41 protein-coding genes and 2 pseudogenes (2 of these 43 only partly in view) are annotated in these 57,671 nt (G+C 70.5%); 17 read left to right on the top strand and 26 right to left on the bottom strand.

Annotated features, from left to right (window positions below; genetic code table 11):
• From AB0435_RS10880 to AB0435_RS10860, 5 genes are all read right to left on the bottom strand, one after another.
• A protein-coding gene (locus tag AB0435_RS10880; protein ID WP_366426726.1) for a beta-ketoacyl synthase N-terminal-like domain-containing protein crosses the window boundary here: on the bottom strand, positions 1–4,585 show its 5' portion. It extends 644 nt beyond the left edge of the window; the window shows 4,585 of its 5,229 coding nt (coding positions 1–4,585); its start codon is at positions 4,583–4,585; its stop codon lies beyond the left edge, outside the window.
• Between the two features lie 67 nt (positions 4,586–4,652).
• Positions 4,653–4,847, bottom strand: coding sequence for a ferredoxin (locus AB0435_RS10875; RefSeq protein WP_366002881.1), 195 nt, complete (start codon positions 4,845–4,847; stop codon positions 4,653–4,655).
• A 67-nt stretch (positions 4,848–4,914) separates the two neighbouring features.
• A complete protein-coding gene (locus AB0435_RS10870) occupies positions 4,915–6,093 on the bottom strand; it encodes a cytochrome P450 (RefSeq protein ID WP_366002880.1) in 1,179 nt (392 codons plus the stop codon).
• A gap of 30 nt (positions 6,094–6,123) precedes the next feature.
• Entirely contained in the window at positions 6,124–7,179 is a 1,056-nt protein-coding gene (locus AB0435_RS10865) for a DegT/DnrJ/EryC1/StrS family aminotransferase (protein WP_366002879.1), read from the bottom strand.
• Between the two features lie 49 nt (positions 7,180–7,228).
• Positions 7,229–8,605, bottom strand: a complete 1,377-nt coding sequence (locus AB0435_RS10860; protein ID WP_366002878.1) for a glycosyltransferase — start codon at positions 8,603–8,605, stop codon at positions 7,229–7,231.
• A gap of 575 nt (positions 8,606–9,180) precedes the next feature.
• Here AB0435_RS10860 and AB0435_RS10855 point away from each other — a divergent pair.
• Entirely contained in the window at positions 9,181–9,816 is a 636-nt protein-coding gene (locus AB0435_RS10855; protein ID WP_366002912.1) for a LuxR C-terminal-related transcriptional regulator, read from the top strand.
• A gap of 110 nt (positions 9,817–9,926) precedes the next feature.
• Positions 9,927–10,835, top strand: a complete 909-nt coding sequence (locus tag AB0435_RS10850) for an amidohydrolase family protein (protein WP_366002877.1) — start codon at positions 9,927–9,929, stop codon at positions 10,833–10,835.
• Between the two features lie 61 nt (positions 10,836–10,896).
• Here the strand turns inward: AB0435_RS10850 and AB0435_RS10845 are convergent, their stop codons facing one another.
• From AB0435_RS10845 to AB0435_RS10815, 7 genes are all read right to left on the bottom strand, one after another.
• Positions 10,897–13,791, bottom strand: a complete 2,895-nt coding sequence (locus AB0435_RS10845) for a M91 family zinc metallopeptidase (protein WP_366426721.1) — start codon at positions 13,789–13,791, stop codon at positions 10,897–10,899.
• Positions 13,792–13,828: 37 nt separating this feature from the next.
• Positions 13,829–15,568 (bottom strand): hypothetical protein, encoded by a 1,740-nt coding sequence (locus AB0435_RS10840; protein ID WP_366426720.1) that lies wholly within the window; start codon positions 15,566–15,568, stop codon positions 13,829–13,831.
• A gap of 264 nt (positions 15,569–15,832) precedes the next feature.
• Complete coding sequence (locus AB0435_RS10835; protein ID WP_366426719.1) at positions 15,833–16,960, bottom strand: hypothetical protein; 1,128 nt, start codon at positions 16,958–16,960, stop codon at positions 15,833–15,835.
• Positions 16,957–17,925, bottom strand: a complete 969-nt coding sequence (locus AB0435_RS10830; RefSeq protein ID WP_366426718.1) for a hypothetical protein — start codon at positions 17,923–17,925, stop codon at positions 16,957–16,959. Before AB0435_RS10830 ends, AB0435_RS10835 begins: the two co-directional genes overlap by 4 nt.
• A gap of 29 nt (positions 17,926–17,954) precedes the next feature.
• Complete coding sequence (locus AB0435_RS10825; protein ID WP_366426717.1) at positions 17,955–21,398, bottom strand: hypothetical protein; 3,444 nt, start codon at positions 21,396–21,398, stop codon at positions 17,955–17,957.
• Positions 21,395–23,596, bottom strand: coding sequence for a hypothetical protein (locus AB0435_RS10820; protein ID WP_366426716.1), 2,202 nt, complete (start codon positions 23,594–23,596; stop codon positions 21,395–21,397). Before AB0435_RS10820 ends, AB0435_RS10825 begins: the two co-directional genes overlap by 4 nt.
• Positions 23,597–23,603: 7 nt before the next feature.
• Positions 23,604–26,192 (bottom strand): DUF6603 domain-containing protein, encoded by a 2,589-nt coding sequence (locus AB0435_RS10815; protein ID WP_366426715.1) that lies wholly within the window; start codon positions 26,190–26,192, stop codon positions 23,604–23,606.
• A gap of 688 nt (positions 26,193–26,880) precedes the next feature.
• Here AB0435_RS10815 and AB0435_RS10810 point away from each other — a divergent pair.
• Entirely contained in the window at positions 26,881–28,392 is a 1,512-nt protein-coding gene (locus tag AB0435_RS10810; RefSeq protein ID WP_366002868.1) for a M20/M25/M40 family metallo-hydrolase, read from the top strand.
• Positions 28,393–28,417: 25 nt separating this feature from the next.
• Here AB0435_RS10810 and AB0435_RS10805 read toward each other — a convergent pair whose 3' ends face one another.
• On the bottom strand, positions 28,418–29,032 hold the full coding sequence (locus AB0435_RS10805) for a TetR/AcrR family transcriptional regulator (protein WP_366426714.1): 615 nt from the start codon (positions 29,030–29,032) through the stop codon (positions 28,418–28,420).
• A gap of 380 nt (positions 29,033–29,412) precedes the next feature.
• Here AB0435_RS10805 and AB0435_RS10800 point away from each other — a divergent pair, with 380 nt between their 5' ends.
• Positions 29,413–29,787 carry a hypothetical protein gene (locus AB0435_RS10800; protein WP_366426713.1) on the top strand — a complete coding sequence of 125 codons (375 nt, stop codon included), beginning with the start codon at positions 29,413–29,415 and terminating at the stop codon, positions 29,785–29,787.
• A gap of 172 nt (positions 29,788–29,959) precedes the next feature.
• On the opposite strand, the gene AB0435_RS10795 is transcribed toward AB0435_RS10800, so the two are convergent.
• A complete protein-coding gene (locus AB0435_RS10795) occupies positions 29,960–30,802 on the bottom strand; it encodes a class I SAM-dependent methyltransferase (RefSeq protein ID WP_366426712.1) in 843 nt (280 codons plus the stop codon).
• 147 nt (positions 30,803–30,949) lie between these two features.
• On the opposite strand from AB0435_RS10795, the pseudogene AB0435_RS10790 reads away from it, so the two are divergent.
• Positions 30,950–31,744: pseudogene (locus AB0435_RS10790) on the top strand (helix-turn-helix transcriptional regulator); the annotation flags it as partial.
• Between the two features lie 72 nt (positions 31,745–31,816).
• Here the strand turns inward: AB0435_RS10790 and AB0435_RS10785 are convergent.
• Both AB0435_RS10785 and AB0435_RS10780 read right to left on the bottom strand, forming a co-directional pair.
• Positions 31,817–32,789 (bottom strand): annotated as a pseudogene (locus AB0435_RS10785) (IS256 family transposase); the annotation flags it as partial.
• A 243-nt stretch (positions 32,790–33,032) separates the two neighbouring features.
• Positions 33,033–34,328, bottom strand: coding sequence for a hypothetical protein (locus tag AB0435_RS10780; protein ID WP_366426711.1), 1,296 nt, complete (start codon positions 34,326–34,328; stop codon positions 33,033–33,035).
• Positions 34,329–34,663: 335 nt separating this feature from the next.
• Between AB0435_RS10780 and AB0435_RS10775 the strand changes: the two genes are divergently transcribed.
• Positions 34,664–35,878 carry a hypothetical protein gene (locus AB0435_RS10775; protein ID WP_366426710.1) on the top strand — a complete coding sequence of 405 codons (1,215 nt, stop codon included), beginning with the start codon at positions 34,664–34,666 and terminating at the stop codon, positions 35,876–35,878.
• 109 nt (positions 35,879–35,987) lie between these two features.
• On the opposite strand, the gene AB0435_RS10770 is transcribed toward AB0435_RS10775, so the two are convergent.
• Positions 35,988–36,341: a hypothetical protein gene (locus tag AB0435_RS10770; protein ID WP_366426709.1), complete on the bottom strand. Its 354-nt coding sequence runs from the start codon at positions 36,339–36,341 to the stop codon at positions 35,988–35,990.
• A 116-nt stretch (positions 36,342–36,457) separates the two neighbouring features.
• Between AB0435_RS10770 and AB0435_RS10765 the strand changes: the two genes are divergently transcribed.
• Positions 36,458–37,417 carry a hypothetical protein gene (locus tag AB0435_RS10765; protein ID WP_366426708.1) on the top strand — a complete coding sequence of 320 codons (960 nt, stop codon included), beginning with the start codon at positions 36,458–36,460 and terminating at the stop codon, positions 37,415–37,417.
• Positions 37,418–37,524: 107 nt separating this feature from the next.
• On the opposite strand, the gene AB0435_RS10760 is transcribed toward AB0435_RS10765, so the two are convergent.
• Complete coding sequence (locus tag AB0435_RS10760) at positions 37,525–38,331, bottom strand: nucleotidyltransferase (RefSeq protein WP_366426707.1); 807 nt, start codon at positions 38,329–38,331, stop codon at positions 37,525–37,527.
• A gap of 172 nt (positions 38,332–38,503) precedes the next feature.
• Here AB0435_RS10760 and AB0435_RS10755 point away from each other — a divergent pair, with 172 nt between their 5' ends.
• Entirely contained in the window at positions 38,504–38,935 is a 432-nt protein-coding gene (locus AB0435_RS10755) for a hypothetical protein (protein ID WP_366426706.1), read from the top strand.
• A 132-nt stretch (positions 38,936–39,067) separates the two neighbouring features.
• Here the strand turns inward: AB0435_RS10755 and dctA are convergent, their stop codons facing one another.
• The 3 genes from dctA to AB0435_RS10740 form a co-directional block, all read right to left on the bottom strand.
• Positions 39,068–40,411: a C4-dicarboxylate transporter DctA gene (gene dctA / locus AB0435_RS10750; RefSeq protein WP_366426705.1), complete on the bottom strand. Its 1,344-nt coding sequence runs from the start codon at positions 40,409–40,411 to the stop codon at positions 39,068–39,070.
• A 141-nt stretch (positions 40,412–40,552) separates the two neighbouring features.
• The gene (locus tag AB0435_RS10745; RefSeq protein WP_366426704.1) at positions 40,553–41,611 is read right to left on the bottom strand and encodes a tartrate dehydrogenase; all 1,059 of its coding nucleotides are present in this window, start codon (positions 41,609–41,611) and stop codon (positions 40,553–40,555) included.
• A gap of 72 nt (positions 41,612–41,683) precedes the next feature.
• Complete coding sequence (locus AB0435_RS10740; protein ID WP_366002861.1) at positions 41,684–42,568, bottom strand: LysR family transcriptional regulator; 885 nt, start codon at positions 42,566–42,568, stop codon at positions 41,684–41,686.
• A 405-nt stretch (positions 42,569–42,973) separates the two neighbouring features.
• Here AB0435_RS10740 and AB0435_RS10735 point away from each other — a divergent pair, with 405 nt between their 5' ends.
• The 3 genes from AB0435_RS10735 to AB0435_RS10725 all read left to right on the top strand — a co-directional run bounded on the left by AB0435_RS10735 (position 42,974) and on the right by AB0435_RS10725 (position 44,487).
• Positions 42,974–43,501 carry a cupin domain-containing protein gene (locus AB0435_RS10735; RefSeq protein WP_366002860.1) on the top strand — a complete coding sequence of 176 codons (528 nt, stop codon included), beginning with the start codon at positions 42,974–42,976 and terminating at the stop codon, positions 43,499–43,501.
• A 37-nt stretch (positions 43,502–43,538) separates the two neighbouring features.
• Positions 43,539–44,102, top strand: a complete 564-nt coding sequence (locus AB0435_RS10730; RefSeq protein WP_366002859.1) for a TetR/AcrR family transcriptional regulator — start codon at positions 43,539–43,541, stop codon at positions 44,100–44,102.
• Between the two features lie 70 nt (positions 44,103–44,172).
• The gene (locus tag AB0435_RS10725) at positions 44,173–44,487 is read left to right on the top strand and encodes a hypothetical protein (protein ID WP_366002858.1); all 315 of its coding nucleotides are present in this window, start codon (positions 44,173–44,175) and stop codon (positions 44,485–44,487) included.
• Between the two features lie 46 nt (positions 44,488–44,533).
• Here the strand turns inward: AB0435_RS10725 and AB0435_RS10720 are convergent, their stop codons facing one another.
• Positions 44,534–46,033, bottom strand: a complete 1,500-nt coding sequence (locus AB0435_RS10720; RefSeq protein WP_366002857.1) for an IucA/IucC family siderophore biosynthesis protein — start codon at positions 46,031–46,033, stop codon at positions 44,534–44,536.
• A gap of 41 nt (positions 46,034–46,074) precedes the next feature.
• Here AB0435_RS10720 and AB0435_RS10715 point away from each other — a divergent pair, with 41 nt between their 5' ends.
• Together AB0435_RS10715 and AB0435_RS10710 are read left to right on the top strand one after the other, a co-directional pair.
• Positions 46,075–47,604 (top strand): IucA/IucC family protein, encoded by a 1,530-nt coding sequence (locus tag AB0435_RS10715; protein ID WP_366426703.1) that lies wholly within the window; start codon positions 46,075–46,077, stop codon positions 47,602–47,604.
• 293 nt (positions 47,605–47,897) lie between these two features.
• On the top strand, positions 47,898–48,332 hold the full coding sequence (locus AB0435_RS10710; RefSeq protein WP_366002855.1) for a VOC family protein: 435 nt from the start codon (positions 47,898–47,900) through the stop codon (positions 48,330–48,332).
• A 209-nt stretch (positions 48,333–48,541) separates the two neighbouring features.
• Here the strand turns inward: AB0435_RS10710 and AB0435_RS10705 are convergent, their stop codons facing one another.
• Positions 48,542–49,189: a TetR/AcrR family transcriptional regulator gene (locus tag AB0435_RS10705; protein WP_366426702.1), complete on the bottom strand. Its 648-nt coding sequence runs from the start codon at positions 49,187–49,189 to the stop codon at positions 48,542–48,544.
• Positions 49,190–49,341: 152 nt separating this feature from the next.
• Between AB0435_RS10705 and AB0435_RS10700 the strand changes: the two genes are divergently transcribed.
• Positions 49,342–50,058 (top strand): SRPBCC family protein, encoded by a 717-nt coding sequence (locus AB0435_RS10700; RefSeq protein ID WP_366426701.1) that lies wholly within the window; start codon positions 49,342–49,344, stop codon positions 50,056–50,058.
• A gap of 298 nt (positions 50,059–50,356) precedes the next feature.
• Positions 50,357–51,613 (top strand): glycosyltransferase, encoded by a 1,257-nt coding sequence (locus AB0435_RS10695; RefSeq protein WP_366426700.1) that lies wholly within the window; start codon positions 50,357–50,359, stop codon positions 51,611–51,613.
• Between the two features lie 189 nt (positions 51,614–51,802).
• Here AB0435_RS10695 and AB0435_RS10690 read toward each other — a convergent pair whose 3' ends face one another.
• From AB0435_RS10690 to AB0435_RS10680, 3 genes are all read right to left on the bottom strand, one after another.
• Positions 51,803–52,801, bottom strand: a complete 999-nt coding sequence (locus tag AB0435_RS10690) for a phospholipase D-like domain-containing protein (protein ID WP_366426699.1) — start codon at positions 52,799–52,801, stop codon at positions 51,803–51,805.
• A 408-nt stretch (positions 52,802–53,209) separates the two neighbouring features.
• Positions 53,210–54,319: a methyltransferase domain-containing protein gene (locus tag AB0435_RS10685; RefSeq protein ID WP_366426698.1), complete on the bottom strand. Its 1,110-nt coding sequence runs from the start codon at positions 54,317–54,319 to the stop codon at positions 53,210–53,212.
• Positions 54,320–54,390: 71 nt separating this feature from the next.
• Positions 54,391–54,903, bottom strand: a complete 513-nt coding sequence (locus AB0435_RS10680) for a methyltransferase domain-containing protein (RefSeq protein ID WP_366426697.1) — start codon at positions 54,901–54,903, stop codon at positions 54,391–54,393.
• A gap of 769 nt (positions 54,904–55,672) precedes the next feature.
• On the opposite strand from AB0435_RS10680, the gene AB0435_RS10675 reads away from it, so the two are divergent.
• Entirely contained in the window at positions 55,673–56,842 is a 1,170-nt protein-coding gene (locus AB0435_RS10675; protein WP_366426696.1) for a DegT/DnrJ/EryC1/StrS family aminotransferase, read from the top strand.
• A 624-nt stretch (positions 56,843–57,466) separates the two neighbouring features.
• Positions 57,467–57,671, top strand: partial view of a phosphatase PAP2 family protein gene (locus tag AB0435_RS10670; protein WP_366002846.1) — the 5' portion only. The gene runs 1,076 nt beyond the window's last position; the window shows 205 of its 1,281 coding nt (coding positions 1–205); its start codon is at positions 57,467–57,469; its stop codon lies beyond the right edge, outside the window.

Genomic DNA, 57,671 nt, shown 5'->3' with positions numbered 1-57,671 from the left:
GCAGCACCGCCCGCCAGTCGACGGACGCGCCGTGGGCGTGCACGCGGGCGGCGGCGGTGAGCAAGGACTGACGCTCGCCCTGTCCGGTGCGCAGGGTCGGCACGACGGCGGCCTCGGTGTGCGGGGCCGCGGACGCCAGGCACTCGTCGATCATCGGAGTGAGTTGCGGGGTGGGGCCCAGCTCCAGGAATCCGGTGACGCGCTCGTCCCGGAGCCGGTCGATCACGCTCTTGAAGCGCACGGACTGCCGAACGTGCCGCACCCAGTGGTCGGGGTCGTGGGCGTCGTCACGGGTCATGGGCCGCCCGGTGACGGTCGAGACCAGCGGAACGGCCGGTGCGGCGTAGGACAGCGAGCGGGCGACCCGTCCGTACTCGTCGAGCATGGGCTCCATGAGGGGGGAGTGGGCGGCGATGCTCACCGCGATGTGCCGGCTCTTGTGGCCGGCGGCGTTGAGCCGGTCGATGAGCGCGGCCAGCGGTGTCCCGGCGCCCGAGAGCACAAGAGAGTGCGGCCCGTTCACCGAGGCGATCGACACGGTGTCCCGCAACCCGGCGAGCCACGGCGTCAGTTCGCCTTCGGTGATCCGGACCGCCGCCATCGCCCCGCCGGACGGCAGGGCACCCATCAGCCTGGCCCGGGTCGCCACCAGGGTGCACGCGCCCTCCAGGCCGAGCACGCCCGCCGCGTGGGCCGCGGAGATCTCGCCGAGCGAGTGCCCCACCAGACGGTCCGGAGTCACCCCCCAGGACTCGAAGAGGCGGTACAGGGCGACCTGGACCGCGAACAGCGCCGGCTGCGCCCAGGCGGTGTCCTCGAGGAGGGCCGCCTCCTCGGAATCGGGCGCCGCCCACATCACCGAGATGAGCGGCCGGCCCAGGAGCGGGTCCATGGCGGCGCACACCTCGCGCAGCGCGTCCCGGAAGACGGGGAACGCCTCGGCCGCCTCGCGCCCCATGCCGGGCCGCTGGCCGCCCTGCCCGGAGAAGACGAAAGCGAGCCCGCCCGGCGTGGAGTCCTCCAAGGCGACGCCCGCGGACCGCTCGCCGCGCCCGAACTCCTCGGCGGCGGAGAGCAGTTCCGCGCGGCCGGGTCCGCTCACCACGGCCCGGTGCCGGTGCAGGGCGCGGGTGGTGGCCAGGGAGTGGGCGACGTCCTGAGCGGACAGGCCCAGGTCGGCCGCCACCCGGTCGGCCAGCCGCTGTGCCTGGGCGCGCAGCGCCGTCCGGCTCCGGGCTGACAGCACCCAGGGCGCGGCCACGTCACCGGCCGCCGCCGGGGCCTCCACGGCCCGCGTGGGTTCCGTGATGTCCGTGGCGACCGTGGTGTCTTCGGCCGGGGCTTCCTCCAGGATCATGTGGGCGTTGGTGCCGGTGAGTCCGAACGAGGACACGCCGGCCCGGCGGGTGCGTCCGTTCTCCCGTGGCCAGGGCTGGGCCTCGGTCAGCAGTCGCACCGAGCCGGCGGACCAGTCCACCCGGGATGACGGCGCGTCCACGTGCAGGGTCCTGGGCAGCACGCCGTGGCGCATCGCGAGCACCATTTTGATGACCCCGGCGATCCCCGCCGCGGCTTGTGTGTGCCCGATGTTCGACTTCAGCGACCCGAGCCACAGCGGCCGTTCTTCGGGGCGCGCCCTGCCGTAGGTGGCCAGCAGGGCCTGGGCCTCGATCGGGTCGCCGAGCGGTGTGCCGGTGCCGTGGCCCTCCACCGCGTCGACGTCCTGCGGCGTCAGCCGGGCGTCGGCCAGGGCCTGGTGGATGACGCGCTGCTGCGCGGGCCCGTTCGGCGCGGTGAGCCCGTTGGAGGCGCCGTCCTGGTTCACGGCGGAGCCGCGTACGAGCGCGAGGACGCGGTGCCCGTTGCGCCGGGCGTCGCTCAGCCGCTCCAGCAGGAGCAGCCCGGCCCCTTCCGACCAGGCGGAGCCGTTCGCGGCGTCCGCGTAGGCCTTGGAACGGGAGTCGGGGGAGAGCGCGCGCAGCCGGGAGAAGTGGGTGAAGGGGGTGGGCGACGCCATGACGTTGACGCCGCCGGCCAGCGCGAGGGTGGACTCGCCGGACTGCAGGGACCGGCAGGCCAGGTGCAGGGCGACGAGGGAGGACGAGGAGGCGGTGTCCACCGTGAGGGCGGGGCCCTCCAGCCCGTAGGTGTAGGCGACGCGCCCGGAGATCGCGCTCGCGGCGGTCCCGGTGGTGAGCATGCTCTCCCACTCGCCCTGGGCGAGTGGCGCTCCGGAGGCGTAGTCGCGGTGCATGGCTCCGGTGAACACCCCCGTGCGGGAGCCCTTGAGGGTCGTCGGGTCGATGCCGGCCCGTTCGAAGGCTTCCCAGGACGCTTCGAGGAGCAGCCGCTGCTGCGGGTCGGTGGCCGCCGCCTCCCGGTCGGAGAAGCCGAAGAAGCCCGCGTCGAAGTGGCCCGCGTCGTGCAGGAAGCCGCCTTCCCGGGCGTAGGTGGTGCCGGGGCGGTCGGGGTCCTCGTCGAAGAGTCGGCCGAGGTCCCAGCCGCGGTCGTCGGGGAAGCCCGACATCGCGTCGGTCCCCTCGGCGAGCAGGTCCCACAGGGCCCGGGGGGCGTCGGCCCCGCCGGGCAGCCGGCAGGCCATGCCGATGATCGCCACGGGTTCGGCGGAGCCGGCTCCGCCTGCCGGGGGAGTGTCCCCGGCCGTCTCCTGCTGCTGTCCGGCGAGCATGTGTGCGGCGGCCCGGGGGGTGGGGAAGTCGAAGGCAAGAGTGGTCGGGAGCGGCATGCCGGTCTCCTCCCGCAGCAGATTGCGCAGCCGGATCGCGAGGACGGAGTCGATGCCGAGGCGGCGGAAGTCCGTGTCGGGGGAGTAGTCGGGAGAGAGGGGGCTCGCGTCGCCGCTGTGTCCCAGCACCCTGCCGACGCAGCCGCGTACGAGCTCCAGGGCCTCTTCGGCCGTCCGCGGCGGGGCCGCGCCGGGCCGTGCCGGTGCGGGCGCGGCCTCGTTCCCGGCCATGAGCCGCTCCAGCGCCCGGCGGTCGAGCTTTCCAGCGGGGGTGAGGGGGAGCGCGGGCACGGTGACCAGTTCCAGGGGAATCTTGTGGTCGGCGACCCCGAGCCGGCGCAGGAAGGCCGTCACCTCGGTCAGACCGACGGCGGGGTCCGCCCGGTCGGTCACGATCAGGCACGGGTACTCCCCGAGCCGCCGGTCCGGGGCGCCGACCACGGTCAGCGGGCCCAGCCCCGTGAGGCCCGCTAGCAGATCTTGGATCTCGGTGGCGCTGACCTTCCGGCCGCCCACGTTGATCAGCTCGGTCGCCCGGCCGTGCAGGACCACCCGGCCGTCCGCGGTGATCCCCGCGAGGTCGCCGGTGCGGAGCCAGCCGTCCTCGGTGACCGCGGAGCGCGTCAGCTCCGGTTCGCGGAAATAGCCGCGGAACAGGCCCGGGCCGCGGAACTGGAGCTCGCCGGTCTCGCCCGCGGGGCACACCGCGCCGTGCTCGTCGACGACGCGCACCCGGGAGTCGCCCACCGGCCGGCCCGCGCCGCCGGAGGGGTCGCCGGGCCGGGTGCAGGTGCCGGTGCCGATCTCGGACATCCCCCACACCACGGTGAGTCCGCAGCCGAGAGCGGCCTCGACACCCGCGGCGAGCGCGGGGGGAACGGGGGCTCCCGCCGTGCGTACCTCGTGCGGCCGGAAGCCCGTGGGCTCGCCCGTCCCGGCGAGCAGGGTGACGAGGTCGTGCAGTTGGGCGGGCACGGCGAAGACGACCCCCGGGTCGTGCCGTCGTGCCAGTTCCAGGAACCGGTCCGGGTCCCAGCAGGTGAGCAGGACCTGTCCGCAGGCGGCGAACAGGGCCGAGTGCAGGGACTGGAGGCCGAAGAGGTGGGTCAGCGGTGAGGCGGTGATGACCGGGCCGCGGAAGACGCCGGCGGCCTCGGCGGTGACGGTCGCGGTGTTCGACAGGAGACCGTCGTGACTGTGCACGCAGAGCCTCGGCCGGTCCGAGGTCGTCCCGGACGAGGCGATGAGTACGAGGGGCATCTCCGGGGTGATGTCCACCGGCCGGGGCTCGGTGCCCTCCCAGGCCGTCAGCAGGTCGTCCAGCGGGACGACCCCCGGCTCCTCGGGGCCTGCCCCACCCGTCCTGTCCGTCCCGGCCGTCAGCACGGCCCGCAGCGACGGCACGTCCCGCAGCAGCGAACGGGCCGTTGCCGCGACCTCGTCGTCGCGGGGGCCCGCGAGGACGAGGAGGACGGGTTCCGCGCGGGTCAGCAGCGCGTGGACGTCGGCGTCCGAGGTGCCCTGGTGGACGGGCAGCAGCACCGCTCCGACGGCCGCGGCGGCCAGGTGCAGGGTCTCGAACTCCCAGCAGTTCGGCAGCCGCGCCGCGACCACGTCGCCGGGCACGACGCCCGACTCCTGGAGGCCCCGGGCGAGCGCGGCGACGTCTGCCCGCCACTGCTGCCATGTCCACGAGCGGTCCCCGTCGACGACGGCCACCGCATCGGGGACGGATGCCGCGGCGGCCTCGAACACGCCGGGGAGGGTGAGACCTCCCAGGGCATCGGCCGCGTCGGCGGGCGGATCGATCGCGTAGTCATCTGTGTGGACGGGCACCATCACTCCCGGATCTCAAGCTCTTTCGTCGGTTGGGGGACGCGGTCGGCGGATCACCCCGGGGCGGGCGTCAGCCCTCGTGCACGGTGACGGCCCGGGACGGGCAGAGGCCGGCCGCCAGCCGGACCCGCGCCTCCTCGTCGGCACCGGGCTCGGCGAGGAGCACGGCGACCAGCCCGTCGTCGTCCTGGTCGAAGACCTGTGGCGCGGTCAGCACACACTGGCCTGCTCCCACACAGCGGTCGGTGTCAGCGGTGATACGCATGTCGATGTCTCTCCTGCGGTGGATTGGGGTCCGCCGGGGCACACCCGGCGGACGGTCAGGTCGGCGTCTACCAGCGGACCGGCAGCGCGTGCAGCCCGTGCACCACGCCGTCGTGCTTGAAGGACAGTCCGTCGGCGGGCACGGCGAGTTCGAGGGTGGGGATGCGCTCGAAGAGCTTCCGGTAGGCGATCTCCATCTCGACGCGCACCAGGTTCTGCCCGAGGCACTGGTGCACGCCGTAGCCGAAGGCGACGTGGTGCCGGGCGGACCTGGACGGGTCGAACATGTGGGGGCACTCGAAGCTGTTCTCGTCGTGGTTGGCCGCGGCCACCAGGGGCACGATGCCCTCGCCCGCCCTGACGAGCTGCCCGGAGATCTCCACGTCCTCGACCGCCACCCGCAGGGACACCAGGTCGGCGACCGAGTGGAAGCGCAGCGTCTCCTCCACGGCCCGGTCGTCGCCGATCCACTCGGGGTTGGTCAGGAGGGTGACCACGCCCAGCGCGATGTTGTTGGCCGTCGTCTCGTGACCGGCGATGAGCAGGAGCATCAGCACGCCCGACAGCTCGTGCGGGGCGATCGCGCCGGTGGCCAGCAGCCTGCTGACCAGGTCGTCGGCGGGCCACTTCTGCTTGATGTCCACCAACCGGTTGATGTAGCGCAGCAGATCCTTGGCGGCGCCGTTCCGCTGCTCGTCGGTCGAGGAGCGGATGGCGACCAGGGTGCGCGTCCTGGACTCGAAGAAGTCGCGGTCGGCCGGCGGCACCCCGAGCAGCGCGGAGATCACCAGGGACGGGATGGGCAGCGCGAAGTCGGCGACGAGGTCGGCGGAGTCGCCCGCGGCCAGCATCGCGTCGAGGCGCTCGTCCACCGTGCGCTCGATCGCCGGGCGCATCGCGCGGACGCGCCGGACGGTGAACTCCGGGATGAGCGCCTTGCGGAACCGGTCGTGCTCAGGGGAGTCCAGCCCCACGAACCAGCCCGGGATCTGGTCCTGCTTGGGCACCCCCAGGCTCTCGCCGACGTTCGGGAAGCCCGGGTGCTCGGGGTTGGAGCTGATCCTCGGGTCGGTCAGTACGGCGCGTACGTCCTCGTGCCGGGTGACCAGCCAGACCCGGTCGCCGTTGGGCAGGTGCGAGAGAACCAGCCCCTGCTGCTCGCGGTAGCCGGCGTAACCCGGGGGCGGGAAGGCCACGCCGGGTTTGCGCAGCGGGAAGTCGACCACCTGCGGTTCGGCTTGCGTCATGTGCGGATGTCCCCTTTCGGGCATGTTCGTTCAGGCGCCGTAGAACGCGCGGACCTTGCCGATCACGAAGTCCTGGTCGGCGGCGGTCAGTCCGGTGTGCGTGGGCAGGTACAGCCCGTCCTCGGCGAAGACGTTCGCCTTGAGCGAGGGCCAGTCGGGGTGGAAGTACATGGGCTGCCGGCTCATCGGCTTGAAGAACAGCCGGGTCTCGATGGACTGGTCGGCCAGGAACGCCCGGAGCTCCTCGCGGCGTTCGGCCCGGATGTCGTACATCCACAGCACGTCCCGCGGCGGCATCAGGGTGATTCCCGGGACGTCGGCGAGACCCTCGTCGTAGCGCTTCTCGATCGTCCGGCGCGTCTGGAGGATCTCGTCCAGCCGCTCGACCTGGCCGAGGGCGACGGCGGCCTGCATGGCCGTCATCCTGAAGTTGTAGGCGACCTTCTTGTGCAGGAAGCTGTGGTCCTTGGTGAAGGCCATGGCGCGCAGGTGCTCCAACTGCCCGGCCAGCTTGGGGTCGTCGGTGAGGCAGATGCCGCCCTCACCCGAGGTGATGATCTTGTTGGCGAAGAGCGAGTAGCAGGCGATGTCGCCGACAGGGCGGATGCCGTGGGCCTCGGCGGAGTCCTCGACGACGCGCAGGTTGTGCTGGAACGCGATGTCCATGATCGCGTCCATGTCGCAGCGCCGGCCGTAGATGTGGACGGGCATGATCGCCTTCGTCCGTGCGGTGATCTTCTCCTCGATGCGGGTGACGTCGATGTTGAGGTCGTCCGCGCAGTCGACGAAGACGGGCGTCGCGCCGGTGTAGGTGACCGCCCACGCGGAGGCGACCATGGTGAACTCGGGGACGATCACCTCGTCGCCCGGGCCGATGCCCAGGGCCCGCAGGGCCAGCGTGAGGGCGGCGGTCCCGGAGGAACAGGCGACACCGTGCGCGATCGAGTTGTAGTCCGCGAAGGCGCGCTCGAAGCGCTGGATCATCGGACCCTGGGACGATATCCAGCCGTCGCTGACGGTGGCGGTGACATACTCGAGCTCTCGGCCGTCCAGGGCCGGCCTGGACACGGGGTACTTGAACGACATCGTCGGTCTTCTCTTCCTTCTCGAATGGTCCGGGTACTCGGGGGTGTCCTCAGGCCAGCGCCGGGAGCCCGAGGAGCAACTCGGCGGCGGTCTCACGGCCGCCCGCCGCGCGCTGCAGGGCCCCGAGCCGCTGTGCCTTCTCGGCGAAGGAGGGGGTGTTCAGCACGCGGGTGAGCTTGTCGACGACATCGCCGGCGGACAGGGTCTGCGGCCGGTCCAGGGTCAGGCTGATGCCGAAGTCCCGGCCGCGGACCGCCTGGTCGAAGCAGTCCACCCACAGCGGCCGGACCACGAGCGGCTTGCCGAAGTACACACCCTCGTTGTAGCCGTTGCCGCCGCCGTGGGTGAAGAACACCTTCACGTTCGGGTGGGCGAGGACGTCGTGCTGTGAGGGGACCCAGCTCTCGATGCGGAGGTTGGCCGGCAGCGACTCCGCCGGAGGCAGCAGGTGCTGCTGCTCCTTGGACAGCTTCCACAGCACGTGGTGCCGGCCTTCGAGCCTGCGGGCGACCTCCACGACGGAGCCGACCTCCGCCCGGGTCAGCCGGGTGATGGTCCCGAGGCCCATGTAGACGATGGACGAATGGGCGTCCAGCCAGCCCTTGAGGTCCTTGTCGTCCGGGGCCTCCGGGAGCGGCGGGACCATCGCGCCCACCAGCCGCATCTTGTCGGGGATGGCGAAGGGGTAGTCCAGCTCCGCGATCGAGTTGCACAGGACCATCTCGGCCTTGTCGATCCTCGCCATCGGGCTGACCGACGGGAGGCCGAGGGCCTTGCGCCGCCGGTTGTCCTGCATGACGACCTTGCTCATCTCGGGGGTGCAGAACATCGCCAGGGTTCGGATCTTGAACAGTTCGTTGCTGATGCGCTGGGTGAGGTTCATCCGGGCCGGCAGTCCGGTGTGGGGGACCGGGAAGCCCTTGGGGGTGTAGCCCTTACCGAAGGGGGTGAAGGCCGTCAGCACGTTGCTCGGCAGGAACGGCACGCTCAGCACGAACGGGATCCCCCGGGCCACGGCCAGCTCGATCGCGAACCCGCTGATGCAGTCGATGACCATCAGCGCCGGTCGCACCTTGTTGACGACGGCTTCGAGCCGGCGGTACTTCACGTCCTGCAGGCCGGGCTTGTAGGACTGCTTGATGACCGCGCGATGTGCCCTGAAACGTGAGGACTGGGTGACCTCGCGGTAGACGCGGTCGTCCCACGTCACCGCGGACAGCTCGGAGATGACCTCGCCCAGGGAGGCGAACTCCACCGGGGAACGCTCCGCGATGCGCTTGACGTCGTCGCGCCGCGGCTCGTCGGTGGCGAACCAGAGGTCCTCCACCCCCTGGCGGGAGAGCTCACCCGCCAGTACGAGCAGCGGGTTGAGCAGGCCGCTCTCCGGAAGGCTGACGAAGAGGATCGGCCGTCGGGCGGAGTCCATGGGTTCCCTTTCGGCGGTGGCGGGCGCGCGTCGAGTCACGCCCCCGTGCGGGTCGGCTGGCCGTACTCACCTTTGATCTCACGCCAGTTGCCGGGAAATCCGTAGACTCCTCCGCCCGCGGCCCCGGCCTCGCCCTCGGAGGGCGCGCGCGACAGGTGCCGACCGGACCGGGTGATCAGGCACTCCGGAAATTCCTGACGCGTTTTCGGGAATGTGGGACAGGAAGCGGTGTGCGCTCACTCTGCGCATTCCTGGGGTGAATTGGGCGCGGCGGCCGGGGAGTTCTCCATCCGACGCGCGGTCACGGATGGTGGTTAGCTGTATGCGGAAAGTGAGAATTCTTCCTGGGTGTGGCTCAAAGGTGTGGTCGTTGGCGCGATTTCGGCCGAACCCTTTTTCGGTGGGGCCGCAGGTTTAGGTGACTCGGCATGGCGGTCGTTGCTCCGCGGTCGGTAGGTAACTAGCCTTCCAATTCATCCCACCTGCACGCGAAGTCTCATGAAGGGGATCCTCCTTTGCTGAACTCAGCCCCCACACTCATTGATTCGGACGTCTTAGAGACAGGCGGTGACTCGATGGGCCGGGCCGGCGGCGCGGACCTGCACCAGCAGCCCGACCAGCAAGGCATGTGCGTGGCGGGGCTCGACGCGGCCCTGACCATCCAGCAGGCGAACCAGGATTTCTTCCGGCAGTTCAACCGCTCGTCGGAGGAACTGTGCGGCCGCAACATCCGTGATGTGGTGCACCCGAGCGTCCAGCAGCCGCTGTTGCGTCAGTTCTCCCACTTGCTCGAAGGCAAGCACCAGCGTTTCGTCACTCCGGTCATCGCCGTGCGCCCCGGTGAGGAGTCCGCTTTCACCGTTCCCCTCACCGCGATCGCGGTGAGCGGCGGACTGCCCGGCACGAACGCGATCCTGGTGATGATGCCCACGACCGGGGGCACCGAGGAGCCCCGGATGGTCACCAACCGGAAAAAGGTCCTCTCCGCCATGGACGCCCGTATCCTCGAGGGCATCGCCGCAGGTATATCCACCGTCCCGCTGGCCTCACGCCTCTTCCTGAGCCCGCACGGTGTCGAATACCACGTGACCTGCCTGCTGCGGAAACTGAAGGTGCGCAACCGCACCGCGCTCGTCTCCCGCGCCTACTCGATGGGCGTGTTCAAAGTCGGCACCTGGCCGCCCGAAGTCGTGGACGACTTCGTGAAGTGAGCGGCCACGATGACCGGGACGAGGGCACACCCTGTCCTGACGGTGGCCACCGAAAGGGGTGATGGGGCCCGTCCTGCCGCAGTGCGGAGACCCGCGGCAGGATGAGGCCCATGACCACCGACGTATCACCCACGCAGCAGCCCACCGGCGCCGAGCAGGAGCACGTCAGGCGCTTCTGGCAGGAGCTCGGGCTGCCCGGACTGATCGACGTCCACACCCACTTCATGCCCGACAAGGTCATGCGCAAGGTGTGGGCCTACTTCGACGCCGTCGGCCCGCTCACCGCCCGGCCCTGGCCCATCACGTACCGCACCGGCGAGGACGAACGCGTCGCCCGGCTGCGCGCCTTCGGCGTGCGCCGCTTCACAGCCATGCTCTACCCGCACAAGCCCGGCATGGCCGCCTGGCTCAACTCCTGGGCCGTCGGCTTCGCCGCCCGCCACCCCGACTGCCTGCACACCGCGACCTTCTTCCCCGAACCCGAAGCGGCCCGCTACGTGCGCCGCGCCGTCGAACAGGGCGCCCGCGTCTTCAAGGCACACTTGCAGGTCGGCGGGTACGACCCCAACGACCCGCTCCTCGACCCCGTCTGGGACCACCTCGCCGGACGGGGCATACCTGTCGTCGTCCACTGCGGCTCGGGACCCGCCCCCGGCGCCCACACCGGTCCCGGCCCCATGGCCCGTCTGCTGCGGCGCCACCCCGGGACACGCCTGGTCGTCGCGCACATGGGACTCCCCGAGTACAGCGACTTCCTCGACCTCGCCGCCCGCCACCCCGGTGTGTACCTGGACACGACCATGGCCTTCACCGACTTCACCGAAGCCGTCTCCCCGTTCCCCCGCGGGGAGATCGCCCGCCTGCGGGAGCTCGGCGACCGCACCCTCCTGGGCACCGACTTCCCCAACATCCCCTACACCTACCACCACGCCCTGGAGTCCCTGGCCCGGCTGAGGCTGGGCGACGACTGGCTGCGTGCCGTCTGCCACGACAACGCCGCCCGCCTCTTCGGTTTGTGAAACGCCCCGCCGGGCCCGCAGCCGGGCCGGCACCGGAATCAGGCCCCCAGCCGCTCCGTGCTCAGTGTGGCAGTCGGCGGTAGGCGTCGACGTAGTTGCGCAGCAGGGCCTCGTGGGTGCCATGGACGATCTCCATGAGCAGGGTCTGGTCGAGGAGGGTTCCAAGGCCCTTCTCCTTGATGCGCTTCTCGAGCTCCGCCTTCCTGCCCTTGTCGACGTACTTCTCGAACTTGTCCGGTTCCGTTCCGGCGACTTCGGCGAGTTTTGCCAGCTTGGCGTCGTCCGGAACGTAGAAGACGAGATCCAAGAGGCCCAGCGCCACATCAGGCGGCACTCGGTAGAAGTCGAGGACACGCTTGCGCCACTCCTCACGGCGGGCATGGCTCTGGGTGTAGGACTGGCGGAGCGCGGCGAGGCGGTCGCTGACGGGGCCCGTTCCGGGTGTGTCCAGGATGGCCTTGACGAGCCTGTCGCCGTCGGTGACGACGGAGCAGTCGGGGGCGAACACCCTGTCGCCCTTGTCCTCGCCACGGAATTTCCCGAGAGACTTCGCCAGGGCCTCTCCTTCCTGGTCACCCGTGCCGAAGGTGACGCCGTCCTCCAGGCTGGTGAGGCCGTCCAGGAGCTTGATGAACGTGTTGGGCTCCGGGAAGTAGACGGTCCTGGAGTCGGCCTTCGCCATCGCGACGCGGACGTCCCGGTCCATCGCGGTGGCGATGGCCACGCGCTGATCGTCACCCTCGGGGAGGCGGTAGCCCCCGCTGAAGAGGTCGGGCCAGTTTCCCTTCTGCAGCCGGTCCGCCGCCGCGTCGAACAGCGGGGTGCCCCCGGGAGTCCTGAGCGAGATCACATCGGCGTCACCGGTGTGGAAGTAGACCCGCTCGTCCCCCTTGCCGCCGGCGCGCAGCGCCTTCACGAACTCCTGCGCCCGGTCGCTCTCGGCGATGGTCTGGCGTATGGCGCCGTAGGGGATGGTCTTCTGATCGCCGAGACTCGTCCTGCCCTTGGACGCGCACCAGAGGAAGGAGAGGACGGCGACCGGGAATTCGTTCTTCTCCCGCTGCCAGGCGTTGGCGAAGGCGTCGATGATCTTCCGCTGCCGTGCGACGCGTTCCGCGCGTTTGGCTTCGCTCTCGCCGTAGGGATAGCCCTCGTTGAGCCCGATGACGAGCGCGCACCCCTGCCGGGTCGCGGTGGCCTCGTCGCGGTAGCGGCGCGCCAGGGTGAGGAGCTTCCGGTGGTCGTCGACCTTGGCCGGGACCATGGCGACGAAGCCCACGTTCCCGTCGAGGGGCTTGGGGCTGCCGATCTCCTGTCCCGTGTACTCGTCGGTGATCTGCTTCCAGGGGGTCTTGCCGGTGGCCGGGGTCTTGGGCCGAACCTGGTTGACGATCACCCCGGCCTGCTTCCGCTGCTCCTCGGGCAGGCTGTCGGGGCTCGTCCACTGCGGCCGGGAAGTCTCGACCGGGTTGCCCGGGCTGCGATGGCACGCGCGCTGCTCGACCAGATAGCCCTGCTCCAGGCGGGCGGCGCCGATCTTGTTCAGGTGATCCCACACCTGGAACGCGGCGGCCGGATCGATATTGCCCAGGAACGTCGCCAGCGCGTTCAGGGAGGAGACGTCGCGCTTGTAGACGAAGCTGCTCGCCCCGGCGAAGAGACGGTGGGGGATCCGTTTGCGGGGCACGGCCAAGTGGTGCACGCGCTCGACCCGCGTCAGCGCGACGTAGGCGATGCGGTGCCGGTATCCCAGGTCGCGGGCGATGGCGACCTCGGTGACCCCGCGCACGCGCGTGCGCTGCTGCCAGGTCGCGGCGGCGTCGCGCAGGGCGGCGAGGCCGTCGGCGTCCCGCCGGCCGGCGCGTGCGACCGCGCGGGCGTGGTGGTCGAAGGCCACCCGCTCGGCCCGTGCCTCGGCCTGGGAGGGCGAGATCCGCCGGCCCTTGTGCCGCTGCACCATGCCGTCGATCCACTCCAGGGCCACGTCGCTGCCGTGGGTGCGGATCTCCTCCCAGTTGACGCCGCGCAGCACGACCAGCCCCTGCTCCGTCTCCGCGACCGGGAGCGGGTAGAGGTATCTCAGGGACAGCTCGGTGAGTGTCGCCTTGTAGAACGTCTCGCGCTCCTTGCGCGTCTCGGGCTTGCCGGTGCCGCGTACGTCCACCGGGCCCGGATCCTTCAGACTGACCGCGGAGCCGGTGCCGTACCTCTCGCGGAACAGCCGCTCGGTCTCGGCCAGCGCGGCCTGCCGGACCCTGGCGCGTTCGTCGTCGTCGCGACCCGTGTCGTCCATGGTTCCGGCCAGGGTGTGTGCGGCGTGGATCAGCTCGTGCGCGAGGGTCACCTCGGGAGCCGTGGCCACGTCGTCGGAGAGCAGCAGCACCCGGGGGTGGAAGGACACGATGGAGTACGCGCCCCGGCCGTTGTAGAGCGGTCCGCCCTTGGGCCTGGAGTTCATCGACCACTGGGCGGGCTTGCCGTCCGTGGCCTGCGTGATGACGACGTTGATCCCCGCGAGGTCCCGCTGCTTCGGCGTCCGACCGTTCTTCCCGTTCTTCCCGGAACCGCCGTGGCGGCACAGGACCCGCGTGCTGATGCCCGTGTCCCAGTCCTCCGGCCCGCCGTAGGTGCCGTCCGGATCGGGCAGCGGCCGGGCGTGGCCCAGGAACTCGACGAGGCGCTTGCCCGCTTCGGAGGACTCGATCCGCCGGAGCAGGAAGTCGATCTCCGCTACGTAGTCCTCGTCGTCCAGTTCGAGGCCGGGCTCGGGGTTGGAGGTGTCGTCGCGTATGTCGAGCACGTCCGGGTCGGGGCACACGGCGATGCCGGGCCGTATCACGGTGAGGGAGAGCGGCTTGCCGCCGAGCCAGGCGATCTCGACGGGCGACTCCGCGGCCGGCCGGACCGGCTGCGGTGGTGTCAGACGGGCAGGGTCGAGCCCTGTGAGGCGACGCATGACGGGGGTGTTTCCTTTCGGGGAGTCCGCGGGGGATTCAGTCCGTGACGACCAGGACGGCCCGTGCCTGCCGGGCGTCGGTGGTCAGGACCAGGGAGGCGGCGGCGCCGGCCGCCGTCGGCGCGGTGTACCGCAGCGAGATCTTCTCGACGGCGGGCAGCAGGTTCGGCAGTCCCGCCGTCGGCGAGCCCGTCGCGGGCAGCAGAGGGGCGAGCGCCTCCGCGAGCGTGATGCCTTCCTGGGCGGCCCAGGTCGCGGTCCAGCTCGTCGCGTCCGGATCCTTGTCCGCCACGAGGTCCAGCTCCATCAGCGACGACTCCGGGCCGCTGAGGAGGAGGGAGCCGGTGGCCTCGACGTCGGACGGGCCGTCCCCGGTGCTGATCCGCGTCGTGAGGTGGGCGCGGGCCCGCAGCCCGGCGGGCAGCGGGAACTCGGCGGAGCCGGCCGCGGCGAACAGCCGTCCCGAGGGCGTGGGGACGACCTCGAAGCACAGCTCCTGCAACGTCAGCTCCGCCAGGGAGGCGGGCAGAGCACTGCCCATGGCCTGCTCGGTCCAGGCGCTGATGGCGCGGAAGGCGATGCGGTCCGCCTCCACGGTGAGCCCCCAGCCCCGGGTGCTCCTGGTGGCCTTCACCCCGACCCGGGTCCCGCCCACGACGAGCGTGCCCGCCAGGGTGACTTCGAGCTCCCGCTCCCCGCCGCCGGACACCAGGACCGTCTGCTCCTCGATCCGTACGCCCGCGATATCCAGGGGGCTCAGGAGCTCTCCGGCGACGACGAAGGTGCCTTCCCGGAGGTCGCACAGGAAGGAGAGCCGCCCCAGGCCGTTCTTGCCGAGGTCGGGGGCCGCCTGCTCGAAGAGACCGCTGCCGTCGGCGAGTTCGCCGTGCGCCGTCAAGGCGGGCAGGTCGACCGTGACGGCGCATTCCAGTCCGCCCACGGACAGGTGTGCGCTCAGCTCGACCGACAGCCCTCCCCAGCCGTTCTGCCGGGCGGCGGAGTCCAGGGCGATCCGCGCCCGGACCTGACTGAGCGTCACACCCGCCAACAGCGGCCATTCCTGCGCCAGGTCGACCTCGAGTTCTCCGGTCACCCGCCCGTCCCCGGGGGCGTACGAGACGGTGACCTCGCGGAGCGCGGGCAGCGCCGAGGCGAGGAGCCCCTGCCACTCCGCGGGGAAGTGGTCGGTGACGGCGTCCGCGCCCGTGCAGCCCGGCAGGTCCGCCATGTGCCGCAGGGACGGAAGGGTGAGCCCGTCGGGGAAGCGGGCGGACACCGTGAACGCGCCCTCCTGCACCGAGGCGAGGAAGAGCACCGGCTCGTCGAGACCGGGCAGCTCCCACCGGGCTCCCGCGACGACCGACGCCCGCTCCTGCTCCGCTTCCTTGTCCGCACGGGGGGTGGCGTCGAGCACGGCGACGGGCGACTGCGCCCCCAGGGCCTGGAGCGGACTCAGGTCGTACGCGGGGAAGGGATCGGGCAGTTGCCACTTCGGGGCGTCCACGACCAGGACGAATCCCACGACCGACCTGCCCGAGGTGTCGGTCAGGAACTCCGCCACGGCCGGGTACGGCTCCGGCCCGAGCGCGGGCACGGCGCAGCGCCCCCGCACCGTCATGCTCTCGGCGGTGAATTCCGCCTCTGAGAAGTTCAGTTCGGAGGATCCGAGATACGTGGAGAACGCGCCGCGGACCGCAGGGTCGGTGAACTCCTCGGACCGGAGCCGCAGGCTCCCGTTCCGTGCCCTCTCGGTGATTTCCTCAACGGACAATGGCATTGCCGAATCCCGTCCTCGATGTTCTGTGGTCACTTACGGCCGGCCACTCGACGAACGGAGGCTGGGCGCCGTGGGCGGGCGATGCGATTCCGCATGCCGGGCCCGGTGAATTCTCTGTGATGGTCTGTCCTCGATGGATTTCCGGCCGACGGCCCCTGTGACGCCGGCCGCCCCTCACGGAAGCCGAGCCGGCCGGGCAGCGGCTTCCGTGCCGTCGACGGTCCACGGCCCGGCCAGGTCAACGCCGGGCCGGGTCCTGCGGGTTCACGCGGGGAACTCGTGATTTCCCCATGCGATGGTGACGTTCGCGTCGCCGGTGTTGCTCACGTCGGCGGAGACGAGCGTGGCCTTGCCCGCATCGAAGCAGCTGTCGCCGCCGGCACCGCCGTGGCCTCCCTGGCCGCCGGCACCGCCGCCGCCACCGCCGCCCGCACCGCCTCCGGAGTGCCCCAAGAAATTGGCGCCCCCACCCCAGCTTCCGCCGCCACCGCCGCCGCCACCGAAACCGGCCTGCCCCGTGCCTCCGTCGGCTGCCCGGGCCCGCGCGCTCCCGTTGGCACCGGACCGGCCTCCCCGGCCACCGTCGCCACCGTCGCCACCCGAGCCACCAGCGCCGCCGGGGGCGTAGCCCGATGTCCCGGATCCCCCGGCACCACCCTTCTGTTCGCTTCCGTTGCCTCCATCACCGGCATCGGCTTCCCCGGCACTGCCGTCGCCGCCGCTGGAGGCCGTTCCCCCGCCTCCTCCGCTTCCGCCGCTACCAGGGGTGTAGGCGCCCCACTTCCAGCCGTTGCCACCGCGTCCGCCACCGCCACCGTCGCTTCCGGCCGACCCCGGGCCGCCCGGTCGGCCGGAAGCGACGGGACCGTCGGCGCCGGTGATGTCCCCGGCGTCCCCACCGGCACCACCACCGCCCCCCTTCCCTCCGGAGCCACCGGAACCGCCATGTCCGAAGCCGTCGTTCGTGCCCTGGCCACCGTCGCCGCCGCCTCCTCCGGTGCCACCCAAGCTGCCCGCCGCGCCCGCGTCCCCACCGCTCCCCGCCCCCGCGATCAGCGTGTCGCGGTGGAAGACCTGCGCCGAGGCCGCCGTTCCTCCGTCGCGGGCGACGCGGACGTCGATGACGTCCCCGGGAGCGACGTAGAGCAGGGCTCGGATGTCGGCGCCCTTGCCTCCGCGCACCTCGTCGGCGTCATTGCCCCCGGCACCCTGGAGGTGCAGCGAGAGGATGGTGACGTGGTCGGGGACGATGAACGTCCGCTTGTCGTCCGAGCCGTTGTAGGAGAAGGACCGGCTGCCGCTGTCCGCCGAGGTGCGGATCCTCAGGCGGCCGTCGGCCGTGATGTCTCCGGTGACCTTGAGCTGTCCGCCGATGGTGACTTTGCCGGTCATGCCAGCTTCCCCCGCAACGGCGTGCCCTCGGGGTCGAGGAACCGCGCGGCGGTCGTGACGTCGCCGGTCGCCTCGACAGCGCCGGTGACGTTCATGTCCTTGCCGACGGTGAGGTCGCCCGTCACGGTCAGGTGGGGGAAGGCGGGTTCCTCGACGGCGACGGCCGTCGAGAGGTGGTGCGTGATCGTTTCGCCGGAGCGCTTCAGCGTCACCTGGACGTGGAAGTAGGTGTCGCGGGTCAGGCCGGTGACGGGGAACTGCCACTTGTCCTGGCCGCTGAGCGGCCCCGCGTGTCGGCCGTCGAAGTGGATGTCGCAGACGGCGTCGGACGGCGCGGTCCAGGTGAGGACGGCTTTCCGGCCCGGATTGAGCAGAGTGACGGGGGTGGAGCCGGGGTTGCCGTCGGTGTCCGCCTCCCGGAGGACGAGGTCGCCCACCACGTCGGCCGTGAGGGCCTCGGCCGGGGGGTACTTGGCGAGCGGGAGGGTGACCTGGTTGGTCTCCCACGTCCGGCCGTCGTCGACGCTCACGGTCTCCCGGACGCGCAGCAGGGCGGTGCCCGCGAGGCCGCCCGCCTTGAAGTCCTTGAGGCGCAGCAGGAGTCCGTGCGTGGTGAGGGAGACGGACTCCCCGTCGGCGGGGCGGACGGTGAGCGGTGTGCCGCCGGCGGTGAAGGCCGCCATCTCGTCCTGGGGCAGGGTGAGGAGGACGCCGCTCTCGATCTCGTCGACGGTCCACTGGTCGCTCGGTTCGACGGAGGGGACGATGCGGTGGCCCGCGGGTACGAGGTCCTGGGCGAGGTCGCCGGTGGGGATCTCGACGAGGATCTGCTTGCACAGGACGGCCTCGGTGCCCGAGTTGGACACGACGATGTCGATGTGGGCCGGCCGGTCGGTGGCCAGGGGGGCCGGGACGGTGGCCAGGCCGTAGGTCAGGCGGCTGGTGCCGCCGGTGCTGGCGTTCATGGTGGCGTTTCCTTGGGTGCTTGCGGGAGTTACTCGGACGTGGCGGCGTCGGCCGGCGGGAGCGGGCTGCGAGAGGTGAGCAGGCCGGAGCGGAGCACGGGGACCCGGTCGTTCCAGCGCGGAGTGGTGCTCGCGGCCGAGGTGGGGAAGTGGGCCCAGGTGCCGTCGGCGGCACGCTCCGCCCATGTCCACGTCTGGTCGTCGACGGTGCGCACCGGCAGTGCGACGGTGTCCTGCGGAAGGGCTGCCGCCGGGGTGAGCAGCGGCCCGGTGCGCAGGACGGTGCGCATGCGGTTCAGCGGTCCGTCGGTGAAGCGGTGGGGGATGTCCAGGGCCGTGGTGGGCAGCAGGCCGGTGGTGGCGTGCACGGGGGCGTGCGGGTCGACCAGCAGGGTCAGGTGCCGGGGTGTCCCGGCTGTGACGCGCAGGTGGGTCCCGTCGCCGATGGCGGCGAGGCGCGGATGCGGGTCGGCCGGTGCGACCACGGTGCGCAGCATGTCGGGGTCGGTGTCGGCGAAGTAGCCCACCAGTCCGTCGCCCATGCGCAGTTGCTCGCCCAGGCGCACCGGCCAGGAGTAGCCGGTGAACTCCGGCCGCGGCGGCTCGTGGTCGAAGATGTGCTGCCAGCCGGGGTCGGTGGGCGGCGGTCCGTCCAGGTCCAGGTGGAGGCGGCAGCGGACGAGGGCCAGCGGGCGCCCGGCGAGCGCGGCCGAGGCGGCGCCCGCGGTGGGCACGATGTCCACCAGCGAGGTCTCCAGGAGATCCATGGCGGCGGGCAGCGGACTGCCGTCCGCACCGGTGCCCTGGAACCAGGTGATGAGCGCGTGCAGGTGGGGGAAGGCCGTGCGCAGGGCGTCGAGGCCGACGGGAGCGGCATCGGGCAGCGGTGTCCACACGGCTTCCCGGGCCGGCCGGCCGATGCGGTACGCCCAGCGCAGCAGGCCGAGGGCGGTGCTGTCGGGTGCGTACGCGGTGAGCGAGCCGTCGACCAGGTTGGGGACGATCCATCCGGCGAGCGGGTTGCCGTCGTCCAGATGGGTGGCCGGGTCCGTGTCGCGGGCGGCGTCCATGAGGTCGAGCCCGAGGCGCGCGGACTGCGGCAGGCGCGGCGGCAGCTGGACGACGTGCTCCGGGGTCGTCTCCAGGGCCTCGGGGACGTGCTGCGGGCGCAGCGCGTCGGCGACCACCGGGTGCCGGAGGCCGCTCGCCCCGCCGGTGCCCGCCGGGGCGATGACGTCCAGGGCGCGGCCGAAGGAGTCCACCAGGGTCAGCCTGAGGAAGCGGAACTGGCCCGCGCGCAGCTGCTGGAAGCCGGAGTCCGGCCAGCCTTCGAAGGGCACGGGCAGGGGGCCCGGGTCGGGGCTGGTGCGGTAGGCGTCACCGATCAGCTCCGCCAGCTCCGGCGGCGCGCCCAGCGGGGGCACGCCCTGGCCGGGGTCCTGGCCGATGAGCATGTCGCGCAGCCCGGCCAGTGAGCTGGACAGCACGTCCCCGCGGACCACCCGCTGCGCCAACGCGTCGCAGTGCGCGGAGAGTCCGGGGTCGTCGGGTGCGTACTGCCGGAGCTGGTCGGCCAGGCTCCGCGGCAGGTGGTCGCTGAGCAGCGTCCGGCCGGTGTAGGTGCGCGCGGCCTCGGGGCGGGGCTGCGGGCAGGAGTAGCGGTTGCCGTCGAACTGCCACTGGTCGTGGGGGAGGGGGTGGTATTCGACCTCCCAGAGCAGGTGGAGGGGGTGCCACGGCTGTTCCCAGGGATCGTTCCCGAAGGCCGGGACGGTGCCGGTGCGCGGAGTGGCCGCTGCCGCCCTGTCTGTCCGGCTGTTGGGGTCGAGCAGGAACGCCTCGCGCAGCAGGGCGCGGGTGGAGCCCGGCATGACGGCGTGCTCGTCGGTGCCGAGGCCGAGCGTGTTGCACGCGAGATCGGCCCGGTCGGCGGTGAACTCGGCCGGGTCGTCGGCGAAGTGTACGGCTGTCACGGTCTGGTCGCCGAACCGGCAGCGCAGCGTCGTGTCGTCCGAGGTGGGCATGGAGCCGGCGCCCTGCAGGACGACGGCGGGGTCCAGGGCACGGTGGAAGGGGGCCGGGGCCACACGCTTGAGGTCCCAGCCGGTGGGCAGGCCGTGTGCCTGGGCGTACTGGCGGACGGATTCGGCCAGTTGCGCGGGTGTGTCTCCGCCGGGGACGGCGGCCCTGAGGCGGTCGACCTCCTGGCGGCCGGCGCGTACGCGTGCCGCGAGGCTGCCTTCGCGCCCGGCGTCGAGCTCCTGCGTCAGCTGCTGGTGGTGGTAGCCGCGCGGCAGTACGGGCAGGCCCTGGAGGCGCCACATGCCGTACAGCTTCCGGCGCAGCCCGGCCAGTTCGCGGTCCGCCCGGTCGTAGGCGTGCTGCGCGGCGTTCAGGGCGGCCTCGACGGCCCGGGCCTGGCGCTCGTCCTCGGGGGAGGCGGTCTCCTCGGCGGTGCTGGGCGGTACCGCGTGCCAGGCGTACGAGGTCGTGCCCTCGCCGAAGCCGGCGCCGAGCAGGATGTCGGCGAGGTGGTGCGTGTTGTCCGGCTCGTCCGCGCGGGCGAGGGTGTTGCTCTGGAGCTGGTCGAGCAGCGCGGGCGCGAGGGTGAGGGACGGGTCGGTGGCCGCCTTGTCGGCGGTCAGGGCGGTGAGCGCGGAGCGGGCGCTGTCGGCGACGGCCACCGTCGGGTCGGGCCACTGCTCGCCGGAGGGGTCGTAATGGGGCGACACACTGTGGACGCGGCCGGTGTAGACGGTACGGGTTCCCGGGGCCGGGGTGCTGTCCGCCTGCCAGCCCAGGGAGCTCTCCAGGGCCTCGCGTACCCGCGGGTCGTCGAGCGGGTCGTCGGAGTTCGCCGCGTGCCATCCGATGACCTGGTAGCCCAGGCGGTCGAACTGGTGGGGCAGTTGCGCCAGGGGGTCGTGGAAGGAGAAGACGTCCTGGCAGTGCGGCTGGAACGCGGCGAAGGACAGGGTCCCCGGGCCGGTCGCGGTCAGGAAGGTGGGCTGCTCCGCCGCGGATTCCGTCCACCGCCCGGCGTCGGTGTGGCGTCCGATCCGGGTCGGCGTGACGTGACCCCGGCCGGGGCGCAGGTAGGGGACGGTGCCGGTGCGCTTGTTCAGGAAGTCGCTCTCGACGACCCACGCGGCGGTGGCGTACTCGCCCGCGGCCGTGTAGGCGTGCCGGACGACCAGCCAGCGGTTCGGCGCGGGCGGGAGCGTGACCTCGCCACCGGGCGTGGTCGCCCGGCGCAGCGCCGCAGGAAGCTCCCAGTGCAGGTACACGCCGTCGTTGCCCGCTTCCTGGGAGAACTCCGTGGCCGTGCTCGCGTAGGGCGACGGCTCCGGGGAGCGGTGGACCCCGAGCAGGTGGTAGTTGGGCATCCAGCGGAGGAAGGAGTCCCGGCCGCGCACCTGGTCGTTGACGACCAGGGCCCGGAGCCTTACGGGGACCAGGAGGTCGGTGTTCATCGGGTGGTTCCTTCGAAGGAGAGGGCCAGCTGCTCGGGAGCGCGTACCAGCTGCACGGCGAACTCGGCGGGGGAGAGCGCGGATCCGGGCTTGACGTCCTCGGCGAGGCGGGCCGCGAGCCTGCCGACGTCCAGCACCCGCGCCCCGGCGGGGGTGGTGACGGTCAGGGCCGGGTCGGCGCCGACGGGCACCGAGCGCTCCAGCGGCCGGCCGACCTCGCCGGGGGTCAGGCTGCGCAGTGCCACGTTCCCCTGGTCGTCCACGCCGAAGTGCAGCCCCTGGCGCGGTTCGCTGATCGTCAGGTGGTCGGGCATCCGGTCGAAGAGCATCAACAGGACGTCGCCGCCCAGGACTTCGTGGCGGATCACCTCGACCGGCGTGGTACCGGACGAGGTGCGGGCTTCGACGCGCAGCGTCGGCCAGCCAGGCACGAGGGCCGAGCGCAGCAGCAGACCGGCGGCGGGCACGGGCCCCTGGGCGTCGAGCAGGCCGTCCAGTTCGGCGTCGGTCGTGGTGTCGGCGCGGGGGTGCCGGTCGAGGCTGCGCGCGCCGTCGAGCAGGGCATGGAGCCAGCCGCGGTCGACGTGGAACAGGCGCAGGCTCTCGGGCGGGAGCATCCGCTGGTCCGGTACGAGGCAGTCGAACGGCACTCCGCCGAGCGTGCGCAGCTTGGCCAGCCAGGCCGCCGTCTCGCGCGCGTCCGACGACGGCTGCTGCGGGGCGGAGGAGCGCCGCGGCGCGTCGAGGCGGTACGCGGTGGGAGCGGCGCGTACGGTCCGGGGGCGCGGCTCGTCGTCCTCGGGGATACCGAAGGCCGTGGCCAGCGCGTCGAGGGCGTCGCCGCGCAGCAGTTCCTCGAACTGCTCGCGCGGGGTCGGTGCGGCTGTGCGGGCGGCCATGCGGGGTGCCGGCCCGGCGGAGGGGGCGCTGTGGAAGAGCTGCCGGCGGTACGTCGCGTACTGGCGGTCGGTCGCCCGGCGCAGCCGGCCCTGGTGGCGCAGGCGGACGAGGGTGGTGGAGAAGCCGGGGTCGGCCAGGGCCAGGGCACGGCCCACGTTCCAGGCGCAGGCGTAGCCGGTGGCGAAGGTGCCGGTGTGCGGCTCGTGGAGCAACAGGCCGTCGGCGTCGGGGAAGTGGCCGTCCGCCGGCCGGGGCAGCTCGGGCGCGACGCGGGGGAGGAACGGGCCGCTGTACCACGCGAGGGCGCGCTCGCCGGACTCGGTGATGTGGGTCATCGGGACCATGCCCTGCTCCAGCAGGGTGCCCAGCTCGTCCGGCAGTCCGGTGTCTGCCGTCGGGGCCGGGCGCAGCGGGGCGGCGCTGTGCTCGCCGTTCCCCGGGGCGAAGCGTCCGGCCAGCCGGCCGAAGCCGTCGCCGGATTCGGGGCAGGAGGTGAACGTCCAGCTGTGCAGGGACACCAGGCGCACGGGCTTGCCGTCGGCCTGCGGCCCGGGCGGCGTGTGGCCCTCCAGTGAGACCAGGTGCGCCACGTACCGGCCCTGGGCGGAGTCGGGGAAGCGGGCTGTGGTGATGACCGCGTGCGGGTCCCGGCCCAGCCGGCCGTCCTGGCCCCCGGCGGGCACGGCGTCCTCTCCGCCCGAGCGGACGTGGGAGAGGAAGGCGAGGTCGGACGGCGCCGGCAGCAGCTGTGCCAGCAGTTCCCGCGGTACGTCGACGACCTGACAGGGGGTGTCGAGCAGGGCGGGGTCGACGGCGTCCCGGTCCAGGGCGGGCCCGGACACCGCGGCGTCGCCGTCGAGGAGCGCGCGGACGGTCAGCGAGGCGGCGGTGCCCAGTGCGTTGGGGTCGCCGGGCAGTTCGCCCTCGCCGAAAAGCAGCAGCGCCAGCCAGGGGGCACGGGCGGGGTTCTGGACGCCGGCGGTGAAGGGCTCGCGCTCCCACGGCAGGGCCGCCGGGTTGAGCGTGATGTGCGGGAGCAGGCCGTGGAAGGGGCCCTGGCTGTGCGGGGCCGGGTACACGGCGTGCACCCACGAGGGGTCGAGACGGAACTGCGCGGCCCGTACGTCGACGATCTGTTCCACCGGGTCGAGACCGGCGCCCGGCAGATCCTCGGCGGGGAACCGCTGGCCGACGGTGATCCGGTAGCGGCCGGCCTCGACGCCGGGCAGCAGGTGGTCGTGGAAGGTGACGGGGGTGTCGTCCGCCGGTGCGGTCTGCTCGGTCGGGTGCGTGGTCATGAGGTCCTCACGAGTGGGCGAGTCGCAGGGGCGGGGAGGAGAAGGCCGCTTCGCGGGCGTAGCGGTCGAGCTCCGGGGCGGCGTCGAGCGGATATCCGGCGGCGGCCAGGGCGGCGAGCGCGGTCTTGCGCAGCGCGGTCTGCTCGGGCGTGCCGACCCGCAGCGCGCCGGTGCCGGCGCTCTCCTCCGGTTCCCCGCGGACCCCTGTGGGGGCCGCGCCCGGGTCGAGCGGCAGGACTCCTCCGGGCAGCAGCGGCTCGTGGTCGAGGCGGCCGCTCCGGCTGGACGCCGCCGCTTCGGGCAGGCGCGGGGCCGGTACGGCGATGCGTGCTCCGCTGACCAGGCCGTGGACGAAGGCGGCGGCGCCGAGCGTGTCGTCGGCCTTCCCGGCGCCCCACAGCGCGGTCGGCTGCGGCGTGCGCTGCGTGGTGACCGTCCAGTTCCGCCAGTGTTCGGCGGGCAGTTGGCGCCAGTGGCCGTCCTCGGTCTCCTCCTCGACGGTGACCGAGAGCGTGACGTCGAGGCCGGTCTTTCCCATGGGGCGGATGTTGACCTTGGCGGGGCCGTCCCCCGTCTCGTCCGCTCCGTTGACCGCGAGCGCGGAGGCGGGGAACGCGGTGCCGACGGTGAAGGCGAAGCCGTCGGCGGTGGCGGTCCAGGTCTCCTGACCGCCCGACGGCGCCTGCGCGGCGTGGTCGGGGTGGAGTCCGTCGACGGGGGTGAGCGTCAGCGGGTGCTGCGGAAGCAGCGTGCGGAACTCCTCCCAGCCGATGGGCGCGGGCCCGGCCTTGGGCTCGCCGAATTCGATCGGGATGGAGATGCCGAGCACCTTCACGTGTGCGGTGCCGCCGAACGACGGGCCCCACACCGACAGCCGCGCGCCCAGCGACGCCTCGCCGCTCCAGCCGAACAGCAGCCACACCTGGGCGGTGATCTCGGCCCACACGTCCACCTCGTAGTGGAACGGCGCCCACTCGACCAGGGCGTCGAAGCCGACGTCGACCCGGGCCTTGGCCCACGAGCTGTCGTACCGCAGATCCAGCCGGCCGCCGGCCATGACGGCCGAGGGGGTCAGCGCGAAGTAGCTGGTGCCCTTCAGGATCACCGAGGAGCCGGAGGTCCAGTCGACGCCGACCGGGTCCGCCTGCGGGTAGTGGTCGGGCGGCGCGAAGCGCGGGTGGTAGCCGCCGATGGTGAAGACGAAGTCGCCGGGGTGGTCGCTGCCGCCGAACCACAGGCGCAGCGCCGCCCCGCCGGTCAGGTGCACGGACCGGTCGAGCAGGAAGCTGTCCGGGGCGAGACGGGCGTCGACGGCGAGCATGTCGGCGGAGCGCCGGTAGACCGCGGAGATGTCCAGCTCGACACTGGCGTACGGCTCGCCGAGCTTCTTCTCCGGGTCGGGGAACTGGGCCTTGGCCGAGCCGAGCAGCCCCACCACCAGGTCGTCCGGGCCGAACTCGGCGAACGCCAGGGCCTTGCAGTGGACGATCTCGAAGACGTCCGCGTTCAGGCCGAGCGCCAGCCAGGTGCTGCCCTCGTGCGGGGTGACCCAGGCGGGAGCGCCGTCGGTCCCCTCGGTGAGCTCTTTGAGCATGTCCAGCGGTTCGGGCGGCGTGCCCTCACCTGCCCCGGCGAGCCCGCGCAGCAGGGGGAAGCCGGCGACCTGGTCGATGGTGGGTACGCGCAGGCTGCTGTTGTATCCGAAACCGGCCTTCACCGCGGTGACCCTGAAGGCGGGAGGACCGCCGAACGCGGCCCCCAACTCCGCGTACAGGAACAGGGACCGGGCTCCGCTCTTGAGGTGCTCGTAGGCGCCGATCGCCCCGAAGCTGGCGCTCGGGGTCTTGATCAGGGCGCTGCCCTCGATCAGCCGGTCGTAGGGCGAGTCGGCGGTGACCGGCTTGTTCACGAACGCGCCGGATATCTCCAGCGGCGGCTTACGGAAGGACAGGCTCAGCCCGTCGAGCCGGCCGGAGGGCGTGAAGTCCTTGCCGTCCAGGGCGATGCCCAGCCCCAGCCCGTCCACGCCCAGCTCCAAGGGGCCGGCCTGCACCGTGGCGTCGCAGAGGAGCCAGACTTTCTCGTCCTGGTAGCTCGCGCCCAGGCGCCGCAAGTACAGCGGGCCGAAGGAACGGTCGAGAGTGACCCACGCGGCGGCCGGAGCCGCCGGGTCGTCGGGTGCGGCCGGTGAAACCGCCGCCGCCCGGGCTTCCGTCGGGGCTGGCGCCGCCCATGTCCCCGTGACCGGCGCGGTGTTGAGCAGCTTCGGGGCGGGGGCTTCGCTCTCGTGCTCCTCGGTGGGCTTCGCGCCGGCGAGGCGGAACATCAGAGGGGTGCGCTTTTCGCCTCCCCACTCGTAGTCCAGGGCCACCAGAGCGCGCCCGCGGGTCTCCTCGGGAAACGTCGGGTGGGTGCCGTCCAGGCGGGATATCTGTTCGTTGAGTGCTTTCACCTGATCGGCGGTGAGGGCGTCGGAGGCGATGACGGCTTTCACGCCGGTGATGCCGAGATCGTGGTCAGGGGAGATGCGGTCGCCGACCAGAGGGAGGTCGCTGAGTTTGGCGGCGAGTCGCGCATCGACGAGCAGGGCGAACAAGAGGCACCTTCCGGGCCGGGAACGGGAAATCGGAGGGGAGTCGAAAGGAAGATTGCTTCGCGCTCAGGAAACCCGGCAGATTTCTCTGTCGGGGCAGGATCCGTGCGACACCAGGCCGATTTCCTCGATGAGTTCGGCCCTGGTGGGCTCGATCCGCCTCATCGACTCCGTGCCCTCTCCATCAGTGCCGCAGCGAACGGAGGCGCTGTCGATTCCCCTCCACGATATTTCTTCCGTCGGTTACGGTACCCCGCCCGCGATTGTGTTTAAGGATCAACCGAGTCGTGTTGTTCAATAGTTGACCGAATTACCGGCGACCGGCTATCCGGAAAGCGGGCGATGATGCAACGCCCTAAATCTATGCGTTCACCCGATCTGCAAGCCAACTGGCGGCGTGTGGTGTGCTTCACACTCGCTCACCGGTCCCGCTCCGGGACCGGTGCGGCGGCTCGCACGGCCGTCACCGCGATGTCGCCGAAATCCTCACGACGGGTTTTCTGAGCTGCCGTCAATCCGGCCCTGCCTTCGGCGACGACGGGGAAGCCACTCGATCGCCGGCACCGGCCACGAGACGGCGCGCGCCGCGTCACCCGCCCATTCCAAGACTCGTGCCCCATCGCCCCTTGGTCCCGTGCCGGGCCGAAACCGGACCTTGCGGGGGTGCTGAGGCGGACGTGACGATGGCGGCATGACGCAGCCGGGTGAGGACGCGGGCAGCAGAGACAGCGGTCACGACGGGCACAGCGGTCACGACGGGTACAGCGGACCGGGTACGGCGCGGCGTACGGTGCTCGGCGCGGCCACCGTCGGTGCGGCGGCCCTCGGGCTGCCCTCGGCAGCGGCGATGTCATCGGCGGCCGGACCCGCACAGTCCGGGTCACCGCGGCCCGCAGGACCCGCCCGCCACCGGCCACCCACCGCACAACCCCCCTCGCGCGAACTCCGCGCACTGCTGCGGGAGATCGACCCACGCCGCATCGAGGCCACCGTCCGCAAACTGGTGTCCTTCGGGACCCGGCACACCCTCTCCGCGCAGGACGATCCCGTACGCGGCGTCGGCGCGGCCCGCGACTGGCTCCTCGCCGAGCTGCGCCGCTGCGCACAGGCCTCCGGCGGCCGGATGACCGTGGAGCTCCAGTCGTACGTACAGGAGCCCGCGCCCCGTGTCCCGGTGGCGACCAGGATCACCAACGTCGTCGCCACGCTGAGGGGTTCGGTCACGCCTGACCGGATCTATGTGGTCTCGGGGCACTACGACTCGCGGAACAGCGACCCCATGAACGCGACCGGCGACGCGCCCGGCGCCGACGACGACGCCTCCGGGGTGGCCGTCGCCCTGGAGCTGGCCCGGGTCTTCGCGACCCGGCGGCCGGCCGCGACCGTGGTGTTCGCGGCGGTGGCGGGCGAGGAGCAGGGACTGTACGGGGCCGCGCACATGGCCCGGACGTACCGGGGTCGACAGGCCGACGTACAGGGCATGTTCACCAACGACATCGTGGGGAGTTCGACCGCCGAGGACGGCTCGCGCGACCCGTACACGATCCGGCTGTTCGCCGAGGGGGTGCCGACCTCGGAGACGCCGGAGCAGGCCGAGGTGCGGCGCACGGTGGGCGGCGAGAACGACTCCGTCTCGCGCCAGCTGGCCCGGTTCGTCCGGGACACCGCCGAGAACGACGCGACGGGGATGCGGGTGCGGGTGGTGTATCGCCGCGACCGTTATCTGCGCAGCGGCGACCACATCCCGTACCTCCAACAGGCCTATCCGGCAGCACGGTTCACCGAGCCCGCCGAGAACTACGCGCACCAGCACCAGGACGTACGGGTGGTGGAGGGCAAGCAGTACGGGGACCTGCCCGAGTTCTGTGACTTCGGCTTCACCGCCCGGGTGGCCCGGGTGAACGCGGCCGCCCTGTGGTCCCTCGCCCAGGCCCCTGGCACTCCGCGCGGCGCGAAGATCCGCACCGCCGCCCTCGGCAACTCCACCGAGCTGGTGTGGGAACGCGGCCCGGAGCCGGACCTCGCCGGGTACGAGGTGGTGTGGCGGGAGACCACCGAACCGGAGTGGACCCACGTCATCCCGGCCGGGAACGTGACCCGGCACACCGTCGACCTGTCCAAGGACAACGTGTTCTTCGGCATCCGCGCGCTCAACCACTCGGGCCTGCACAGCCCGGTCGCCTTCTGCGCACCCCAGGCGTGAGGCCCGGTCGGGACTGCGCGGGCTGTCAGGCCCGCGTGGGCCGGCCTGTCGTCGCCTGGAGATGAGCGATGCCGGTGTCGAGCGCTGCCTCGAGGTGGGTCGGGTCGCCCGTGGACATCATGATGGCCACTCCTCCCTGGATTCCCGCCAGCAGCGCGGCGGCCGTCCGGTCCACGTCGAGGGTCGGCGACACCAGGCCGTTGGCCTGGAGTGCACGCATGCCTCGGGCGAGTTGCTGCTGCCATTGACGCATCAGCTCCGTCACGATTGCCCGGGCACCTGGGCCGGACTGTCCGACCTGGAGGAACAGCGCTCCCATGGGACAATGGTCGCCCTGGCGTTCGTACCGCTCCACCACCACATCGCGCCATTGCCGCCAGGACTCCCACGAATCCAGGCGTCCCAGGTGAGGCTGCTGGTCCTCAAGGACGCGGTCTGCCTCGAACCGGGCCACTGCCAGCAGCAGTTCGTCCTTTCCGGCGGGGAAGTAGTGGAAGAGCTGGCTCTTGCTGGTTCCGGTGCGGCTGCGGATGTCGTCGAGTGTCGTGAAGGCGACACCCTGCTCGCGCAGGACCTCGGCCGCTCCCTCGATGATGCGGTCCCGTGTGGCGCGGCCCTTCGCGGTCAGCGCGTCCGGCATCCCGATATCTCCTCTGCACCTCAATGGACCAGTGGGTTGCACTGTACGGCGAGAGCCCCCGGGGCGTGACATGTGCGGCCCGCTCCGCCTGGACTTGCCGGTCCATTTCTCGCGAGGCACCGTTGTCCGTGCACCGTGGGACATGGGGAGGTTGCGTCATGGGTGGGCGACTGCCCCGGCGGGCTCGGGTTGGGGTTCGTCCTTCCGCCGTGCACGCCCGTCTGGCCGGATATGACGCACCGAACCACCCCAATTCCGAAAAGAGTTGACCCCGACACATGTCCTGTTGAAGATGCAATGACCAACCACTCGCCGCTGACCGGACCGCTCCGCCGTACCGGCGGCGGCGTCGCTGTCACGTCTGAAAGAGGAGTGCACTCATGGCTGTAGCCTGGAAAACGTATCTGACCGGTGGCGCTGTCGCCGCCTCCGGGGCCGCTCTGCTGGTGGGCATGGGCCTCGCTCAGCCCGCCGCGGCGGCTGATCTCCCGCACGCACCCGTGGCCTATTTCTCCACGGGCCACGACCTGACCGGCAGACAGATGCCGGTCGACATCGGCAACACCGATTGCCAGACCCTTCCGGAGCCCGCGCTGTCCGCGGTCAACTTCACCACCGCCAATATCGAGGTCTTCTACAACCACGACTGCCGGACGGGGCTCCCCGACCGACCCAGTGACCTGTACTTCGCGCTCGGGAGCCTGCACCGGGGCGACTTCTCCTACCCGGCCCTCAGCTACAAGGTTGTTCGCTGACCGGCATGACCCTTGCAACGCCGGTGCGTGGTGTGGCGCGTACTTGAGCACCACACCACGCACCACCGGGAGGGGAGTGGTGTACGGGGATCGCGCGCACCGGATCCGCTCCACTCCTTGGCACCGCCTCCGGACTCCTGGCTTCGCGGCATCGGGCGATGACCAACCTCTGTCAGAGGGCCACGGTGCGTCCCGCATGGAGCACACGGCCGCCCACTGGGTCGGCTTTGGGGACGGGTCGTCCGACGTAGCGCGCTACGAGTTCAGGGCCGGTGAGGTCCTCGATGCCGTCCAGCTTCATCGCGCGCAGCTCGTCGGCGATGTCCTCCGGGGTGAAGCAGCTGAGCCAGGGCTCACCGAGCTCGGCCACCATTTTCGCCGCGGCTTCGCGCACGGCGCGGAGTTCCGGTGACAACGTCGACGGCGCTTCGCCGTAGTAGTCGAACACCATCTGCACCGGTGCGTGGTGCCCGGCCATGAAGCGCAGGGTGGTGAGGACGGCCTCCCGCGTGAGGTAGGGAGTGACACCGAGCCAGAGGAAGAACGCCGGCCGGGTCCGGTCCAGCCCGGCCGTGGCCAGCGCACCGGCCAGGGTGTCGCGTTCGAAGTCGACGGGGGCGAAGGTCACCGACGGAGGAACGGTGATACCGGCCGCCGCCAGCTGTTGCCGCTTCCACGCCTGGGTGGCCGGGTGATCGACCTCGACCACCCTCAGTCCGGCGTGGGGGTTGCGGTACGCGAAGGTGTCCAGGCCGGCACCGAGGATCACCAACTGCCGGGTGCCGGTGGCCACGGCGGAGGCGAGCGCGTCCTCGGCGAAGCGGCTGCGGGCGGCGACGAACCGTATGCCGTACAGGTCGAGCGGTTCATCAGGCAGCGGCGGCAGCTCGTCCGGATCGAGACGCAGGATCCTCGGTGCCAGCGGGTCGGTGAGGATCCGCTGAGGGTCGCTCTGGTGGCGGGCACGGTGGTGCGCTGCGTGCATCGCGGTGCGGCTGGGCTGGCTGGTTTCCACGGGCCCTCCTGGGGAGTGTCGGAACGCGATCCAGAATCGGACGGGAGTGGGTTTCCGGGACAGGGCAGAACCTGCACTGTCCCGGACCCGCTCCACCGTCCGTCAAAGCATTTGTCCCGACCCGCGGCCCCCGCGGAAAATGCCCGGATGGACCGCAAGACCGCGCTACGGGACTTCCTGATGTTCCACCGTTCACGGCTGACCCCTGACGATGTGGAGCTGCGCTTCCACGGAGCACGCCGGGTCTCAGGGCTCCGTCGGGAGGAAGTGGCCGTACTGGCCTCGGTCAGCGTCGACCAGTACATCCGTCTGGAACGAGGGCACACCTCCCTGGTCTCGGATACGGTTCTCGACGCGGTCGCCAGTGCGCTGCGGCTCACTCCGGGCGAACGGCGCTACCTGCGTGCCCTGGCCGGGCGCCCCCTCACCGCCGATGCCCGGGCCGGGGCCGGTGGGAAGCCGGTACGGGACGGCGTGCAGCGCGTCCTTGACTCCCTGCGCGATTCCCCGGCCTATCTGGTCGGCCGCAACGGCGCCATCGTGGCGTGGAACCAACTTGCCGCACGCGTCTTCTTCGACTTCCCCCGGATCCCGGTGCACGACCGCTCGCTCGGCCGACTGATGTTCACCTATCCACGTGCCCGGTCGCTGTTCCTCAACTGGGAGGGATCGGCACGCGAGATCGTGGCGTACCTGCGCACCGAGACGGTGCGACGACCGCATGACGCGGAACTCGCCGCGCACGTAGGCGGATTGATGACGGCGAGTGCCGACTTCCGGCGGCTGTGGACAGCGCAGTTCCCTTTCAACGGCCCTCGTGAGCCTTCCAGACTGGCCTGCCCCGAGTCCGGGACCACTCTGCATCTGGCCTGCGAGGCGTTTCAGCCGACGGACGCTCCGGACGAATGGATGGTCGTCTACACCGAGGCCGAGGAGTCGTGGAGTGAGCGCCGCAATCATCCCGTGGCCGATATCGCGCCAAAACATCAAGGGTCGCATCCCTTGCCTGGGCGGGAAGTCCGCGAACGCGGTCAGATCTTCCTTCGCTTCCAGCAGCATCGTTTTGACCTTGGGGAACTGGATACCGAGCATATCCGCGACGGTGTCCAGCTGGGTGCGCAAGAGGCCGATGGTGGGCTGGGTGAAGATGGTGCGGATCGTCGCGGCGACCATTTCACCGGAATCCCGGTCGATTATTCCGAAGACATTCCGCAGGAAATGAACCCTGCACCGCTGCCAGGCGGCGCCGAGCATCACCTTGCGGACTCCGGCGACCAGCCCCGGAGCGCTGGTCGGTGATGTCCAGTCAGACCCCGGACAGGCCGCGTTCGCGCAGTGAGCGCAGGAACTCTTTCCAGAACGCCTCGCTCTCACTGTCGCCGACCATCAGGCCCAGGACCTCGCGGTTGCCGTCCTCGGTGATGCCGGTGGCGACCACTACGGGCCGGGAGACGATCTGATGGTTCACCCGCGCTTTGCGGTAGGTCGCGTCCAAGTAGACGTAGGGGAAGCGGACGTGGTCGAGCGGGCGGGTGCGGAACGCGGTCAATGGCTCGTCCAGGGCTTCGCAGATCCGTGAGACCTCGGACTTGGAGATAGCGCTGTCCCCACCGAGGGCTTTGACCAGGTCATCAACGCTGCGGGTGGACACGCCGTGCACGTATGCCTCTATGGTCACGGCGTAGAGGGCCTGGTCGACGCGGCGCCGACGCTCCAGCAGGCTGGGGAAGAAGCTGCCGGCGCGAACCTTGGGGATTTCCAGGTCCAGATCGCCGGCCAGCGTGGTCAGCACCTTGTCGCGGTGCCCGTTGCGGACAGTGGTCCGAGTCGGCGTGTGCTCGTTCCACTCCGCGCCGACATGAGCACTCGCCTCGGCCTCGATCAGCTCCTGCACCATCCGCTCGGCGATCGCGCGGATGAGCTCGATTCCGTCGGTCGAGCGTAGTAACTCAAGGAGCCGTATCAGTTCAGACTGGGACAGGGCCATTGTCCACTCCTCGTGGTTGAACTGGGCGTTCACCAAGGAGAGTTATGTGGTGGCCCGCCACCTGTTCAGGGAGCGGTACTCACCCGTGGAAGTGCGCCCCGGGTAAACGCACGCGCACTCCCGGCCGCTGATCCCGTACACCACGATGAGGGGCACCATCGGGGTAGGGACGCGGAAGGCCCCGCACGGAGCCGGGAGGCCGGGGGCTTCACGTGCGGGGCCGCGCTTACGGGGTGGGGGCCGTCAGGCTGCGGTCAGGGTGTACGTGCCCGTACCGTCCTGCCTGCCGCTGCTGTACTGGCGCAGGAACTCTCCGTCCGCGTATCGGTCATGGCCGATCATGGAGCCGGTGTACTTGTTCTGTATACCGATCTTCGGGCTGCCGGGTACGTCGCGGTAGATGTAGAAGCGCTGGAGGTCGTCCTCCGCGCACCGGGCCATCTGCAGGACCGCGCGTTCAGTGGCCGCGTTCTGCTCGGGGACGGTCAGACACCATTGGCTGCGGTGATTGACGAGGGTGGCCTCGATGACGCCGTTGCGCTCCACCTTGTTGCACAGCGCCCACTGATCAAGGTCTCCACTGAAGATCGTCGAGGGTCGCAGGCGAACACCGTCGGCCCCCAGGAGGGGCCCGGTCCAGTACAGCGACTTGCCGGGTACACCGATCTTGTAGAAGCCGGGGTCACAGGTGAAGCCCTGCGCCGCGCGAGAGACGGCCGCGCTCCCGGCCATCTTCTTCGGCGCAGCCTTCTCGGCCGCGTCCCTGGCCGCCGTCTTCGTGGCAGGCTTCTTGGCGGCGTAGGCCTTCGCCGACGGCACCGGCCCGGCCGGGTGCTTCGCGGTGGCGGCGGCCGAGCCGCAGGCGAGGAGGCCCTGCGCCTCGGCCATGATGCTGTTGGCGGGGACCTTGTCCTCGCAGCGTACTGCGCCTTCTTCGAGGGTGGTGTAGGTGGTGTAGGAGCCGGTGTCGGGGCCTTCGACCCACTTCAGGGCGTAGGTGCCGCCGCCGAGGTCGGTGCGGTTGCAGTTGAGGCTGCCGTAGGTGCCGGTGACTTTCTTGGTTCCCTCGTAGAGGCCGTAGTAGCCGGGGTTTTGGAAGTTCCAGGTGATGGACTTGTTGGTGCTGCTGGTGTGGGTGTAGTTGACCTGGACGTTCAGGCCGACGGTCCCGCCGACCATGCCGAGGGCTTCGACCTGGAAGCTGCCCTGGATGTTGCCGTTGAGGCCAACGGAGACCGAGATGGTTTCCTGGGTGCTGGTGTCGACGGTCTGGGAGCCGGTCGAGCCATCGGTGACGTACCAGCCCTTGAAGTGTGTGATGGTGGGGGTGACTTCGGCGCTCTTGATGTAGGGGTGGCGGGTGCCGAGGTCGGCCGGGGTGCAGGTGTCACCGGGCTTGGCCGCCGGGGCGGCGGCGGGCTTGGCCGGGGCGGCCGTGGCCGGTGAGGCGAGGCTCATCGTGGCTAGCGCGGAGGCAGCCGCAGCGGTGAGGGCTACGAGCCCCTTTCCGAGGAGGCCGGTCGGTCTGGTGTGACGCATCGTTAGTCATTCCCCCATGGGCCGGGACGCGAACGGGCGGGAACCCCGGCCGTTGGTGTGGTCGGTGTAAGGGTGCTGAGCGCGAGCGAACATAGCGCCACCAGCGATGACAGGGGGATGCCGTAACCGGCCAGTGTGATAACCCCGGGCGGAATGGCCTGTTCCGGCGATGCGGCCCGCCCGCCGCTGCGGACCGGTCGCGAATTCCGGACAAGGCTGCGAATTCCGAACCTGAGCCCGGTCGGTGGTTCCTACTATCTCTGTCACCTGTACGGCCGTGTGACCAGTGGACCACCACCGAAGGGACCATCGTGAAACGCGCAAGACGTTGCCTGATGGCGATAGCCACACTCGCTCTGACCGCCGCCACCCTCACCACCACCACCACGGCGTCCGCCGCCGCACCGGCGAAGGCGGGCGCCGCTGTGGCGGGCAAGGGCTGCGTGCCGACCGCGCCCGGCGAGGTCGGCAAGGAGGGCGTGGGTGTGGTCGACTGCGTCGCGGGGGACGGCCCCCGCCACGCCGTGCCGCCGGTCGCGGCCGGGCCCAAGGCCCGTGCGTCCGCGCCTTCCTGCACGGAAGAGGACACCCGCCACTCCTACTGCCGCGAGGCCAATGTCCCCTACACGCTCACAAGGAAGACGGATGGCAAGGTCCTATTGGTGGCCAAGCTCCGCTTCGTCACCCGCGCCGCCGCCATCGACCCGAAGGCCCAGACCTGGCAGGAGACGATCAGCGCCACGGTCATGAAGGCCGAAGGCGAGGGGACCATACTGTTCGCGTTCGGGCCCTCATGTTCGGGGCAGTGCACGATGTACAAGGCCAAGGCGTGGGGCGGCAAGTACGTGCCCATCGGCGCTGGCGAGACGAAGGAGGACTTCGTCGTCTACAAGACCACCGTGGGCAAAGGCGGCCAGAGCGTGGTCATCCCCACCTACCACGGGGACCTCACCTCCACCGAGGCGGACACGCGGGTAATCCCCCTGGGCACCTGGTACGGCCCGGAACTGCGCTGTGACAAGGCCGTGGGACGTGCGGCGGGGTGCATCGTGATGGGGCACATGGCCGACGTGAAGATTTCCATCGCGCAGTACGGGGCTGCGGCCATCACCTACCAGTGGGCCCAGGACAATTTGGAGGGCGGCAACACCGGCACGAAGGTGGCGCCCCTGCAGCGGGGCAGTGATGAGGAGGACGAGGACGGCCCGACGACGACGCAGAAGCGGTACCAGAGCTGTTATGCCGCGCCGAACCCCTTCAAGCCCATCCTCGTCACGGCGGAGCCCGACTCGTGTGACGAGTTCCCGTTTGCCGCTTCGAGCCAGGGCGGCACGAACGGGAACCTGTGCGCGGAGATCCACCCGTGGTTCAACTCCGCCACCTTCCAGTGGGAGGTCGACAAGCTCAGGTACCTCGGCCGCGCGCAGAAATGCGTCCGCAGCCACGTACCCAAGGACCAGAACGAGGCAGCGGGGGGCGAGTACGGGCGGGCTGTGCAGAGCGAGCGCATCCTGGACCACGAGTGGTTCACCGTGACCGTCACCCCGTAACCAATAGGCACCCACACTCGCCGTGCCCCGGACCTGCCTGACTGGCGGGGCACGGCACTGTGCCAAGAGCGCACAGGGCGCGTCGGCTTCTGCCGGGGTCGGATATCACTCACAGCGAGGGCCTCGAAGCGGGCGATCTCATCCGGACAGCTCGCGAAGTCCTTGCTGTACGCGACCAAGGGCCGCTCACGAGCCCACTCCAGGCGCTTGACAGTGTCAGCGCCGACCTGACTGTCCTGGAGCCGAAAGCATCGCTGAGGTAGTCGCGGATGGTGTCGACGACACGCGTGCCAGAGTCCTCCAGGACGCTGTTGACGGCCTTGCGGACCACTCGGTAGCCGAGTCCGGCGCCCACCTGTTCATTGGCGTTGTACAGGACCAGCGTCAGCTCATCCAGGCTCAGACGGTGTTCGCTCGGGACATCGCCGCGCACTTCGGCACCGACGGTGCGGAACGCGAGCATCAGGAACCTCCCTTGGTTGCCTCGTTGCGGTCGACCTGCTCATACGGATCGTCGGGGAGGGTGTCAGCGGCTGCTGCAGGGGGTTGAAACCGTGCCGGTTGGCATGGTCGGCCCGCATGATGAAGCACGAGGCCTCGTCGCTGCGGGGGCCGAAGTACCACTCGTACACGGTGGATCCCGATAGCGGCCCCGTTCCTCGCCCTGGCCATGCTCGATCACGCTCGGCGCCCCCGGCACCTCCTCCGGAAAGTGCATCTACGCCACCCAGCCCGCCGTTCAACAGCCCTGCGGGCAAGGACGGCGAACAGTGGCACTTCCGTCCCATCGACGGGAAGCCCAACGCGTTCGGCATCGTCCCGCCCAAGAACTACGGGTGGGTCGACTTCGCCGCCGTCGGCAAGAAGGTCACCGGCACGTGGACCTTCGACACCGACAACCAGCCGTGGACCACTGACGCGACCGTGACCGTCCCCGTCATCAACTCGGCGGCCGGCTCCACGATGTACATCGCCCGCACCAGCACGGACGCGCCCGGCAGTGGCACCAGCAGCGCCGACATCAAGCCCGCCGCACTCGCGAGGACCGCGACGGACACCATAGATGTGCCCGCAGGTGGCAAGCTGACCGCCGACAAGGGCGGCGTCCAGGTCAGTGACGCCAACGGCAGCACGATCGCAACGGTGCATCCCGGCACCGTCACGGACACCAACGGCACGACGCACAAGGTCGATCTCGCGGTGGACGGCAACACCGTCACCCAGACCATCGAAGGCGTCACCGGCGACACCATCACCGGCACGATCACGCCCCCGGCCTTCTCCCTGGGCAGTGGCGCCGCCGCCCCCGCCGCGAAGGCCGTCAAGATGATGACGGCGGCGAAGTGCTTCATGGCCGCTCCCGCTGCCGACAACAACGACGAACACGACAAGTGCATGGCCAAGAAGATCGGCGCCGGCATTGTCAAGGGAGGTCTCTGGGGCACCCTGCGCGGTGGCCCCGAAGGAGCGGCCATCGGCATGCTCACGGGCACATTCAAGGGCATCGCCACGGGCGTCATCGAATGCCGGGACAAGTGACCTGACCACCTGAACGACCGTGTCTCCCTGCCTACGGACCGGCAGGGGGACGCGATGTTTTCACGCGCTTTCACGCGCCCGGGTCGAACGTGGCGCAAGGGCGCTCGTCAGGGACGTGGGGCCTTCCTACCGTGTACGGCTGTGTATTCGGCCGCGAGCCAAGGACCCAGGTCGTCAATGAGCGTCCCGAGCGCTGCCGGATCGGCCGAGGTCGCGCGGCCGGTGGACGCGGCGACGCGCATCTGCTCGACGCGCTCGGGGTAGTAGCGGCCGAAGAGTTCGGCGGATTCGTCGAGGTCGCTGGTCCAGCCGCCCCATCTGGGCATGACCAGGGTGAATCCTGTGCGGACGAGGCGGCGCCCGACCGAGCGGCCGAGGATCTCACGATCAGCGTTCGTGGTGGCTTCGGCGGCTCTGGCGCGCCAGCGTGGCAGCACGAGGGCGAGGTCGCCGTTCGTCTCGCGGGCGAGGAGGGCGGTGGGACGGTAACGAGGCAGGTGTGCTGCGAGGTCGGGGCCGAGCAGCGGGGTGCAGAGGCAGGCGATGAAGAAGCCGGCGTCGTGACGTTCGAGCTCGCTGAGCAGAACGCGCGTGCTGCTCAGCAGGATCCCGACGCCCTTGATCTGGGGGAAGGCGCGGTCGAGCGCGGCCTCGATCGCTTCGGCGTCGGCGCGGTCGGCCGCGGTGGGCCCGTCGTGGAGGGCGAGCTGGAGGTCGAGGTCGGAGACTCCGGGTGTCGCGGTGCCGCGGGGGATGCTGCCGTAGAGGTAGGCGCTGTGCAGGCGCGTACTGCCGAACGTCTCGGCGATGTGAGCCCGGGCGGCGTCGACGACGGGGAGGAACGCTGCCGGCACCTTTTCCAGTGCGCCTTCGCGTGCGATCGTTCCGTCGTGGCTCAGCCCTCGTCCGTTCATGGGGCAACTGTGCCTTGCGCTGCTGCGGGCTGCCGAAGGGTTTTCCGGGCCGCTGGACCCCTGTGACGTCTGCAAACGTGGCTTCTGAAATCATTGGCTTGCACGCCTTTTCGGAGCCTTTCAGGGGGTTGGGATGCGTTGGCATGCCACTGGCCTCATATGCGCGCTGGTCGTGGCCACATCGGTCAGCAGCACCGGATGTGCCCGTTACTTCTCGTGCGGTGTCGAGGGGAAACGCCCTGCGGGGCTCACCCGCCAGGACATGGTGGGCTCCTACAAGGCCGATCCGTTCGGGACCGTCACGCTCAAGGCCGACGGAACGTTCACCGCCTCTGACTGGCCCGCGTTCAACCACCCGAGCAACCCGAAGCACACCGGCGCCGTCTCCGGCACGTGGAGGCTGAATCCCCTGGACAAGGTCATCGGGATGGACGACGACATCCAGCTGTCCCTCACCGGCGGCAAGCAGGTGTGGGACTCCACCTTCCGGGACTGGCGGACCGTGTTCAGCTTCAGTGCCACCGGCAGCCGGGAGAAGCCCCGCATCTACCGCTTCACCACCGACCCCGACATCTGCGAGCTCCACACCTTGCGCCACACGTAAGTCCGCGCCGCCCGGTACGCCGACAAGGACGAAGCCGAACGAACCGACGGCGTCGGCCGGTCCGCCGGGTGGAAGGAACTACGCCGCGCGGATGCCCCCGGCGGTCGCCCGGGTACGGGTCGCCGCGCCGGGTCAGGGCTCGGTGAACGCCGGTGCCGCGCGGTCGTCGCCCGGCTCACCGGAACGTACGGAGGCGGCCGCTTCGACGGGAGGCCGTTCGCCGCGCAGGACTTGGCGGGCTCGGTCGGCGTCGAAGGCGCCCTCCCACCGGGCGACGACAAGGGTGGCGACGCCGTTGCCCACCAGGTTGGTCAGGGCCCGGCACTCGGACAGGAACTTGTCGACCCCGAAGATCAGCATGATGCCGGCGGCAGGCACGGTCCCCACACTGGTGAGGGTGGCGGCCAGCGCGATGAAACCGGCGCCCGTGACGCCTCCGGAGCCCTTCGATGTGAGGATCATGACGGTGAGGAGGCCGCACTGCCGGCCCGGATCCAGCGGGGTGTCGGTGGCCTGGGCGATGTAAAGGGCCGCCAGGGAGAGGTAGATGGAGCTTCCGTCGAGGTTGAAGGAGTATCCGGTGGGCACGGTCAGGCCGACGATGTCGCGGCGGACGCCGAGCCCTTCGAGTTTGAGCATGAGGCCGGGCAGGGCGCTCTCGGAGGACGAGGTTCCCACCACGAGCAGGAACTCCTCGCGCAGATAGCGCAGCAGGCGGAAGACGTTGATCCGGAGCAGCGCGGTCACACCGCCGAGGACGACGATGACGAAGAACGCCGAGGTGCCGTAGCAGAGCGATACGAGCCGGCCGAGGCCGACGAGGGTGGAGACCCCGTACTCGCCGACGGTGAAGGCCATGGCGCCGAACGCTCCCACGGGGGCGGCGAGCATGACGTAGTGCAGGATCTTGAAGATCACCGCGCTGAGGCGGTTGGCGCCGTCCACGAGCGGTTCGCCGACGGGGCCCACGGCCTTGAGGGCGATGCCGAACAGCACCGAGAAGAACAGCACTTGGAGGATGTTGCCGTCGGTGAAGGCTCCGACCGGGCTGGAGGGCACCAGGTCGGTGAGGAAGTGCCAGTGGCTCTGTCCCTCCGCCGCCTTCACGTACCGTGCCGCGTCGCCTCCGAGCCGCAGGTCGCCGGGGTGGGCGTGGACCCCGGCGCCGGGCCGGAAGGCGTTGGCGGCGACCAGGCCCACGGTCAGTGCGGCCAGGGTGCCGGCCTGGAAGTAGGCCAGCGACTTGAGTCCCACCCGGCCGACCCGGCCGAGGCTGTCCGCGCTGCCGATGCCGACTACGACGGTCAGGAAGACGATCGGGGTGATGAGCATCTTCACGGCGGCGACGAAGGTGGTGCCGACCGGCTCCATGGCGGCGCCCACCGAGGGCCACAGCCGGCCGGTGAGGGCGCCGGTGACGATGGCGGCCAGGACGTGGACGTAGAGCTGTCGGTACCAGGGCCTGGAGTGCGCCACGGGCTGTGAGGGTGCGGGGGGAGAGGGGGCTGCCACGGCGTTCCTCCTCGTCGGTGGACAGGCACAGGGCGGGACGCCAGGTGATCCCGGCGGGCGGCCGCCCCCGCCCGGGACACGCGGTTCAGTCGGGCTCCCAGCGGTTCAGAGGAGCGTGAGGAGTTTCTCCGTGAACTGGCCCGTGGTCGCCGACCCGCCGAGATCCGGGGTCCGGACGTCGGACTTGGCGAGCACCGACGCGATGGCGTCGGTGACGTCCTTCGCCGCCTCGGGGTGGCCGAGGTGGTCGAGCATCATGGCGGCCGACCAGATCGCCCCGAGCGGATTGGCGATGCCACGGCCGGCGATGTCCGGGGCCGAACCGTGGACCGGCTCGAACATCGAGGGGAACTCCCGCTCGGGGTTGAGGTTGGCGGCCGGTGCGATGCCGATGGAACCGGCCACGGCGGCGGCCAGGTCGCTGAGGATGTCACCGAAGAGATTGGAGCCCACCACCACGTCGAAGCGGGACGGATCCAGCACGAACTTGGCGGCCAGCGCGTCGATGTGCTCCTGCTCCCAGGCCACGCCGGGGTGTGCCGCGGCACGTTCGGCGACCAGCTCGTCCCAGAACGGCATCGTGTGCACGATGCCGTTGGACTTGGTGGCCGAGGTGACCCGTCCGCCGCGGGCGGCGGCCAGCCCGAAGGCGTAGTCCAGGACCCGCACGACACCGGCGCGCGTGAACACCGACTCCTGCACGGCCATTTCCTCGGGGAGGCCGTGGTTGATCCGGCCTCCCGCCTCGCTGTACTCGCCTTCCACGTTCTCGCGCACCACGACGAGGTCGACCTCACCGGACACGGCTCCGCGTACGGGGCTCTCGATGCCGTCGAAGACGCGGACCGGCCGCAGGTTCACATACTGCCGGAAGCCGCGCCGGATCGGGATCAGCAGTCCCCACAGCGATACGTGGTCGGGCACACCGGGGTGGCCGACGGCGCCGAGCAGGATGGCATCCTTGTCGCGTAGTTGGTCAAGGCCGTCCCCGGGCATCATCGCCCCCTCGCGCCGGTACCGTTCACAGGACCAGTCGTCATAGGAGGTGTAGCGGAAGGCGATGCCGTGGCGGCGCCCCACGGCGTCCAGGATGTGCCGGGCCGGGGGCAGCACTTCGGCTCCGATGCCGTCACCGGGGATCAGGGCGATGCGGTGGTTCGTCATACGTCGATTTCAGCAACCGGCCCGCCGTGCCGTCCAAGTCGCGGTGCCGATCTCCTTGATAAGGACCGCTTATCAGGCGGGCCGCCGGTGCAGTGAGGTGCGCAGGAACGCGCTGGCCGCCGGGGAGAGTTCCGCCCTGCGGCTGATCAGGCCGACGCTGAGCGCGCTCCTTGGCACAAGGTCGAGCACCCGGGCGCCGGCCCGCTCGGCGAGGGCTCTCCAGGACTCCGTCACCACCGCCAGCCCCACACCGGCCAGTACCAGCGGGAGAATGGCGACCCGGTGCTCGGTCTCGGCCGCGATCGACAACGCGACGCCGCCCTCACGAAGGCCCTCCACGTACGACCGCATACCGGTGCCCTGTTGCCCGACGATGAGCCGGCATCCGGACAACTCCTCGCGGCTCAATGACCGTCGGCCGGCGAACGGCCCGTCGGGCGGGGTCAGCAGTACGAAACGCTGCTCCTCCACCAGGTGCGCGGTCACGTCCTTGCCGGGCAGCGGCCCCGGTACGGCGAGCAGTCCCAGCTCGGCCACTCCGGTCCTGACCATGCCGACGACCTCCTGCGATGTGAAGGCAGCCTTGATCGCGACGGTCACCCCGGGCCAGCGGTCACTGAAGTCCCGGACCATGGCGGTCAGGGGCTCCACCGCCTGGGACGGCATGACGGCCATGTCCAGCCGGCCTTCCTTGAGCTCGTGCACTGCCGCCACGCTGGCACGCGCCGTCCGAAGACTGCGGACCGCCGCTCTGGCCGGCTCGATGAGCGCCCGGCCCGCCTCGGTGAGGACGGCACGGCGGCCTATGCGGTGGAACAGTGCGCCACCCAGGTCGCGTTCCAGGGACCGGACGGCCTGGGAGAGGGCGGGCTGTGACACGTAGAGGGCCGAGGCGGCCCGGTGGAAGCCGCCCTCGTCGACGATGGCCAGGAAGTACTCGAGCTGCCGGATGTCCATGGCGCGATCCTCTCCCGCTGGGATCCCAGGCCGAGAGGAGGTCCCGGGGCCGGCGCTGAGGAGCTGTCCGGCCTTGTGATCCGCCCCGTGCCGGGCCGTCAGATCGTGACGGTCTTGTACTCGACATAGCCGTTCAGCCCGGAGCTACGCGCCTCGCAGGAGATCCCACGCGCACACCGGCCCCGAGGACCTCGGTCGGTGCGCGAGACGACTGTGGCACAGCGTGCGTCACCGGTCAAACAGGTGATGGATGTCAAGTCGTCGCACACCAGGGGTGCTTGACCTTCGGAGTCGTTGAGAAAAGATGTGCTTCCCCCTTGCGCTCCCTCGCGGCAGGACGGCACTCTATCGAGGTAGAAAGAACGATCGTTCTTCCTTGGAAGACCTCCAGAACGGAGCTCCACGATGATCGACCGCCGCACTCTGATCCGTAACGGAAGCGCCGCCACCGTCGGCGCCCTCGCCACGTCCGCCCTCGCCTCGACGACCGCGGCCGCGGCGGCCACTGGCCACGAGACCCACGCTCACCCTCATCAACCCGCCCACCACGCCGACGCCATAGGAGCCGCGGATCCCACGGGCCCGACCTCCGGAGTCACCCGGACCGTGCTCCAACGCCACCCCTCACCCGCCAAGGGCTGGGAAACCGTCCAGACCCTGGTGGAGATCCCCAGAGGCAAGGAGTCCGGCCGGCACAGCCACCCCGGGGTGGAGGTCGGCTACATCGTCCGCGGCGACGTGCTGATGGTGTTCGACGACGGCCACGTCCTGCGGCTGCGCACCGGAGACCCCTTCTTCATCCCGTCCGAGGCCATCCACAACGCCCGCAACGTCGGCACGGTGACCACGATGATGCTGTCCACCTACGTCGTCGACGAGACGAAACCTCTGGTCACCACGTACGAGTGCGTGCCCGCGAAGTCCCGCCCCTGACCGCACGGGGCGGCCCGTCCCTCCCTACGCTGTGCCCATGACGGGAGCCACCGAGAGAACCCACCCCAGGAAACGCCTGCTGGACACCGCGGGGCGGCTGTTCTACACGCAGGGCATCCATGCCGTGGGCGTGGAGCAGCTGGTCACGGAGGCGGGGGTCACCAGGGCGACCTTCTACCGCCACTTCTCCAGCAAGGACGGGCTGGTCGTCGCCTACCTGGAGGCCCGCGGAGCGAGGGCGAAGGACGCCGTGGCCGCCGTTCTCGACGGTCATCAGGGCCGGGACGCCCTACTCGCCATCATGGACATGATCGGCGACGACCTCTGCCGGCCGGGGTTCCGCGGCTGCGGCTTCCTCAACGCCGCCGCGGAATACCCCGACCCCGCGCATGAGGTACGCGTCCGCATCGTCGAACACCGCCGCTGGTTCCACGGCGTGCTGCGCGCCGTGGTCGGCGACGCCGGCCACCCCGATTCGGAGCGCGTGGCCCGCGCCTTGGTCGTCCTGCGGGACGGAGCCATGGTCGGCGGCTATCTCGACGACCCCCGCGCCATCAAGGCGACACTGCGCGAGGCCGCGGCGAGCCTTCTGGCGTCGTGACGGAAGCCCATGTGCCTGACCGGCCCGGGTACTGTTCACCGCGAGGCGACATCTTGATCGAGGAGGGCCGATGGCCGTCGAGGGAATGCCGGTGGCACGGCTGCGGGTCCACAACAAAGGCGAAGAACTGCTGGAGCTGTTCCTGGAGCCGTATGGAAGTGATCATTGGCTGTCGCCCGGCGAGACCTTCGTGGTCTGGACGTTCGGGTCCGCGGACGGCCCTCCGTGGTCCGGGACGACGCACGGCAACGAGCCTTTCGAGGTGGAGTATCGGCCCGGCTCGGTGACGGTGCACTTCATGGGACACCATGGCTACGTCGCGGACGTCGACGGCAACGAGATCGAGTGCGGCCACCAACGGCCGACCACCGCCGCGAGCACCTGACCGGCAAGTGCGGCCTCCGGGGCGACCCGTCGGACGCGTCTTGGATTCAGCAGAGCAGGGCCGGGTTGGGCAGCAGTGCCCATTGTTCGCTTCTCGGAGCCAGCTGCTTCAAGGTCAGTGCCTTGGCCGGCAGCCGCTCCGTCATGAGGGCCCGCAGGTCGGGGGTCGGGGGGAGGTCCCGGGTGGCGGCCTGGAGGATCGCGCCCAGGGCCGGGGCGCTTCCGGCCAGGGGGCCCAGCGCGCCTGTGACCAGGCAGCTGAAGACCTTGCGGCGGAGGGCGGTGGGGTCGTCGTTCAGCAGCCGGCCGGTCAGCGAAGGCGGCGGGAGCCCGTGGCGGGCCAGCCGGGCCGGGCTGATGCGGATGTCGGCGAGGTCGCGGTAGACCAGTCGCCGGGCCCGGCCCTCCTGGTCGAGAACGGCGAGGAGGTTCTGCCCGTGCGCCTCCAAGGCCACCCCGAGTTCCAGCAGGCCCAGGCAGACGCCGAGGGCGAGACGCGCGAACTCGATGATCTGGCTTTGCCGTTCGCCGGGGGTGAGCTGTGCGAAGTGTGCGGGAAGTTCCGCCACGGGCACCACCTGCTCGCCGGTCCCGGCGTACCGGTACGGGGACTCCCGCAGGACCGCCGCCAGATCCGGCGTGCCCGCTCCGGCCGACGACAGGGTCCGGGCGATGTGCAGTCGGCCACCCAGGCGTTCCGCGACGCGTGCGGCGACCTCGGAGGTGGTCATGGCGTTCTCCACCGAATACGCGGAGATGTCCCGTACCGCGGAGGTGAGTTGGGTGCTCAACGCCGTCTTGACGTGCACGTTCCGTCCGAGGTCGAGCGTCCGCAGGGACAGCAGCGGATGGGCCCTCGGCCCGGGAAGCAGAGTCCGGCCGCCCAGGGTGTGCTCGGCCTGCCATGGGTGCACCGGGATCAGCGTGAGCGAGCCGTCGCGTAGTTCCGTCGGCCATCGGCCGCGCACCGTGGCACCGGAAACCGGCGCGAGCCGCAGGCTCACGACCGGCCGGTGCTCCGGCGCGTACGCCAGCTGCTCGGCGGCCGAGAAGCCGGGGCGGGACCGGCAGGTGGGGTGGTAGGGATGCCCGTCGGACGACCGCTGTTCCCACTCCCACGGCGCCGCGGGTGGCCCATAGGAATCAGGGGCGGTGCGGGACAGCGCCAACGAGGCGGTGCTGTGGTCGAGTTCAGCGGAGAAACGCTCACCGCCAGGCGCAGCCAGCGCCTTCAGTAGCCGGGTCGGATGCTCGTACGGGTGGCTGTCCAGCTCAAGGAGGGGGACCGTCACCCCCGTTGCCCAGGGGTCCGAGGGCGGGCCGTGCAGATGCCGCCCGTCCGCCAGCAGCAGCGTGATGCCGTCACGCTCGATGGCGCGGCCGGCGATCCAGGGCAGCGGCTCGTGGACCAACCCCCGCCACAACCGGGCCAGCACGGCGGCTCGCGCCCCGGGCAGCGCGGCCAGATAAGCATCGGTCAACTCCGGCCGAATGCAAGCCAGTTGACATTCCAGATCCCGTTCCGCGACGGTACCGCACACGCGCATGTCCTACCGCACGCGGACACGTTCCACACATACTGAGGGCGATGCGTGACTTATCCCGAGCAGCCGACGCCCTGTCCATCGCGCCCCTGCTCAACTGCCTGCTCCGAGAGGCCGCCGAACCGGCCGGGGAGCCGTCCACCGGCCAGACGGTGCACCGCCTGCGCGCCAGCGGCCGACTGCTCCGCGTGCGCACCGGCCACCGCCCCTCCTCGCCCGAACTGTGGACCGGCGTGGCCTGGCACCGCCTGCGCCACGCGGAGCTCGTCGACCTCACCGCCCAGGAGATGCGCGCCGCCACCGGGTTCTCCAACCCCGCCCTGGTAGCCGAGATGACCGCCAGCCGCGCGGCCGTGGAGGCCATCCTCGCCGCCCGGGCCCGCGCCGTGCCACCTGACGACCTGTGGCTGCGCTCGGAGCAGGCCCTGGTGATGGGCCACCCCTTCCATCCGGCCCCCAAGGCCCGCAGCGGCGGCGGTCCGCCCGCCGCCTGGCTGCGTTACGCCCCCGAGGCGTACGCCCGCTTTCCGCTCGTGCTGCTGGGCGTGCGCGAGGACGCGGTGATCGACGCCGGCGACACCCGCGCCCTCGACACAATGGGCCAGGCCCCGCCCGGCTACCGCCTGCTGCCCGCCCATCCCTGGCAGCTCGAACTCACCCGCCGCCTGCCGGCCGTGCGCACGGCGTTCGCCGAGGGCCGCCTCGTCCGGCTGGGCACCACACCCTGGCAGGCCGAAGCCACCTCCTCGGTGCGCACGGTCCACGTCCCCCGGAGACCTGACGGCGCGGGGCGGGCCGATGACCTGTTCCTGAAGTTCAGCCTGGAGGTCCAGATCACCAATGACATCCGGCGGATGTGGCGGCACGATCTGCGCCAGGCGCGCCGCATCGATCCGTTGCTCACCGCCGCCTTCGAGGCGATGGAAGGGTCCGCGGCCTGGCTGACCGAACGCGGACACCGTACGGTGCGCGGCCTCGACGAGACCTTCCCGGTCCTGGTCCGCGACGGTCTGGAGGGGCACCTGGTGCCGAACACCACTGTGGTGCTGGCCGCCGCGCTCACCGACGGCTTCGACGGTAACCCCCTCGACCGTCTTACCGACCCGCTGCCCTGGTGGTCGGCCTATCTGGGCCAGGTCGTCCCACCCGTGCTGGAGGCGTACGCCCGGCACGGCGTGGCGGTCGAGTGCCACTTGCAGAACACCCTGATCGCCGTGGACGCGGACGGCACTCCCGTCCAGGCCGTCTTCCGCGACACCGAGGGAGCCAAGATCATCCCCGAGCTGCCTCGGGAGGCGGCCTGGCAGCGCCTCGTGTACTGCCTCGTCGTCAACAACCTCGGCGACATCGCCGGCACCCTCGCGCACCGCTTCCCCGGGGCCGCCGACGCGCTGTGGCCGGCCGCGCGGCGGGAGTTCGAGCGGTACGACAAAGAACGTGGCCTCCCTGCGACCGCCACCCTCCTGGCCGCGCCGACGGTTCCGGGCAAAGCCAACCTCCTCTCCCGCTGGATCGGCGCCAGCGGTAGCGATCCCCGCTATCTGCCTGTCCCCAATCCGCTGGCGCTCGGATAGCCGGCCTGTCGGCCTGTCGGCCGAAAACGTGGTCCAGCCGCAGCGACGCGAAAACGGGACGTTCTTTGGGATGCCGCCGGTGCGCAGGCTCCTCGCCCGATCAAGGCGCCGGTATCCCCCCTGCTGCCTTCCTCGTGTGGACCCGGCGCTGAGTGAGGCGTCCGCAGGGTGAGTCAGGCCAGTGCGTGGACGACGGGTCACTGACCGAGAGGCAGGCTCCAGAAAACGCCGTTTCCGACAACATGCCGATTCATGCCGGGAGATGAGCGAAGTCCCTCTGCTATGGTGCGCCGATGTCATCGATCAGGAAGCTCCAAGTCACCTTCGACTGTGCGGAACCTGAGCGTGTCGCTCGCTTTTGGTGCGCGGTGCTCGGGTATGTCGTACCGCCGGCACCGCAGGGGTTCGCCACTTGGGCCGATTTCGATCGCTCCCTGCCGCCCGAGCAGCAGGGAGCAGCGTTCTCCTGCAGTGATCCCTCAGGCGTGGGGCCGCGACTGTACTTCCAGCGCGTCCCCGAAGAGAAGGTCGTCAAGAATCGGGTGCACCTTGACGTGCGGGTCGGCACCGGGCTCGTGGGTGAGGAGCGCCTCGCCGCGCTCGAAGCCGAGTGCACACGACTGGTCGCGCTCGGCGCGGTACGCGTCCAACTGCTGCTTGCCGATGACGACAATGAGTCGTGCATCGTGATGCAGGACATCGAGGGCAACGAGTTCTGTCTCGACTGAGCGTCCTCCGCGACGGAGGGGCCGTCTCTACCCGGCCCGCAGGCTCCGACACCCTGGCCCGCTCCGCCAATCGAGCACGCGTTCCTCCGCGGTGCGTGCCGAAGGCGCTCACGAGATCGCCATGATCATGCTTCGGTGCGACGGGGGAGCCATCGCTTCTTGGAGAAAGTCCGCGATGCGGCCCTGATCCGTCGCCGCCGAAGTGCTGGTCACCGCGGCGGCAGGCTCTTCAGTTCTTCGGTGATCAACAGGTCGGGGTCGAACGCCATTCCGGTGAAGTGGCCGGCGAGTTCGAGCGAAAGCACACCGTGCAGGCGGCTCCAGAAGGACAGGGCGCGATGCAGCGTCGCGGCTGTCGCCGGATGGCCGTCGGCCCACTCGCGGTGGTCCTCGAGGTGGACGTCGAAGGGCGTCGCCGGGCTGTCCACTGACAGCGCGTCGCAGGCTTCGAGCAGCACCGTCATGACCTCGGACGAGATCGCGGTGATGTCGTCGGGCGCGTGGTAGCCGGGGACGGGCGTGCCGTAGACGAGGAAGTACCGCTGCGGGTCGCTGCGGGCCCATTCCCGGATGACGCCGGCCAGCCCGTGCAGGTCGGCACCGGAGTCGAATGCCGTCCGGACGGTGTCGGCGAGGCTTCGGTAGGCGTCGCGGACGAGCGCTGTGATCAACTCGTCGCGGCCGGCGAAATACCGGTACAGCGCGGGACCGCTCAGGCCCATCTGCTTGGCGATCGCGTTGAGCGACAGCGCGGGCACCCCCGCCGTGGCGATCTGCTCCCACGCGTGCTGTTTGATCTCTTCGCGTACCTGAGCCCGGTAGCGCTCCCGTGGGCTCTGCCCACCCGGGTCCGTCATCAGCTGCCTCCCCTTCCCGGCCGGTGTGACATCACCGAAGCTTAGCTAGAGGGTCTCACTTTGCCTGTTGACGCTCCCACAGGAGAGTTATAGCTTCTAACTTACGAGAAATCTGATAACGCTTTCGTGGTGGCCGAAGAACGAGGAGAGTCATGACCGACACTCGCCCGTCCGTCTCGCCGAACGCGCAGACTCGCACCGGCTCCCCGTGGCCCTCCCGACCCCGGACCAGGCCGCGTGCCGCCCTGCTCGCACTCTCACTGACCGCTTCCGGGCTCCTCGGCGCCACCGTCGCCGCACCGGCTCATGCCACCACCGTCAGCCGGAACGAGGCGGCCGGCCACACCACGCCTGCTGGCGCGGTGACTTGTCAGGGCAAGGGCATCGATCCCACCGCCAAGATCCACTACCGGACCGAAACCTTCGTCAAGGCGCCGCTGAGCACCATCTGGAAGCTGCACACCGACGTCGAAGGCTGGCCCTCCTGGCAGGCGTCCGTCACCTCCATGAAACGGCTGGACCCGGGACCGCTGCGAAAGGGCTCACGGTTCCGGTGGACGACCCCGGCGCCTGCCACGCCCACGACTCCCGCCACCACCCTCTTCATCACCTCCTCCGTCCAGCAGCTCCAACACAACAGGTGCGTCCGCTGGAGCGGACCCGCTGTCGGCGACGGGCTGCGCATCGACCAGGGCATCCACGTCTGGAACTTCATCAAGGTCAAGGGCGGCGTCATCGTCCGTACCGAGGAGAGCTGGACCGGCCGGCAGATCGAGGCTGACCCGGCCACGTCCCTCACCTACCTCGCACCAGGTCTCGATGTCTGGCTCGTCGACCTCAAGACCGCCGCCGAAGCCCGGCACCGCTGAGGCAGTGGCTGGCCCGGTCATCGGCTCAGACGTCCATCGCCGGGCCACCCGGCCGACGTACAGCCTTTGCCGGGCGCTCTTTCAGGCGGCGCGGCTCAGGGGAGGGTCCGCGAGAAGGCCGTCCGTCCACAGCGTGCGGCAAGAGGAAAAGGCGCGGGCGGCGAAAAGAAAAAGCAAGGAGGTCTTCCTCCCTGCCCTTCTCAACCTATAGCGCACCAGGGGGCTTGCCACAAGGCCCGGGTCGTGCCTGAGGATGGTCGGCCTGAGCCGGAACCTGCGGAAATGGGGGAATTGAGAAATGCGTATGGTGTTGGCGACGTGGGGGTCGCGCGGAGACGTCGAACCGCTGGCCGCACTCGCGGTGCGGTTGCGGGAACTCGGCGCGGAGGCGCGGGTGTGCGCCCCGCCGGACGAGGAGTTCGCGGCGCTGCTGGCCGGTGTCGGAGTCGAGCTGGTGCCGCTCGGCCCGTCGGTGCGCTCGGTGGTGACCGGCGAGAGGCCTCCGACGGCGAAGGACGCCTTCCGGCTCGCACCGGAGTTGGTCGCCGCGCGGTTCGACACGCTCACCGCGGTCGCCGAGGGATGCGACGCGCTGCTGGCGACCGGCCTGATGCCGGCCGGCGCACGGGACGTGGCCGAGAAACGGGGCATCCCGTACGTGTACGCGTGCTTCCATCCGTTCGGGCAGCCCTCGCGGCGCTTCCGCCCGGGTCCGCGACCGGGCACGCCGTCCCCGCAGGAGGAGACCGACCTCAAGGTGCTGTGGGAGCAGGACGCCCAGCGCGTGAACGCGTTGTACGGCGAGGCGCTCAACCGTCACCGGGCGGCGATCGGCCTGCCGCCGGTGGACAACGTCCGCGACCACGCCCTGAGTGACCGGCCATGGCTGGCAGCAGACGCGACGCTGTGCCCGTCGCGGGGTCTGACAGAGCTCGACCTCCTGCAGACCGGGGCGTGGATCCTGCCGGACGAACGCCCGCTCCCGGCCGAGTTGGAGGCGTTCCTGAACGCCGGCGAACCCCCGGTGTACGTGGGCTTCGGCAGTATGGCCGCCCATGCCCCGAAGGACATCGCCCGGGTGGCCATCGAGGCGATCCGAGCGCAGGGCCGCCGTGTCCTTCTCGCCCGCGGCTGGGCCGACCTGGCCCTGATCGACGACCGGGACGACTGCCTCGTCGTCGGCGAGGTCAACCAGCAGACACTGTTCGCCCGCGTGGCCGCCGTCGTGCACCACGGCGGCGCGGGCACCACGACGACGGCCGCCCGGGCCGGCGCGCCTCAGGTGGTGGTGCCTCAGATCGTGGACCAGCCGTACTGGGCGTCCCGGGTGGCCGAGCTGGGCATCGGCGCGGCACACGACGGTCCGACTCCGGCGTTCGACTCCCTCTCGGCCGCGCTCACCACCGCCCTGACCCCCGAGACCCGCGCACGAGCGAAGGCCCTGGCCGGCACGATCCGTACCGACGGTGCGACGGTGGCCGCGAAACTGCTGCTCGACGCGGCCGGCCGGGCAGGCCGCGCGGGGCGGAATGAACCATCCGTAGATCAGGGGTGAGGGAGCGCCCCATCAGGTGCCGTGCACCGGGTCGAGCGGGGAGGCCCGGCCTCCGCGTGCCACGAAGAGGTCGGCTCGTGGCCACCTTGGCCCAGGAGGGTCAGATCCGGGTGAACAGCGGCCGCGGGCCCCTCGGTCGAGCTTGTTCTTCAAGCTCTCGATGTGGGGTCCTGGGCGCCGGGAGACACCTCAGTACGGCGTCCCCGCCGCGAAGTCCGTCTTGAACGTCGACTCGATGCCGTTGAGCACATCGGGGCTGTTGACGATCAGGCCGAGCTCGCGGTTGTTGTTGAGCGAGTTGTCGGAGAAGTTCTCCGACCCCGCGAAGACCTTGGCCGTCGGGGTGCCGTAGTCGGCGACGATCGCCTTGGCGTGGATGTAGAGGCCTTCGGTGGAGGAGAAGGTGACGACCTTGCCGCCGGCCTCCTTGACCTGGTCGAAGTAGCTGCCGTAGCTGTCGGGGTTCATACCGACCAGCCGGACCTGGACGCCGCGCTCCTCCGCCGCGACCACCGCGTCCACCAGGGTGCTGTCGCCGAATTCGAGCTGCTGCAGGTCCAGGGAGTGCTGGGCACCGTTGATCAGTGCCAGCAGGTGCTCCTCCGAGTCGGTGGGGGACCAGACCAGGTCGTCGCCGTCGGCGGGGGTGACCTCGGTCTTCGCGTAGTCCGCGGCGAAGACCTTCTCGATGGCGGCGACGTCGGCCGCGTCGGTGTCGAAGACGCCGTAGTCGCGGCTGCTCGCGTAGTACGTCGAGTCCAGGTTCCCCGTCAGGACCAGCGACTTGGCGGCGTCCACGGTGATGGTCTTCTGGTGGGTGAAGACGTAGTCGGACGAGGAGTAGACCACGCTCACACCAGCGGACTTGAGGGCGCGATAAGCCGCGCCGTTCACCGCGGTGCGCTTGGCGTCGAGGATGACGCGGACCTTCACGCCAGCTTTCTTGCGGCTCACCAGCGTGTTGACGACCTTGGTGTCGCGCAGCTCGTACATCGTCACGTCCACCGACTTGGCGGCCGATCCGATGAAGTCGTAGACGGCGGTGCGGCCCTGGTCGGGGAAGACCAGCAGGGAGTACGTGGCGGGTGCGGCCTGGGCGGCTCCGGGGGCCGCCAGGACGGATATCGAGGACAGCAGCAGGGCGCCCGCAGAGAGGGCGGCCTGACGGGCGGCGTGGGGTATGGGCATGCCGGACTCCGGTCGTGTGCGTGGGCAGTGGGGGGCTTGCGGGGCGCCCGGGGGCGCGCAGGCCCATGATGCGACCGGCTGGGTTTACGCGGGTAGATGCTGGAGGTTAACTTTTGGCATTGACACGACAATCATTGCCCCTTGAGCCTCCCAACTCCCCGGCGACGCACTGGGCTTCCTGGCCACGCTCCTGTTCGCCAGGTGCCGGCAGCCGCACCGTGGTCACCCTGGGGGCGGCGCACTCACCGGTCTCCGGCCTGCGGGCGGTGCGCACACCCACCGCCCGGGGCCGCCCGGGCGCCCCCGCATCGGCGGTAGGTGGTCCGAAGAGCGGTGGCCGGCCGGAGGCGGACGCCCACCGGCCACCGGTGGGAGGGGTGGGCACCGTCTCGGCGAGCACCGGATCAGTCAATCCCTTCCGCCTGCGGCACCGGGCTTGCGAGCGGTCACCACGGCGTAGCCGAGCTCCGAGATATCCGAGAAGCGGGCGAGGTCCTCCACCATGAAATGCAACTCGCTCTCGTTCACGAGTTCCTCCAGTGTCTCCCGGAACCGGGCGAAATTACGGCCGGTCACACGGAACGACGGTCGGAGGAACTCGCTGATGTCGAGGAACTCGACCACCTCGAGGCCGGCCGCGCGCACGCACGCCTCGTACTCGCCGCGGAGGAGCATGGGCCCCTGGTGGAAGTTCTTGATCGTGGCGTCGATGAGGGCCCGGTGGTCATCGCCCTCCAGAGGGCGCAGGAGCACGAGGTCGGTCACCGTCAGCAGCCCGCCCGGACGCAGCACCCGCGCCAGTTGCGCGAAGACGTCGGTACGGTTCTGGGCGTGGCAGACGGCCTCGATGGCGTATGCCGCGTCGAAGGACGCTTCAGGGAAGGGCAGCGCGAGCATGTCGTGGACCTGGAAATCCGTGGAACCGGCGAGTCCCGTCGCGGCGGCCAGATCCGTCGCCTGCCGGACCTGGTGAGGACTGAGCGTGATACCGGTGACGCTCACACCGTGCCGCCGTGCCATGTGCGTCGTCGCCTTGCCGTTGCCACAGCCCACGTCCAGGACCCGGTCCCCGGGAGTGAGCCGGAGCCGGTCGGACACGAAGTCGGTCAGCCGGATGCCGGCTTCCTCGTCGGTGCTGGGATCGTCGGGCCCCTCCCAGTAACCGCCGTGCAGGAAGCCGCCCATGGCGTCGGCCGTCACGTCGTTGATCCGGTCGTAGAGGTCGCCGACGGCGCTCTCGCCGTCGGACTCCTGCGTTTCAGGAGTCCGGGGGCGCACCGCCACGACGAGCAGGTGGCCGAACTCCGTGACGTCGATCAGGTCGCCGGGGTTGAACTGGTCGACCAGCTCGTCGCCGTGGTCGGCAGCCAGGTCAGGGGCGGACTCGGTGATGCGGGCGGACAGCTCGATGAAGGTGCGGCGCAGGGTGGGCTCGCTGATGTCCGTCAGCTCCTCGAACCACAGACCGGACCGGCGCAGCAGCGGCGGGTAGTCCTCCGCCTGGACCATCGTCATCATGAACTCGCGAAGGTACCGTTCGACGGCCGGCCGCCCCGAGTCGGGAATCGGCGCGCGCTCGAAGAAGTCGGTCAGGACCAGCCGTCCGCCGGGCCGCAGCACCCGGCGACATGGCTCAGCACCTGTGCCCGGTCCGGCATGTGGATGATGGACTCCAGCGCGATGACGGCGTCGAAGGAGCCGTCGGCGTAGGGAGGATTCATCGCGTCGGCGCGCTCGAAGCGGACCCGGTCCCGCAGGTTCAGCGAGGCGGCCAGCTCGTTGGCCAGCTGTACTTGCTTGTGGCTCACCGAGATGCCGGTCACGTCGGCACCGGTGCGTTGGGCTATGCGGCAGCCGGGAGCGCCGGTGCCGCAGCCGAGGTCGAGGACGCGGGAGCCGGGGCCGATCCTCAGCCGGACCGTCATCAGATCGGTCAGCCGGTCGGCCGCCTCGTTCAGGGGCGCGGTGCTGTCCGGGCTGTCCCAGTAGCCGAAGTGCAGGTTCTCTCCCAACGTGGCGCTGCCGAGGTCGGTGTAGCGGTCGTAGAGCCGGCCCACCTCGTCGGATACGGGGAGGGAGGGATGAGCGGGCTGTTGTGTCATCGAGCGCCTTTCTCGTAGGCATCCGCCGGCGCCGGTTGCAGGGCGTGGCGGGCAGGAGACGGTGCGGATCGGACGAGCCCGGATCTCAGGCGGGCCCCGGGCCCTGGTGGACGGCGTCCCGTCCCTTGAGCACCGGAAGCAGACGGGCCGGCACGAATCAGACCCACAACTGGTTGTTGATACCAACTGCGGTACGCGCGGGGCCTGGTGGGGGAGGGCAGAGACGGAATGTGCCGTACGGCACGCTTGGGGGTTCCAGATCTAGCAAGGCTGTCCGAAGCGCGTCAACACTGCGCCAGCGGGTACGTGCTGTGGCCACGTACAGCACCGACGAGTTTCTGCCTCCGTTATATGCGGGCACATCGCCCGAGAATCCGAAGGCCCAGGACTCCGAAGTCGTCCTGGGCCTTCGGGCCTGCCTTCCTGGGAATGGCTAGAAGCGTAGGCATGTGGCTGCCGCAAATCCCTTACGCTGATGGAGTCTTGGGGAAAGGGATGTTCGGGTTGCGTCGTATGGCACCTGCGTACCGGTTTTCCCTCGCCGCACGGTGGCTTTCCGGACGTCCCGGAGTTCCTGCGGTGGCCGGTGAACCGTGCCGGCCGCGGTTCTCGCCGAGTGCCCGACGGTTCGCGGCGCGATCCCGGAAGGCCCGAAGGCCGTGCCCCTGGTCGAGGAGCGCTTGGTCAAGACGGGCGTCGACGGACGCTGTGAGACCGTCGCCGGAGACTTCTTCGAGGAGATTCCGGCCGGGGCAGGCGCGCTTGACCCATGGCAGAAAACACGGCGAAGGACGGAAATATGATTCATTTTTCCCGGCCCGTGCTGGGTGACCCGGAACTGAACGCTGTCGCGGAGGTCTTCAACAGCGGGACGGTCGGCTACCGAGAACAGTCCCGTCGCTTCGAGGAACAGTTCGCCCGCCATCTAGGGGTCTCGCGTGAGCACGTCATCTTTCTGAATTCGGCCACCTCCGGTACGTTTCTCGCCCTCGAGTTGCTGGGGCTGACCGAGGGCGACGAAATCGTGATGCCGTCCTTGAGCTTTGTCTCCGGGCCCAACGCCACCCTGTCGCGCGGCGCCCGACCGGTCTTCTGCGAGGTCGATCCGCACTCCCTCAACCCCACTGTGCGCGACGTCGAGCGGGTCGTCACCTCCCGGACCAAAGCGGTTCTGGTCCTTCATTACGGTGGGTACCCGGGCGACATCGAGGATCTCGGGGATTTCTGCGAGACACGGGGCATCGCACTCGTCGAGGACGCGGCGTGCTCAGTGGCGTCCACGGTGGGAGGGCGGGCCGTCGGCACCTTCGGCGACATGGGCGTCTGGAGCTTCGACGCCATGAAAATCATGGTGACCGGTGACGGCGGCATGCTTTACGTGCACGACCTTGATCTCGCCCGCCGGGCACGCCGTCTCGTGTACCACGGTCTGGCGCAACCCGGCGACGGCTTCAGCGCGCCGGCATGGCAGAACTGGACATTCGAACAGTGGGAGATCGGTTACCGACTCGTCGGCAATGACCTGACTGCCGCGATCGGATCGGTCCAGTTGGACCGTCTGCCCGGCTTCATCTCCCGTAGGGCGGAGCTCGTACGCCTCTATGACGGCGAACTGTCCGGGGCCGACGGCGTGCGGCTGCCGCCTCCGCTTCCGGACGGGCACCGCTCCTCGTACTACCTCTATTGGATCCAAGTGGACCGCGCCATCAGGGATGAGGTGGCCCGCGCCCTGTACAGCGCCGGCATCCAGACAGGCTTCCGCTACGGCCCCCTGCACACGGTCCCGGCCTACGGGCCTGTGCCCCGCCTGCCCGTCTCCGAGCGGGCCGCGAAGGAAACGCTGTGCTTGCCACTGCACCCCGGGCTCACGGATGACGACGTGCACACTGTCGCGGGCCGGCTGCGGGAGGCAGTCCTGTCGCTCCTGCCGTCCCTATGAGTGGGGAACCGGCGCCAGGCCCAGCCGGCCCTTCGGGGCCTGCGGCGGGCCGGCCCAGTGCGGGCCTCCTTGACCGGTGTGTCCTGCGCGGCGTCCTCGGTCGCCGCGTGTACCGCACGTGCGCCGAGATCTCCTCCAGCGTCCACTGGACCTGGGCACATCGTTGACCGGAGCATGAGCTCCGAATTTCTGGCTCTCGCAAATGAGCCTGGGGCGTCCGCCTCGCGGTGTCCCGGTCCACGGCGTGGTGCGAGGGCGGGATTGAAGGACCTCGAAGAGAGCCCAGCGGGCGGGCAACCCGCGAAGCCCTCCCTGCCCGCCGGGCGCCGAGAGTTTCATGGTCACCCGCGAGGCGCCGGCCCATCGACGCGGGTCGGATCGACTGGCCTTGCGTCGCCCGTGACCAGCGAAACCCACCCGCATCGCTCCGATAACATGTTCGGTCTCGTGGCGATCACCCGGACCGCCCGCCGCTTCATCGGAAAACCGTGCTGTCCAGCACAAAGAGTGACGCATTAGCTGACATCCGACAAATTGGCCGAGCAATTGATATCTGTAGCTTCACGATTGTTTTCGCAAATAAATTCCAGAATCGCGTTCGCCGCGTGGCGTAAACCGCGGACGATGCTGTGGGTCATGGCGGGTGTGGTGGCCCTCGGCTTCTTCGTCATGCTGGAGATCGCCGCGCGTCACTACGGCATGCCGGGGCCCATCACCAACCAGGCGAAAGAGGTGATATTCGCCCCCAAATCGGGGCCGCTGTTGTACGGCAGCATGGCGCTGATGATGGTGGTGCTCACCTGGCGGCAGCGGTTCATCGCGGCTGGTA

This window comes from Streptomyces sp. NPDC051173 (assembly GCF_040689515.1).
Classification (GTDB): domain Bacteria; phylum Actinomycetota; class Actinomycetes; order Streptomycetales; family Streptomycetaceae; genus Streptomyces.
The sequence above is the reverse complement of the archived record's forward strand: the minus strand, read 5'-3'. Positions and strand labels throughout refer to the sequence as shown.

Bases quoted from the DNA above. Each gene is read 5' to 3' on its own strand.
- AB0435_RS10875 (WP_366002881.1), bottom strand. From the start codon at position 4,847: ATGCGTATCACCGCTGACACCGACCGCTGTGTGGGAGCAGGCCAGTGT.
- AB0435_RS10870 (WP_366002880.1), bottom strand. From the start codon at position 6,093: ATGACGCAAGCCGAACCGCAGGTGGTCGACTTCCCGCTGCGCAAACCC.
- AB0435_RS10865 (WP_366002879.1), bottom strand. From the start codon at position 7,179: ATGTCGTTCAAGTACCCCGTGTCCAGGCCGGCCCTGGACGGCCGAGAG.
- AB0435_RS10860 (WP_366002878.1), bottom strand. From the start codon at position 8,605: ATGGACTCCGCCCGACGGCCGATCCTCTTCGTCAGCCTTCCGGAGAGC.
- AB0435_RS10855 (WP_366002912.1), top strand. From the start codon at position 9,181: ATGGGCCGGGCCGGCGGCGCGGACCTGCACCAGCAGCCCGACCAGCAA.
- AB0435_RS10850 (WP_366002877.1), top strand. From the start codon at position 9,927: ATGACCACCGACGTATCACCCACGCAGCAGCCCACCGGCGCCGAGCAG.
- AB0435_RS10845 (WP_366426721.1), bottom strand. From the start codon at position 13,791: ATGCGTCGCCTCACAGGGCTCGACCCTGCCCGTCTGACACCACCGCAG.
- AB0435_RS10840 (WP_366426720.1), bottom strand. From the start codon at position 15,568: ATGCCATTGTCCGTTGAGGAAATCACCGAGAGGGCACGGAACGGGAGC.
- AB0435_RS10835 (WP_366426719.1), bottom strand. From the start codon at position 16,960: ATGACCGGCAAAGTCACCATCGGCGGACAGCTCAAGGTCACCGGAGAC.
- AB0435_RS10830 (WP_366426718.1), bottom strand. From the start codon at position 17,925: ATGAACGCCAGCACCGGCGGCACCAGCCGCCTGACCTACGGCCTGGCC.
- AB0435_RS10825 (WP_366426717.1), bottom strand. From the start codon at position 21,398: ATGAACACCGACCTCCTGGTCCCCGTAAGGCTCCGGGCCCTGGTCGTC.
- AB0435_RS10820 (WP_366426716.1), bottom strand. From the start codon at position 23,596: ATGACCACGCACCCGACCGAGCAGACCGCACCGGCGGACGACACCCCC.
- AB0435_RS10810 (WP_366002868.1), top strand. From the start codon at position 26,881: ATGACGCAGCCGGGTGAGGACGCGGGCAGCAGAGACAGCGGTCACGAC.
- AB0435_RS10805 (WP_366426714.1), bottom strand. From the start codon at position 29,032: ATGCCGGACGCGCTGACCGCGAAGGGCCGCGCCACACGGGACCGCATC.
- AB0435_RS10800 (WP_366426713.1), top strand. From the start codon at position 29,413: ATGGCTGTAGCCTGGAAAACGTATCTGACCGGTGGCGCTGTCGCCGCC.
- AB0435_RS10780 (WP_366426711.1), bottom strand. From the start codon at position 34,328: ATGCGTCACACCAGACCGACCGGCCTCCTCGGAAAGGGGCTCGTAGCC.
- AB0435_RS10775 (WP_366426710.1), top strand. From the start codon at position 34,664: ATGGCGATAGCCACACTCGCTCTGACCGCCGCCACCCTCACCACCACC.
- AB0435_RS10770 (WP_366426709.1), bottom strand. From the start codon at position 36,341: ATGCTCGCGTTCCGCACCGTCGGTGCCGAAGTGCGCGGCGATGTCCCG.
- AB0435_RS10765 (WP_366426708.1), top strand. From the start codon at position 36,458: ATGATGAAGCACGAGGCCTCGTCGCTGCGGGGGCCGAAGTACCACTCG.
- AB0435_RS10760 (WP_366426707.1), bottom strand. From the start codon at position 38,331: ATGAACGGACGAGGGCTGAGCCACGACGGAACGATCGCACGCGAAGGC.
- AB0435_RS10745 (WP_366426704.1), bottom strand. From the start codon at position 41,611: ATGACGAACCACCGCATCGCCCTGATCCCCGGTGACGGCATCGGAGCC.
- AB0435_RS10740 (WP_366002861.1), bottom strand. From the start codon at position 42,568: ATGGACATCCGGCAGCTCGAGTACTTCCTGGCCATCGTCGACGAGGGC.
- AB0435_RS10735 (WP_366002860.1), top strand. From the start codon at position 42,974: ATGATCGACCGCCGCACTCTGATCCGTAACGGAAGCGCCGCCACCGTC.
- AB0435_RS10730 (WP_366002859.1), top strand. From the start codon at position 43,539: ATGACGGGAGCCACCGAGAGAACCCACCCCAGGAAACGCCTGCTGGAC.
- AB0435_RS10725 (WP_366002858.1), top strand. From the start codon at position 44,173: ATGGCCGTCGAGGGAATGCCGGTGGCACGGCTGCGGGTCCACAACAAA.
- AB0435_RS10720 (WP_366002857.1), bottom strand. From the start codon at position 46,033: ATGCGCGTGTGCGGTACCGTCGCGGAACGGGATCTGGAATGTCAACTG.
- AB0435_RS10715 (WP_366426703.1), top strand. From the start codon at position 46,075: ATGCGTGACTTATCCCGAGCAGCCGACGCCCTGTCCATCGCGCCCCTG.
- AB0435_RS10710 (WP_366002855.1), top strand. From the start codon at position 47,898: ATGTCATCGATCAGGAAGCTCCAAGTCACCTTCGACTGTGCGGAACCT.
- AB0435_RS10705 (WP_366426702.1), bottom strand. From the start codon at position 49,189: ATGACGGACCCGGGTGGGCAGAGCCCACGGGAGCGCTACCGGGCTCAG.
- AB0435_RS10700 (WP_366426701.1), top strand. From the start codon at position 49,342: ATGACCGACACTCGCCCGTCCGTCTCGCCGAACGCGCAGACTCGCACC.
- AB0435_RS10695 (WP_366426700.1), top strand. From the start codon at position 50,357: ATGCGTATGGTGTTGGCGACGTGGGGGTCGCGCGGAGACGTCGAACCG.
- AB0435_RS10690 (WP_366426699.1), bottom strand. From the start codon at position 52,801: ATGCCCATACCCCACGCCGCCCGTCAGGCCGCCCTCTCTGCGGGCGCC.
- AB0435_RS10685 (WP_366426698.1), bottom strand. From the start codon at position 54,319: ATGATGACGATGGTCCAGGCGGAGGACTACCCGCCGCTGCTGCGCCGG.
- AB0435_RS10680 (WP_366426697.1), bottom strand. From the start codon at position 54,903: ATGACACAACAGCCCGCTCATCCCTCCCTCCCCGTATCCGACGAGGTG.
- AB0435_RS10675 (WP_366426696.1), top strand. From the start codon at position 55,673: ATGGCAGAAAACACGGCGAAGGACGGAAATATGATTCATTTTTCCCGG.